At 69.3% G+C, this 55,506-nt stretch carries 55 protein-coding genes (2 of these 55 only partly in view); 25 read left to right on the forward strand and 30 right to left on the reverse strand.

The window, feature by feature from the left end; translation table 11 throughout:
* The 6 genes in view from FB560_RS17035 to FB560_RS17060 are tightly spaced (at most 7 nt apart) and all read right to left on the reverse strand, a layout consistent with a single transcriptional unit that may run on beyond the window.
* On the reverse strand, positions 1–638 hold the 5' portion of the coding sequence (locus tag FB560_RS17035; protein ID WP_141873768.1) for a hypothetical protein. The gene continues 118 nt to the left of window position 1, outside the view; the window shows 638 of its 756 coding nt (coding positions 1–638); the start codon lies at positions 636–638; its stop codon lies off the left edge, out of view.
* Positions 635–1,717 (reverse strand): vWA domain-containing protein, encoded by a 1,083-nt coding sequence (locus FB560_RS17040; protein ID WP_229672952.1) that lies wholly within the window; start codon positions 1,715–1,717, stop codon positions 635–637. Before FB560_RS17040 ends, FB560_RS17035 begins: the two co-directional genes overlap by 4 nt.
* Positions 1,699–2,685: a VWA domain-containing protein gene (locus FB560_RS17045; protein ID WP_229672955.1), complete on the reverse strand. Its 987-nt coding sequence runs from the start codon at positions 2,683–2,685 to the stop codon at positions 1,699–1,701. The genes FB560_RS17040 and FB560_RS17045 overlap by 19 nt, the downstream gene beginning before the upstream one ends.
* Positions 2,676–3,164, reverse strand: coding sequence for a hypothetical protein (locus FB560_RS17050; protein ID WP_141873770.1), 489 nt, complete (start codon positions 3,162–3,164; stop codon positions 2,676–2,678). Before FB560_RS17050 ends, FB560_RS17045 begins: the two co-directional genes overlap by 10 nt.
* Positions 3,151–4,038, reverse strand: a complete 888-nt coding sequence (locus FB560_RS17055) for a DUF58 domain-containing protein (RefSeq protein ID WP_141873772.1) — start codon at positions 4,036–4,038, stop codon at positions 3,151–3,153. The genes FB560_RS17050 and FB560_RS17055 overlap by 14 nt, the downstream gene beginning before the upstream one ends.
* A gap of 7 nt (positions 4,039–4,045) precedes the next feature.
* A complete protein-coding gene (locus tag FB560_RS17060) occupies positions 4,046–5,011 on the reverse strand; it encodes an AAA family ATPase (protein ID WP_141874600.1) in 966 nt (321 codons plus the stop codon).
* A 353-nt stretch (positions 5,012–5,364) separates the two neighbouring features.
* Between FB560_RS17060 and FB560_RS17065 the strand changes: the two genes are divergently transcribed.
* On the forward strand, positions 5,365–6,789 hold the full coding sequence (locus tag FB560_RS17065) for an NAD(P)-binding domain-containing protein (RefSeq protein WP_267901921.1): 1,425 nt from the start codon (positions 5,365–5,367) through the stop codon (positions 6,787–6,789).
* 65 nt (positions 6,790–6,854) lie between these two features.
* Here FB560_RS17065 and FB560_RS17070 read toward each other — a convergent pair whose 3' ends face one another.
* Positions 6,855–7,550, reverse strand: a complete 696-nt coding sequence (locus tag FB560_RS17070; RefSeq protein ID WP_141873774.1) for a Pr6Pr family membrane protein — start codon at positions 7,548–7,550, stop codon at positions 6,855–6,857.
* A 154-nt stretch (positions 7,551–7,704) separates the two neighbouring features.
* Between FB560_RS17070 and FB560_RS17075 the strand changes: the two genes are divergently transcribed.
* The 3 genes from FB560_RS17075 to FB560_RS17085 all read left to right on the forward strand — a co-directional run bounded on the left by FB560_RS17075 (position 7,705) and on the right by FB560_RS17085 (position 12,097).
* Positions 7,705–8,373 carry a GntR family transcriptional regulator gene (locus FB560_RS17075; RefSeq protein WP_141873776.1) on the forward strand — a complete coding sequence of 223 codons (669 nt, stop codon included), beginning with the start codon at positions 7,705–7,707 and terminating at the stop codon, positions 8,371–8,373.
* Positions 8,374–8,481: 108 nt separating this feature from the next.
* On the forward strand, positions 8,482–10,635 hold the full coding sequence (locus tag FB560_RS17080) for an adenylate/guanylate cyclase domain-containing protein (RefSeq protein ID WP_170198195.1): 2,154 nt from the start codon (positions 8,482–8,484) through the stop codon (positions 10,633–10,635).
* A 1-nt stretch (position 10,636) separates the two neighbouring features.
* Positions 10,637–12,097, forward strand: a complete 1,461-nt coding sequence (locus tag FB560_RS17085) for a mechanosensitive ion channel domain-containing protein (RefSeq protein ID WP_141873780.1) — start codon at positions 10,637–10,639, stop codon at positions 12,095–12,097.
* A 19-nt stretch (positions 12,098–12,116) separates the two neighbouring features.
* Here FB560_RS17085 and FB560_RS17090 read toward each other — a convergent pair whose 3' ends face one another.
* Entirely contained in the window at positions 12,117–13,040 is a 924-nt protein-coding gene (locus tag FB560_RS17090; RefSeq protein WP_141873783.1) for a DMT family transporter, read from the reverse strand.
* Between the two features lie 347 nt (positions 13,041–13,387).
* On the opposite strand from FB560_RS17090, the gene FB560_RS17095 reads away from it, so the two are divergent.
* From FB560_RS17095 to FB560_RS17135, 9 genes are all read left to right on the forward strand, one after another.
* The gene (locus FB560_RS17095; RefSeq protein WP_141873800.1) at positions 13,388–14,674 is read left to right on the forward strand and encodes an adenylosuccinate synthase; all 1,287 of its coding nucleotides are present in this window, start codon (positions 13,388–13,390) and stop codon (positions 14,672–14,674) included.
* Positions 14,675–14,761: 87 nt separating this feature from the next.
* The gene (locus tag FB560_RS17100) at positions 14,762–15,862 is read left to right on the forward strand and encodes a lactonase family protein (RefSeq protein ID WP_141873802.1); all 1,101 of its coding nucleotides are present in this window, start codon (positions 14,762–14,764) and stop codon (positions 15,860–15,862) included.
* A gap of 66 nt (positions 15,863–15,928) precedes the next feature.
* Positions 15,929–17,320: an MFS transporter gene (locus FB560_RS17105; RefSeq protein WP_407662573.1), complete on the forward strand. Its 1,392-nt coding sequence runs from the start codon at positions 15,929–15,931 to the stop codon at positions 17,318–17,320.
* Positions 17,321–17,413: 93 nt separating this feature from the next.
* Positions 17,414–18,853: a dihydrolipoyl dehydrogenase family protein gene (locus FB560_RS17110; protein ID WP_141873804.1), complete on the forward strand. Its 1,440-nt coding sequence runs from the start codon at positions 17,414–17,416 to the stop codon at positions 18,851–18,853.
* Between the two features lie 213 nt (positions 18,854–19,066).
* Positions 19,067–19,369 (forward strand): DUF427 domain-containing protein, encoded by a 303-nt coding sequence (locus FB560_RS17115; protein ID WP_141873806.1) that lies wholly within the window; start codon positions 19,067–19,069, stop codon positions 19,367–19,369.
* A 67-nt stretch (positions 19,370–19,436) separates the two neighbouring features.
* Positions 19,437–20,324, forward strand: a complete 888-nt coding sequence (locus FB560_RS17120) for an ABC transporter ATP-binding protein (protein WP_141873808.1) — start codon at positions 19,437–19,439, stop codon at positions 20,322–20,324.
* Positions 20,321–21,001: an ABC transporter permease gene (locus FB560_RS17125; RefSeq protein ID WP_141873810.1), complete on the forward strand. Its 681-nt coding sequence runs from the start codon at positions 20,321–20,323 to the stop codon at positions 20,999–21,001. The genes FB560_RS17120 and FB560_RS17125 overlap by 4 nt, the downstream gene beginning before the upstream one ends.
* Complete coding sequence (locus FB560_RS17130; RefSeq protein ID WP_141873812.1) at positions 20,998–21,726, forward strand: ABC transporter permease; 729 nt, start codon at positions 20,998–21,000, stop codon at positions 21,724–21,726. Before FB560_RS17125 ends, FB560_RS17130 begins: the two co-directional genes overlap by 4 nt.
* A gap of 63 nt (positions 21,727–21,789) precedes the next feature.
* Positions 21,790–22,713, forward strand: coding sequence for an ABC transporter substrate-binding protein (locus tag FB560_RS17135; RefSeq protein ID WP_141873814.1), 924 nt, complete (start codon positions 21,790–21,792; stop codon positions 22,711–22,713).
* A 239-nt stretch (positions 22,714–22,952) separates the two neighbouring features.
* On the opposite strand, the gene FB560_RS17140 is transcribed toward FB560_RS17135, so the two are convergent.
* Complete coding sequence (locus tag FB560_RS17140) at positions 22,953–24,170, reverse strand: AI-2E family transporter (RefSeq protein WP_141873816.1); 1,218 nt, start codon at positions 24,168–24,170, stop codon at positions 22,953–22,955.
* Between the two features lie 62 nt (positions 24,171–24,232).
* Here FB560_RS17140 and FB560_RS17145 point away from each other — a divergent pair, with 62 nt between their 5' ends.
* Positions 24,233–24,532, forward strand: coding sequence for a chorismate mutase (locus FB560_RS17145; protein ID WP_141873818.1), 300 nt, complete (start codon positions 24,233–24,235; stop codon positions 24,530–24,532).
* Between the two features lie 54 nt (positions 24,533–24,586).
* On the opposite strand, the gene FB560_RS17150 is transcribed toward FB560_RS17145, so the two are convergent.
* Together FB560_RS17150 and FB560_RS17155 are read right to left on the reverse strand one after the other, a co-directional pair.
* Positions 24,587–25,180: a short chain dehydrogenase gene (locus tag FB560_RS17150; protein ID WP_141873819.1), complete on the reverse strand. Its 594-nt coding sequence runs from the start codon at positions 25,178–25,180 to the stop codon at positions 24,587–24,589.
* A 92-nt stretch (positions 25,181–25,272) separates the two neighbouring features.
* Positions 25,273–26,367, reverse strand: a complete 1,095-nt coding sequence (locus tag FB560_RS17155) for an ROK family transcriptional regulator (RefSeq protein WP_141873821.1) — start codon at positions 26,365–26,367, stop codon at positions 25,273–25,275.
* A 228-nt stretch (positions 26,368–26,595) separates the two neighbouring features.
* On the opposite strand from FB560_RS17155, the gene FB560_RS17160 reads away from it, so the two are divergent.
* The gene (locus FB560_RS17160) at positions 26,596–27,762 is read left to right on the forward strand and encodes an ROK family protein (RefSeq protein WP_141873823.1); all 1,167 of its coding nucleotides are present in this window, start codon (positions 26,596–26,598) and stop codon (positions 27,760–27,762) included.
* Positions 27,763–27,866: 104 nt separating this feature from the next.
* Here the strand turns inward: FB560_RS17160 and FB560_RS17165 are convergent, their stop codons facing one another.
* Entirely contained in the window at positions 27,867–28,862 is a 996-nt protein-coding gene (locus tag FB560_RS17165) for a nitrilase family protein (RefSeq protein WP_141873825.1), read from the reverse strand.
* A gap of 93 nt (positions 28,863–28,955) precedes the next feature.
* On the opposite strand from FB560_RS17165, the gene FB560_RS17170 reads away from it, so the two are divergent.
* The gene (locus FB560_RS17170) at positions 28,956–29,834 is read left to right on the forward strand and encodes a LysR family transcriptional regulator (RefSeq protein WP_141873827.1); all 879 of its coding nucleotides are present in this window, start codon (positions 28,956–28,958) and stop codon (positions 29,832–29,834) included.
* A gap of 130 nt (positions 29,835–29,964) precedes the next feature.
* Here FB560_RS17170 and FB560_RS17175 read toward each other — a convergent pair whose 3' ends face one another.
* Genes FB560_RS17175 through FB560_RS17185 form a run of 3 tightly spaced genes read right to left on the reverse strand, consistent with a single transcriptional unit; the run spans position 29,965 to position 33,133 of the window.
* On the reverse strand, positions 29,965–30,891 hold the full coding sequence (locus tag FB560_RS17175) for a carbohydrate ABC transporter permease (protein WP_188895026.1): 927 nt from the start codon (positions 30,889–30,891) through the stop codon (positions 29,965–29,967).
* Positions 30,892–30,893: 2 nt separating this feature from the next.
* A complete protein-coding gene (locus FB560_RS17180; protein ID WP_141873829.1) occupies positions 30,894–31,856 on the reverse strand; it encodes a carbohydrate ABC transporter permease in 963 nt (320 codons plus the stop codon).
* Positions 31,857–31,888: 32 nt separating this feature from the next.
* Positions 31,889–33,133, reverse strand: coding sequence for an extracellular solute-binding protein (locus FB560_RS17185; RefSeq protein WP_141873831.1), 1,245 nt, complete (start codon positions 33,131–33,133; stop codon positions 31,889–31,891).
* Between the two features lie 361 nt (positions 33,134–33,494).
* Between FB560_RS17185 and FB560_RS17190 the strand changes: the two genes are divergently transcribed.
* From FB560_RS17190 to FB560_RS17210, 5 genes are read left to right on the forward strand one after another with little or no spacing between them, the layout of a single operon-like run.
* A complete protein-coding gene (locus FB560_RS17190) occupies positions 33,495–34,391 on the forward strand; it encodes an SIS domain-containing protein (RefSeq protein WP_141873832.1) in 897 nt (298 codons plus the stop codon).
* 25 nt (positions 34,392–34,416) lie between these two features.
* Entirely contained in the window at positions 34,417–35,409 is a 993-nt protein-coding gene (locus FB560_RS17195; RefSeq protein WP_141873834.1) for an ROK family protein, read from the forward strand.
* On the forward strand, positions 35,406–36,350 hold the full coding sequence (locus FB560_RS17200) for a 1-phosphofructokinase family hexose kinase (protein ID WP_141873836.1): 945 nt from the start codon (positions 35,406–35,408) through the stop codon (positions 36,348–36,350). The genes FB560_RS17195 and FB560_RS17200 overlap by 4 nt, the downstream gene beginning before the upstream one ends.
* Entirely contained in the window at positions 36,347–37,204 is an 858-nt protein-coding gene (locus tag FB560_RS17205; protein ID WP_141873838.1) for a class II fructose-bisphosphate aldolase, read from the forward strand. Before FB560_RS17200 ends, FB560_RS17205 begins: the two co-directional genes overlap by 4 nt.
* A 37-nt stretch (positions 37,205–37,241) precedes the next feature.
* Entirely contained in the window at positions 37,242–38,021 is a 780-nt protein-coding gene (locus FB560_RS17210) for a DeoR/GlpR family DNA-binding transcription regulator (RefSeq protein ID WP_141873840.1), read from the forward strand.
* A 21-nt stretch (positions 38,022–38,042) separates the two neighbouring features.
* Here the strand turns inward: FB560_RS17210 and FB560_RS17215 are convergent, their stop codons facing one another.
* Together FB560_RS17215 and FB560_RS17220 are read right to left on the reverse strand one after the other, a co-directional pair.
* Positions 38,043–38,963: a phosphotransferase gene (locus tag FB560_RS17215; protein ID WP_141873842.1), complete on the reverse strand. Its 921-nt coding sequence runs from the start codon at positions 38,961–38,963 to the stop codon at positions 38,043–38,045.
* Between the two features lie 167 nt (positions 38,964–39,130).
* The gene (locus FB560_RS17220; protein ID WP_141873844.1) at positions 39,131–39,664 is read right to left on the reverse strand and encodes a TetR/AcrR family transcriptional regulator; all 534 of its coding nucleotides are present in this window, start codon (positions 39,662–39,664) and stop codon (positions 39,131–39,133) included.
* Between the two features lie 120 nt (positions 39,665–39,784).
* On the opposite strand from FB560_RS17220, the gene FB560_RS17225 reads away from it, so the two are divergent.
* Entirely contained in the window at positions 39,785–40,228 is a 444-nt protein-coding gene (locus FB560_RS17225) for a tautomerase family protein (RefSeq protein WP_141873846.1), read from the forward strand.
* Positions 40,229–40,480: 252 nt separating this feature from the next.
* Here FB560_RS17225 and FB560_RS17230 read toward each other — a convergent pair whose 3' ends face one another.
* The 4 genes from FB560_RS17230 to FB560_RS17245 form a co-directional block, all read right to left on the reverse strand.
* Entirely contained in the window at positions 40,481–42,904 is a 2,424-nt protein-coding gene (locus tag FB560_RS17230) for a CHAT domain-containing protein (RefSeq protein ID WP_141873848.1), read from the reverse strand.
* A gap of 86 nt (positions 42,905–42,990) precedes the next feature.
* On the reverse strand, positions 42,991–44,538 hold the full coding sequence (locus FB560_RS17235) for a S8 family peptidase (RefSeq protein ID WP_141873850.1): 1,548 nt from the start codon (positions 44,536–44,538) through the stop codon (positions 42,991–42,993).
* A gap of 51 nt (positions 44,539–44,589) precedes the next feature.
* Entirely contained in the window at positions 44,590–45,048 is a 459-nt protein-coding gene (locus tag FB560_RS17240; RefSeq protein WP_141873852.1) for a hypothetical protein, read from the reverse strand.
* Positions 45,045–45,671, reverse strand: coding sequence for an RNA polymerase sigma factor (locus tag FB560_RS17245; RefSeq protein WP_229672960.1), 627 nt, complete (start codon positions 45,669–45,671; stop codon positions 45,045–45,047). The genes FB560_RS17240 and FB560_RS17245 overlap by 4 nt, the downstream gene beginning before the upstream one ends.
* Positions 45,672–45,883: 212 nt before the next feature.
* On the opposite strand from FB560_RS17245, the gene FB560_RS17250 reads away from it, so the two are divergent.
* Positions 45,884–46,102 carry an SCO4848 family membrane protein gene (locus tag FB560_RS17250; protein WP_141873857.1) on the forward strand — a complete coding sequence of 73 codons (219 nt, stop codon included), beginning with the start codon at positions 45,884–45,886 and terminating at the stop codon, positions 46,100–46,102.
* A 17-nt stretch (positions 46,103–46,119) separates the two neighbouring features.
* On the opposite strand, the gene FB560_RS17255 is transcribed toward FB560_RS17250, so the two are convergent.
* The 3 genes from FB560_RS17255 to FB560_RS17265 form a co-directional block, all read right to left on the reverse strand.
* A complete protein-coding gene (locus FB560_RS17255) occupies positions 46,120–46,578 on the reverse strand; it encodes a GyrI-like domain-containing protein (RefSeq protein ID WP_141873859.1) in 459 nt (152 codons plus the stop codon).
* A gap of 37 nt (positions 46,579–46,615) precedes the next feature.
* Complete coding sequence (locus FB560_RS17260) at positions 46,616–46,996, reverse strand: hypothetical protein (RefSeq protein ID WP_141873861.1); 381 nt, start codon at positions 46,994–46,996, stop codon at positions 46,616–46,618.
* Positions 46,997–47,067: 71 nt separating this feature from the next.
* Complete coding sequence (locus FB560_RS17265; protein ID WP_141873863.1) at positions 47,068–48,405, reverse strand: MFS transporter; 1,338 nt, start codon at positions 48,403–48,405, stop codon at positions 47,068–47,070.
* Positions 48,406–48,479: 74 nt separating this feature from the next.
* Between FB560_RS17265 and FB560_RS17270 the strand changes: the two genes are divergently transcribed.
* Positions 48,480–49,061, forward strand: a complete 582-nt coding sequence (locus FB560_RS17270; protein ID WP_141873865.1) for a winged helix-turn-helix domain-containing protein — start codon at positions 48,480–48,482, stop codon at positions 49,059–49,061.
* Between the two features lie 105 nt (positions 49,062–49,166).
* Here FB560_RS17270 and FB560_RS17275 read toward each other — a convergent pair whose 3' ends face one another.
* From FB560_RS17275 to FB560_RS17300, 6 genes are all read right to left on the reverse strand, one after another.
* A complete protein-coding gene (locus FB560_RS17275; protein WP_141873867.1) occupies positions 49,167–49,853 on the reverse strand; it encodes a hypothetical protein in 687 nt (228 codons plus the stop codon).
* Complete coding sequence (locus tag FB560_RS17280) at positions 49,853–50,755, reverse strand: ABC transporter ATP-binding protein (RefSeq protein WP_141873869.1); 903 nt, start codon at positions 50,753–50,755, stop codon at positions 49,853–49,855. The genes FB560_RS17275 and FB560_RS17280 overlap by 1 nt, the downstream gene beginning before the upstream one ends.
* Positions 50,752–51,141 carry a GntR family transcriptional regulator gene (locus tag FB560_RS17285; protein WP_141873871.1) on the reverse strand — a complete coding sequence of 130 codons (390 nt, stop codon included), beginning with the start codon at positions 51,139–51,141 and terminating at the stop codon, positions 50,752–50,754. Before FB560_RS17285 ends, FB560_RS17280 begins: the two co-directional genes overlap by 4 nt.
* A gap of 79 nt (positions 51,142–51,220) precedes the next feature.
* Positions 51,221–51,715, reverse strand: coding sequence for a GbsR/MarR family transcriptional regulator (locus FB560_RS17290; protein ID WP_141873873.1), 495 nt, complete (start codon positions 51,713–51,715; stop codon positions 51,221–51,223).
* Positions 51,716–51,723: 8 nt separating this feature from the next.
* On the reverse strand, positions 51,724–53,346 hold the full coding sequence (locus FB560_RS17295; protein ID WP_141874604.1) for an ABC transporter permease: 1,623 nt from the start codon (positions 53,344–53,346) through the stop codon (positions 51,724–51,726).
* Positions 53,346–54,338: an ABC transporter ATP-binding protein gene (locus tag FB560_RS17300; RefSeq protein WP_141873875.1), complete on the reverse strand. Its 993-nt coding sequence runs from the start codon at positions 54,336–54,338 to the stop codon at positions 53,346–53,348. Before FB560_RS17300 ends, FB560_RS17295 begins: the two co-directional genes overlap by 1 nt.
* Before the next feature lie 89 nt (positions 54,339–54,427).
* On the opposite strand from FB560_RS17300, the gene FB560_RS17305 reads away from it, so the two are divergent.
* Positions 54,428–55,506 carry the 5' portion of a class I SAM-dependent methyltransferase gene (locus FB560_RS17305; protein WP_141873877.1) on the forward strand. It continues 58 nt past the right edge of the window, so only the first 1,079 of its 1,137 coding nucleotides appear in the window; its start codon is at positions 54,428–54,430; its stop codon lies off the right edge, out of view.

Here is a 55,506-nt window from a genome sequence, read left to right on the forward strand (position 1 = left end):
TGCGGTTCCTGCTCCTGCGGCTCCTCCTCCTGCGGAGGCGGGGGCTGCTGCTCTTCCTGCTGCTTCTGCTTCAGGCGGTCCTTCGTGTCTTCCAGCGACTTCTCCATGTCGCGCTGCGGGTCGGAGGACTGCTGCTGCGCGTCGTCGCTGTTGCATTCCTCCGGCGTCTCCAGCGTGACGGTCAGGGCCTCGCCGTAGAACTCCGCGGCGCTCGCACCGTCCCCATCCGCGCGGGCGGCATCGCCCTGTCGCTCGATCACGAGCGCGAGGTTGATGCGCACGCCGCAGACCTCCAGGCCGTGTGCGAGTTCGAGTGCTTCTTCGAGCTTCGCGCGCGCCGCGGGCAGGTGCTCGGCCGCGCCCAGGGCGGTGCCGACGTTGAACGGCGCCTTGTACGGCTCGAACCAGTTGAGGAACTCCTGGCCGCGCGCTGACGCCTCCGACCCGGAGAAGTCGTCGACCACGTACGCCGTGATCGCCTGATGCGCGAAGGCGTACATGCTCAGCAGCTTGCCCACGAAGAGCAGCGCGGCGAGGGTGAGGGGGAGCGTGCCGATCGCGATCCACCGACGGATGCGGCGGCGCCGGCGATTCGCCGCCAGCAGTGCGGCCGCGGGGTTCGGGGCATCGACGGTCATCGGGCACCTCCCTCGGGGCGAGACGGAGCGCGGTCACGCGGAGCGCGCAGCTGACGCAGCCGTGCGATCAGCATCGTGGCCCTGGTCAGCTCGAAGCCGAGGAGTGCCAGGATCACGAGCGCCGCGATCCAGTAGAGCTCGGTGACGTTCCCGGTCGAGCCGGACTCCGCGTAGCTGGTCGTCGTGGAGGGAGGGGCGGGCAGCGTCGGCGCGGCATCCGCCGTCCGGTGCTCGTAGTCGACGCCGAGCTGACCCGCGACGGCCTTCAGGTTCGCCTCGTCGATCGTCGACAGCGCGTCGGCGCCCTCGTACTCGATGTAGCCCGGGTTGTCGCCGGAGAGTCCACCGCTGGTGATGCGCATGGGTCCGCCCTCGGCGGTGCCGTAGCCGAGCACGGCGCCGGCATCGGTGTACTTCGCGCTCGCGCTGAACGACTCCGGTGGCGTGTCCACCGTCTGCTCGCCGTCGCCGAAGTAGAACACCATGCGCGAGCGGTCGGGCGACGACTCGGCCGCTCCCTTCAGGGTCTCGGCGAGCAGCGGAGCGGCGATCCCGATCGAGCTGCCCCGGGACTGGCTCGTCACCTCGGGGCGCAACACATCGAGCGAGCCGACCAGGGCGGTGGTGTCGGTGGTCAGCGGCATCCGCAGCTCGGCCGCGGCGTCGAAGGTGAGCAGCGCGAAGCGCGCACCGGGGTACTCCTGGATGATCGCCCTGACGTCATCCCGCACCCCGTCGAGACGTGGCTGGTCGCCGTCCCAGTCCTCCGCGACGATGCTGGCGGTGGTGTCGACGACCAGCACGATGTCGGTGTCGGTCGCGAGCGTCTGCGTCGCGCCGCCGGGGATGCCGGGACGCAGCACCAGGAAGAAGCAGGCCAGCACCAGCACGAGCCGCAGCGTCCACAGGAGGCGGTGCGAGGCGACGGCACCGGCGCCCGCCGCCTTCGCAGCGGTCCCTGTCGCAGGGCGAGGAGCGCGGATCAGCACCCAGACGACGAGGGCCGTGAGCGGGAGGAAGAGCAGCACCAGCAGGAGCGGGTGCAGGACGGGCTGGAAGATCACAGTCGCACCCTCCACACCACGATGATGAACGACAGCACTGCGACCATCAGCACGGCGATCCAGAGGTTCGGGGTGTCGGTCCACACGATCTGGGCCTCACCGCGCAGCGCCGTCGCCTCCTGCTCCTGCACCTGCGTGACGATGTCGGAGACCGTGGTCGTGTCCCGCAGGCCGAACGCGGCGCCGCCGGTCGCCTCGGCGGCGGCGGACAGCTCGGCGCTCACGTCGGCATCCTTGCCCTGCACCGGGTTGAGCGCGAAAACCCGCACATCCTTCGACGCGGCGTAGGCCGCGGCCTCTTCCAACGTGACGATCGAGGCGCCGTTGACCTCGTTGTCCGTGGCGAAGATGACGGAACGGGAGCGCTCGTCGTCCGGCCGGTCGAAGCCCATCGTGCAGGCGGCGAGCCCGTCGCCGATGAGCGAGGCGCCGTTGCCGTTGAGGGTCCCGACCCAGTGCTCCGGAATCTCGTCGACGTAGTCGAAGCTGCTCTTGATGCTCTCCAGATGAGTACGGATGAACGCGTAGTCGTCGGTCAGCGGGAAGATCTGCACCGGCGAGCTGTTGAAGATCGTCAGCCCGATGCGCTCGCCTTCGAAGCCGTCGAGCAGCTCCTCGAACACGCTGAGCACCTCGACATCGACCTCGGTCATCGACCCGGAGACGTCGAGGCACAGCATGATGTCGCGGCTGGTGTTGACCGGCTGGATGGTCTGCGACGACATCGGACGCGCGGCCACGACGCCCGCGGTGATCACCGCGACCGCTCCGAGCGCGAGGATGCCGGTGAGCGCGAGCACCCGGCGCAGCAGCGCCTCGCGGAAGCTCGGCAGCCGGCGCAGGCGTTCGGCGCGTGCGATGCGTGCGGTCTCGGCGGCGTGGGAGCGGCCGGGACGCCGCAGGCCCAGGAAGAGGCCGATGCCGACGGCGATGATCACCACCGCGATCGCGACGATGATCATCCAGAAGTTCGCTAGTGCCATGTGCGCACCACCGTCCGCGCTGCCTCGGCGCCGGCGACCGGATCGATCGACGGACCCTGGCGGAAGATGCTCGGGTAGTAGTGCCGACCCATCGCGTCGATCAGCGCGGGGTGCACGCCGCGGGCCTTCAGGTCGTCGAGGGCGAGCACCGGGGCCTCCAGCCCGCTGTACTCGTTGACGAACGTGCGCACGACACGGCTGAGCTCGAGATTCGCGTTGCGCGGGGTCAGCCGGCGCTCGCGGTAGTCCGTCTCGATCTGCTGGATACGGTCGAGGTACTCCGTGCGCAGCTGCGAGAGCACGTCCGCGGTCGCCGGCAGCGGGGTCTGCGGCTCGGCGACGGCGACCGCCCGACGGGGACGGGTCAGGAGGATCACGAGCCAGGCCGCGGCGACCAGCAGCAGCAGGATGCCGATCGCGAGCAGCATCCATCCCCAGCCGTACTGGGCCGGAGGGTAGAGCTCATCAGAACCGGGCATTCGACCTCCGGTTCAGCAGGTGCAGCAGCTGGGAGACGGCATCGTCCTGTCCGTCGAGCACGGCGTGACTGATCTCCATGCGGGTGAGCGTCTCGGCGAGGCGGGCGGCGTCGGCCTGCGTCTGCGCCGCCAGCTCCTGCACGATGCCGAGGTCGCCCTGCACGAAGTCCGGCACCTCCCAGAGGCTGTCGACGTCGCTGCGGACGCGGCCGGTCGCGTGATCGAGCACAGGTTCCGCGTCGCGGACCGTGAGCCAGAGCACGTCGTGCTGCACGCGGAGTCGGCGCAGCATCCGTTCGGTCTCGTCGGTGATGGGAGCCTCGTCCGTGACGATCGCGACGATCATGCGGCGGGAGATCGTGCGGGTGACGAACGACAGCAGGGCATCGCGATCGCTGGGCGCCGTGCTGGCGGTGATCGCGCGGTCGATCGTGCGCAGCGTGTGCTCGAGCGCCCCCTCACTGCGGCCGGGAGCGACGCGGCGCACCTTCGCGGCGTCGCCGTAGACGGCCGTGAAGTCGTCGCCGTGGCGGAGGGTGAGCACCCCGAGTGCTCCGGTCGCCAGGATCGCGAGGTCGCGCTTGGGCTGCTCATCGGCCGCGAGGGCCGCCATCGAGCGGCCGGTGTCGACCACGAACAGCACGGTGTGCATGCGGGTCGCCCGCGAGCGCTTGACCAGCGGCGTCCCCAGACGCGCGGTCGCCCGCCAGTCGATGTCGCGCACCTGATCGCCGTACTCGTACTTGCGCAGGTCCTCGAAGTCGAGGCTGCGCCCGTGCAGCAGCGACGCGTAGGCGCCGTCGAGGGCGTGCATCGACTTGCGCGACGAGTGGATGAAGAGCTTGCTCTTCACCTGAGCGATCAGGCTGGCCATGGAACGGTCAGGGGGTGGGCACGGAGGCGAAGATCTGGTCGATGATCTCCTCGCTGCGGATACCCTCGGCGTCGGCCTCGAACGTCAGCAGCACGCGGTGGCGCAGCACGAGGTGGCGCAGGGCGCGGATGTCCTCGGGGAGCACGTGCGAGCGGCCGCTGAGCAGCGCGAGCGCCCGCGAGGCCTGCAGGAACGCGATGCTCGCACGGGGGCTGGCACCGTACTTGATGAAGCGCGCGCGGTCCTCACCGATGTAGGGCGCGGGGTTCCGGGTGACATAGGCGATCGAGACGATGTAGTTGCGGATCGCGGGGTCGACGTAGATGCGGCTCGCCACGTCCTGCAGCAGGCGCACGTCGTCGAGGGAGACGGCACTGGTCACGTGCCGGTCGGGGTCGAGCACGCCGGAGTCGATGCGGCTGAGGATCTCGAACTCCTCGGCGGGGCTCGGGTACTCGACGATCTCCTTGAGCAGGAAACGGTCCATCTGGGCCTCGGGCAGTTCGTACGTGCCCTCCTGCTCGATCGGGTTCTGCGTCGCGATCACCAGGAACGGCTTGGGCAGGTGATGCACCTCGCCGCCGATCGTGGTCTGGTGCTCCTGCATCGCCTCGAGCATCGCGCTCTGCGTCTTGGCGCTCGACCGGTTGATCTCGTCGAGCAGCACGAAGTTCGCATGGACAGGGCCGAGCACGGTGCGGAAGGAACCGGTGGCGGCGTCGTAGATCTGGTTGCCCGTGATGTCGCTGGGCAGCAGGTCGGGCGTGCACTGGATGCGCTTGAACTGCGCCTTCACGGTGTCGGCGAGAGTGCTCGCGGCCGTGGTCTTCGCCAGACCGGGAACGCTCTCGAGCAGGATGTGGCCGCCGGCGATCAGGGAGACGAGGAGGCTCGTGCGCAGCCGCTCCTGTCCGACCATCTTCGCCGAGTACGACGCGGACACGATCGACAGCACCTCGGCTGCACGGGCCATCTCGGCCTCGGTCGGTGCACCGTTCGATGGAGCCGCCGGGACCGGGGCGCCGGCGATCGGGCGCGGGGCTGCCGCAGGGGCGGGCGGAGGCGGCGGGGCCTGCGAGGACTGCGGGTCCGACGCGTAGGGCTCGGTCATCTGATGGCTCCCTCGATCTTCCGGGGTGCACGTCACGTCCGACCCCCGGAAACAGCGTAACCGCATCAGCCTGGGGCCCCGCCCGGCGACCCTGCTAACGTCGAAGAGCAGCCGCGTTCCGGGCAGGTCGAGCATTCCGCTCCCGCCGGGACAGAACTGTTCCTCGCTCGGATGCGGCCGTGCCGATACATGACTGAAGAGTATGAGGACAATACGTGACGAGTAGAGAACGAGTAGCGATCATCGGCGCCGGCCCCTCGGGGATGGCGCAGCTGCGGGCCTTCGAATCCGCGGCCCGCGCGGGGGCGGAGATCCCCGATCTGGTCTGCTTCGAGAAGCAGGCCGACTGGGGCGGACAGTGGAACTTCACCTGGCGCACCGGACTGGACGAGTTCGGAGAGCCGGTGCATTCCAGCATGTACCGCAACCTGTGGTCGAACGGCCCGAAGGAGGCGCTCGAGTTCGCCGACTACAGCTTCGACGAGCACTTCGGCCGCCCCATCTCCTCCTACCCGCCGCGACCCGTGCTGTGGGACTACATCGCCGGGCGCCTGGAGAAGAGCGACGTGCGCCAACTGATCCGCTTCCAGACGGTGGTGCGGTGGATCGAGTTCGACGATGAGCGTCAGGTCTTCACCCTCACCAGCGAGGACCTCCCCACCGGTCAGTCGAAGGTGGAGGAGTTCGACCGGGTGATCATCTCCAGCGGGCACTTCTCGTTCCCGAACGTGCCGGACTTCCCCGGCATCGAGACCTTCCCGGGCTACATCAGCCACGCCCACGACTTCCGCGGCGCCGAGGCGTTCGAAGACAAGGACGTGCTGGTGATCGGCGCGAGCTACTCGGCGGAGGACATCGGCAGCCAGGCGTTCAAGATGGGTGCACGCTCGGTGACGGCGAGCTTCCGCTCGGCGCCGATGGGCTACGCCTGGCCCGAGGGGATCGAGGAGCGTCCGGTCGTCGAGCGCTTCGACGGGAGCACCGCGTATTTCGCGGATGGCACCTCGAAGCATGTCGACGCGGTCATCCTCTGCACCGGATACCTGCACAAGTACCCGTTCCTGCCGGACGATCTCGCCCTCTCTTCTCCGAACAACGTCTACCCCGACGGTCTGTACCGCGGCGTCGTCTGGCAGGGGAACCCGCGCCTGACGTACCTCGGGGCGCAGGACCAGTGGTTCACCTTCAACATGTTCGATGCGCAGGCCTGGTACGTGCGCGACCTCATCCTGGGGCGCCTCGCGCTGCCCGATGAGCAGGAGCGCGCGGCATCCATCACCGAATGGCGCACCCGCTTCGGGCAGATCGACTCGGCCGCTGCGGAGATCCGCTTCCAGGCCGACTACATCCGCGACCTGCTCGACCTCACCGACTATCCGGAGTTCGACATCGACCGGGTCGTCGAGATCTTCCTGGCGTGGAAGCGCGACAAGAAGGACGACATCATGGGCTACCGCGACCGCATCTACGAGTCGGTCATGACCGGGACGATCGCCATCGTGCACCACACGCCGTGGCTCGAGGAGCTCGACGACTCGCTCGAACGCTACCTGGATGTGGATCCGGATGCCGTCGAGCCGGCCCGGAGCATCGGCGACGTGCCGCGCGACGACGACCGTGAGGTTCTCGCCACCGCCTGATCATCGACGCGATGACTCCGCCTCTCCACCCGGCCGGTGTGAGGGGCGGAGTCGTCCGGACGGTGTCAGGGCGTGCGGGCTCCGCGGCGCCGGCCGACCCAGACCACGCCGGCCGCCACCCCGATCACCGCCACCGCGATGCCGAGTATGTAGCCCGAGACGCCGAGGTAACCCCCGGGAACGAGGCGCGGGTCGAGGAACGGATACGGGTACCACCACGGCTTGCCGGTCGCCGGCGCGATGATGAGATTCGCGCGCACCATCGTGTAGACCGCCCACACCAGCGGGAAGATGGCCGTGATGAAGATCGTGCTCCATCCGAGCGCCCGGCGACGCGGCGCGAAGAGCACGTCGGCCAGCAGGAACAGCGGGATGACGACGTGGAGCACCTCGTTCGACCACGGGACCGTGGCTCCCTGTGGCAGCTCGACGCCGCGCAGGAGGGTGTTGTAGACGATGCCGGTGACGATCATGTAGGTGCTGACGCAGACCAGCAGCACCGCGAGCCAGCGCGGCTCGGCATCCGTCGTGGCACGATGACGCAGCGCCCAGATCGCACCGATCGCGAGCACGATGGCGGAGAGGAGGTTCGCCTCGATCGTGAAGAAGCTCAGGAAGTTCGCGGTGACGGTGGGCAGGTGTCCGCCCCATTCGGTCGTCGCCTCGAGCGCGTTCTGTACCGAGCGCGTCAGCTGCGCGACGATCGCCGCCAGCGTGAGCAGGGACGCCGCGATGCGGGCGTAGGGCCACCAGGTTGTCATTTCGCCTCCGAGCGCCACTGTAGTGGTCGGGGTGTACGAGTGATCGAGCGCACGGGCACTCGCAGCTGCAGGAGAGCGCATCCAGCCGATCGAAGGCTTCGGCCGCTAACATCGGAGGCCGCACGCTCTGGGGGCGTCGGGGAAGGCGGGGGTCATGGTCGATTCGCAGCTGCAGGAGAGCCTCGGTCCGTTGGCCGCGGGCACGGTGCTCAGTGATCGGGTGTTCGAGACCGTCAGCGACGCCATCGTCTCCGGCAGGATTCCCGGCGGTCAGCAGGTCAGCGACAAGAGCATCGCAGAGGCGTTGGGAATCTCGCGCACGCCTGTCAGGGAGGCATTGCAGCGGCTCGCCTGGCTCGGGTTGGTCGAGGTCTCGCCGAATCGGTACACGCGCGTCACCGAGGTCACCGACGAGATGGTCTCCAGCACCCTGGAGTACACCGGAATGCAGGCGGGCATGGCGCTGCAGCTGGCGATGCGACGCATGGACGATGCGGCGCTGCAGGAGGCCGTCGCGATGTTGGATCGCATGATCGCCGCATCCGATGCCGACGATGCCGACGACCTCATGCTCGCCGCACGGATGTTCGTCGGCTTCCTCACTCGCGAGTCAGGAAACCGCCTCTTCGCCACGGTCATGCACGAGTCCAGCCTGTTGGTGGCGCGCAACCTGCGGCAGTCGAGCACGTTGATCGGCACGGCGACGTTCCGCGGTGAGTGCTACCGGCAGATGCGCGCGGCGATGCTGATCAGGGATGCGGATGCCGCAGAACTCTGGTTCCGCCGTCAACACGGGGTCGGGGCGGGCGCACTCTCCGTCTGACGTCGCCGGATGACGGATCCGGGAAAAGGTCTGGATCGTCATCCTGGTATATCGGTAGTCTCCTCCACGAGGGGCGTCGGGCTGCGGCGCAGTGATGGAGGGGCGCGAATGACGGACACCGCCGCGAACTCGAGTTCCGATACAGGCCGGAGCAGGCGCGTGCGCCCCGGACTCAGCATCCAATCGAAGCTCCTGATCATGCTGCTGGCGGTGAGCCTGGTGTCGTCGGTGATCGTCGGTGCCATCGGCTTCATGAACGGCCGCCAGTCGCTGCATGACGCGGCGGTGGACCAGCTGATCACGATCCGCTCGATGCGTGCGGCCGAGATCACCGACGCGATCGACGCCGTCAAGCGCGACGCCTCGCTGCACTCCCGCAACCTCAGCGCGCAGAACCTCTCGACCTCGGTGAACGCCGGGTTCGACGAGCTCCAGCAGCGCGAGGTCAGTTCCGAGGAGCGGGCGCAGCTCGAGGACTACTACACCGGGACGTTCATCCCCGAGCTGGAGGCGCGGTCGGGCGACCAGTACGGGGACAGCGCCTTCATCCCCGAGTCCGCGGCGGGGCAGTACCTGCAGACGCAGTTCACGACCGGTAACCAGGACTTCGACGCGGATTACGACGAGCTGCTCAACAACAACGACGCCGGCGACGGCAGCGCGTACTCGGCGGCGACCGAGCGCTACGGCGACTACTTCACGCGTCTCATCAACGAGGCCGGATACGAGGACGCCCTGCTGTTGAACCTCGACGGCGACATCGTCTTCTCCGCCTACAAGGGCATCGAGCTCGGCAGCAACCTCAACACCGGCCCCTACCGGGACACCGCGCTCGCGAAGGCCTACACCGAGGCGATCGCCACGAACTCCGTCAGCACAGTCGTGCTCACCGACTTCGAGCGCTGGATCCCCTCGCTCAACGTGCCGACGATGTGGGTCGTCTCGCCGGTCGGAAACGACAGCCGCATCACGGGCGCCATGGCGTTCCAGGTCTCGATCGACACCATCAACGACGTGATGACGGGCAGCGAGCAGTGGAAGCAGGAGGGGCTCGGCGACACCGGTGAGGTCTACCTCGTCGGACGAGACGACCTGATGCGCTCCACCTCCCGCGTGCTCGTCGAGCACCCCGATGACTACGAGCAGTCGGTCATCGACGACGGCACGCCTCCCAGCATCGCCGCGCGCATCGCCGAAGTCGGCGGAACGGTGCTGCTCCAGCCCGTGAACACGGATGCCGTGAACGCGGCGCAGGCCGGACGCAGCGGCACGTACGTCGGCACCGACTATGTCGGCGGCGAGAGCGTGGTGGCCTACGCGCCGCTCGAGATCGAGGGACTCGACTGGGTCGTGGTGGCTCGCATCGAGTCGGCTGAGGCGTTCGCCCCGGTCACCGACTTCACACGCACGGTGCTGCTGTCGCTGCTCGGCATTCTGCTGGGCGTCTCGCTGTTGTCGCTGCTGCTCGCCCAGGTGTTCACCCGACCGATCCACCGCCTCGTGGGAGCCGTGCACCGGGTGGCGGAGGGCGATCTCGACGTGCAGGTGCCGCAGAGCTCGCGCGACGAATTCGGCGACCTCGGCAGCGCCTTCAACGACATGGCCTCCAGTCTGCGGATCAAGCAGGAGCTCATCGAGGAGCAGCAGGCAGAGAACGAGAAGCTGCTGCACACCCTCATGCCCGAGAGCGTCGCCACCAAGTACAAGCAGGGCGACGAGACGATCAGCGAGGCGCATGAGAACGTATCCGTCGTCTTCGCCGAGCTCACCGGCTTCGACGACTACGCGCGCGGGCTCACGGGCGAGCAGGAGATCGGGCATCTCAACACCCTGATGCGCGGCTTCGACGAAGCGGCCGAGAAGGCCGGGGTCGAGAAGGTGCGCACCCTGCGCGGCGGCTACCTCGCCTCGTCGGGACTCGTCGTTCCGCGGGTCGACAACGTGCGCCGCAGCGTCGAGTTCGCCCGCAACCTGCTGGGAGTGATCGACCGCTTCAACGCGCAGAACGGCTCTTCGATCGGACTGCGGGCGGGCGTCGACACCGGCACCGTTACGAGCGGTCTGATCGGACGCACCAGCCTCGCCTACGACCTGTGGGGCGACGCCGTGAACCTCGCCTACCGGGTGCGCTCGGTCACCGGCGAGCCGGGCATCTACGTGAGCCAGACCGTCTACGACCGGGCGCGGGAGATCTTCACCTTCGTGGAGGCGGGGACCATCGAGGCGCACGGTGCGGCCGAGACCGTCTGGAAGGTGGCCTGACATGATCGACGCGGCGTTCCGGGACGGCTGGGCGTGGTGGGTCATCGCACTCGCCGTCGGCGTTCCGGTACTGCTCGTCGTGCTCACGGAGCTCATCAACGGGCTGCGTCGTCGTAACAACCCGATGGCCGGACCGCTGCGGCTCCTGCGCAACGGCGTGATCCCGGTGGGTGCCCTGTTCGCGCTGCTGTTCTTCGCGATCCAGTCCCCGGCGGAGCAGGTGTGGACCCGTGTGGTCGCCACCGTCTTCGGGTTCCTCCTCATCCTGCTGGTGCTGTCGGCGTTCAACGTGGCGCTCTTCGCGAATGCGGCGCCGGACTCGTGGCGCAAGCGCATCCCGTCGATCTTCGTCGAGATCGCCCGCCTCGTGCTCGTGGCGCTCGGCCTCGCGTTGCTCTTCTCCTGGGTCTGGGGTGCCGACGTCGGAGGGCTCTTCGCCGCTCTCGGTGTCGGATCGATCGTGATCGGTCTCGCGCTGCAGAACGCGGTCGGCGGCGTCATCTCGGGGCTGCTGCTGCTGTTCGAGCAGCCGTTCAAGATCGGCGACTGGCTCGACACCGGTGGGGTGAAGGGGCGCGTCGTCGAGGTCAACTGGCGTGCCGTGCACATCCAGACCGGCAACAGCATCCAGATCGTGCCGAACTCCACCCTCTCGGGCGCCTCCTTCACCAACATGAGCGCGCCGACCGGCACGTACTCGGCCACGACCACCGTGACGTTCACGACGGATGACCCCCCGCACGAGGTCATGGCGCTGCTGGCCGAGATCGCCGATGCGCTGCCGATGCGGCTGCAGGACGAACGCGCCGAGGTCGACTACATCGGCAAGGGCGCCTACGAGGTGACGATCCCCGTGAATGCTCCCGCCGAGGCGCAGCGCGCTCTCTCGCTGTACCTCTCCTGGCTCTGGTACGCGTCGCGTCGCCGCGGCTTCGCGCTCGACGGCGACTCCACCGATCCGGTCGCGGAGCCCGCACGCCTGGTCGAGGCGATCGAGCGCGTCGGGCCGACCCTGCACCTGCGCGAGGAGGACCGCGAGGAGGTGCTCGCCACTTCGCGCCTCGAGCGCTACGGCATCGGAGAGACCGTGCTGCGGTCGGGCATCGTGCCGGATCGGGTGATGATCATCGTCTCCGGACGTGCCACGCTCGCCCTCGAGGCGGACGGCGGACGGATCGACTTCGGTTCCGCGGAGCCCGGTGACCTGATCGGGCACACGGCGTTGACGCGTGAGCGCACGCAGGCGCTCACGGTGGCGTCCGACATCCTCACCGTGCTCTCGGTTCCGCTCGCCACGGTCGACGTGCTGATCCGCACGCGACCGCGCCTGGCGGCTGAGATCGGCGAAGCGCTGGAACTCAAGCGCAAGCTCGCCGACGACGCGCTCTCAGCGCTCGGCCTCTCGCGTGCCTCGGTCTCCGAGCGCCGGGCGACGGCCCGAAACCCGAGGAGTCTGCGGTAGGGCCGGTTCGTGTCGCAGGTCAGGTGCGGCGGCCCCAGCGCAGTCGCGTGACGAGCACCCCGAGCAGGCACAGCGCGCCACCGAGGAACATCAGCGGCGTCGGCACCTCGCCGAGGATCGCCCACGACATCAAGATGGCGACGGCCGGGACCACATAGGTCGTGGCGGAGGTCTGCCCCGCGGTGCTGCGCTGCAGCACGTAGGCCCAGGTCGTGAAGGCGATCGCCGTCGGGAAGATCCCGAGGTAGACGACCCAGAGCGTCGCATCCAGCGGCGCGGTCTGCAGGGCGCCGATGAGGCTCCCCGCCCACGGCAGCAGGGCCACGGTTCCGGCCAGTGCGCCGAACCACGTGAGGGTCGTGGCGTCGGTTCCGGCGCTCAGCAGATGCTTCTGCACGAGCGTGCATCCCGCGTACATCACCGCGGCGAGCAGAGCGAGCAGCAGGCCCGTGATGTCGGGGCCCGCGCTGGTGGACGAGTTCATGCCGATGAGCACCACGCCGAGGAAGGCGATCGGCGCCCCGATCACCAGGGGCTTCGGGAAGCCCTCCCGCAGGAACAGCCCGCTGAAGATCACGACCATGAGAGGCGCGAGGTTCACGACCATCGCAGCCGTGCCGGCATCGAGCGTGCGCTCCGCGGCGTTGAGCGCCAGGTTGTAGACGCAGAACCAGCCGACGCCCCAGACGACGATGAGCCACCAGTGCCTCTTCGCGGGAAGACGGATGCCGTGGCGCAGCGCGATGACCCCGAGGGCCACGCTGCCGACCGCCATGCGCAGCAGTGCCAGAGCACCGGGGTCGTAATGCGGGCCCGCCCCGCGGATGCCGATGAACGCCGAGGCCCACAGCACGACGGTCACCAGAGCCGCGATCAGGACGAGCGGGCCCTGGGAGCGCGCGGGGGCGCTGCCGAGGTCGTCGGCGCGGCGGGTTTCTGGCATCCATCGATGATGGCAGTGGCCTCCGACATCCGCGATACGCGGGACGGACAGCCGTCAGCGGATTTCCGCCCCTCCTGCGACGATGCCTCGCGCGCGCCACCTCCCCTCCGACGACTCATCGAGCACGGAACGAAGGAGATCTCGCGATATGAAGGAGCGGATGCGGCATCCGCTCCTTCATACCGTGAGAATTCCTTCGAGCCGCGCGGCATTGCCTCCGGGGCCACCACCGAACCCGCAGAAGTCGCCGCCGAAAGGCTCCCGAGCCCCCTTCGCTAGGATGGAGTCGCCCGAAGAGGGCCAGCTCATCGGCCGGTGCAAACCCGGCGAAAGCAGGGGGGACACCCATGCCAGGAATCGTAATCGTCGGCGTGCAATGGGGCGACGAAGGAAAAGGCAAGGCCACCGATCTGCTCGGTGAGCGCACCGACTGGGTGGTGAAGTTCAACGGCGGGAACAACGCCGGGCACACCGTGGTCGTCGGCGACGAGAAGTACGCGCTGCACCTGCTGCCCTCCGGCATCCTCTCTCCCGGTGTGACTCCGGTCATCGGCAACGGCGTGGTCGTCGACCTTGAGGTGCTGTTCTTCGAGCTCGAAGCGCTCGCCGCCCGTGGCATCGATGTCTCGCGTCTGAAGGTCAGCGCCAACGCGCACATCATCACGCAGTACCACCGCACGCTCGACAAGGTCACCGAGCGCTTCCTCGGCAAGCGCATGATCGGCACCACCGGCCGCGGCATCGGCCCCGCCTACGCCGACAAGATCAACCGCGTCGGCATCCGCGTGCAGGACATCTTCGACGAGAACATCCTGCGTCAGAAGGTCGAGGGCGCACTCGACCAGAAGAACCACCTGCTGGTGAAGATCTTCAACCGTCGCGCCATCACCGCCGACGAGATCGTGGAAGACCTGCTGTCGTACGCCGACCGGCTGCGGCCGATGGTCGCCGACACCGGCTACCTGATCGCGCAGGCGCTGGAGCGCGGCGAGGTCGTCGTGTTCGAGGGTGGCCAGGCGACGATGCTCGACATCGACCACGGCACCTACCCGTTCGTGACCTCGTCGTCGGCGACCGCCGGCGGCGCAGCGACCGGAGCCGGCGTCGGCCCCGGAGCGCTCGACCGCATCGTGGGCATCGTCAAGGCGTACACGACCCGCGTCGGCTCCGGCCCGTTCCCGACCGAGCTCTTCGACGAGCAGGGCGAGTGGCTGCGCAAGCAGGGCTTCGAGTTCGGCACCACGACCGGCCGTCCGCGCCGCGTCGGCTGGTACGACGCACCCATCACGCGCTACGCGACGCGCATCAACGGCATCACCGACCTCGTGCTCACCAAGCTCGACATCCTCACCGGTCTCGAGCAGATCCCGGTGTGCGTGGCCTACGACGTCGACGGCGAACGCTTCGACGAGGTGCCGGTGAACCAGACCGACTTCCACCACGCGAAGCCCATCCTGGAGTACTTCCCGGGCTGGAACGAGGACATCTCGGTCGCACGCACCTTCGACGACCTGCCGAAGAACGCGCAGGACTACGTGCTGGCGCTCGAGAAGATGAGCAACACGCGCATCTCGGTGATCGGCGTCGGCCCCGAGCGCGACCAGGTCATCGTGCGGCACGACCTGCTCGACTGACCCGCGGATCGGCGGGATCACTGACCGTACGGCGCTGCTGCCGACGGCGACGGAGGGGCCGGCGCTGCTGCCGGTGAGAGGGAGAGCATGACGCGGTTCTGGCTCGGCGGCTACGGCGCCGGTATGGAAGGTTCGGCAGACGGCATCGGACTGCTCGCCGGCGACTCCGGGCGAGAGGCCACCACTCTCGCCTACCGAGGCGCGGTGACGGACACGCCGTCGTCGCCCACGTGGCTCGCCCGGCATCCCTCGCTCGACGTCGTGTACGCCGCATTGGAAGACGCCGCCGTCGTGCAGGCGTTCGTCCGCACGGGGGAGTCGACGCTCGCGCCGCTCGGCGAGCCGGTCGAGGCCGGGGCCACGGTGTGCCACGTCGCAGTCGCGCCGAACGGCTCCGCACTGATCGCCAGCTGCTACGGCGACGGCCGGATCGTGCGCATCGGCCTCGACGCCGCTGGTCGCCCTGTGGCCGATCGCGACAACGACGCCGCCGCACTCCGGGCCGCGCTGCTCGGGGAGGAGCAGCCCGAGACGGTGCCGGCGGGTGTGGGTGCCGCGGCATCCGACCCGCACGCGGCCGGTGGGGACCGCGTCTCGCGGGCTCACGCTGCCGTCTTCCTGCCGGACGGCCGCATCGCCACCACCGACCTCGGCTTCGACATGGTGCGCTTCTGGCGTCTGACCGGCACCGGGCTCGCGCTCGATCACGAGGTCACGCTGCCTCTGGGCACGGGTCCGCGCCACATGGTCCTGCACCCGAGTGGACACCTGCACGTCGTGACCGAGTACTCGTGCGAGGTCTTCACGCTCGCCGCCGACCCCGACGGCACCTGGAGCGTCGTCTCGTCCGTGTTGTCGAGCCCGATCGCCCAGATCGGCACCGACTTCCCCGCCGAGCTCGCCCGCACGCGCGACGGGGCGTTCCTGTACACCGCACTGCGCGGCAGCAACACGATCGCGGCGCTGCGGGTGCGCGGCGGCGGAGAGTCGCTCGAGTCGATCGCGGTCGCCGACTCCGGGGTGAACTGGCCACGCCATCACCTCGTGTACGAGGGCAAGCTCCTCGTCGCCGGGCAGCTGTCCGACACGATCACGCTGCTCGACCTCGATGAGCGCACGGGCGCGCCGCTCGGCATCCGGCACGAGGCCGCCGCCCCGTCGCCGACCTGCTTCCTTCCGGTCGGCTGAGGCGTTCCGGGGGTCGGGTCCCCGCCGCTTGACCTCAACCTTTGTTGAGGTTCTACGGTCGAACCTATGACGACAGAAACGGGCGAGATGCGCGCCACGACGGTGAAAGAGCCGGGCATCCTGAGCGGCGCGTACCTCTGGATCACGATCGGTGCCTGCGCGCTCGTGTTCCTCGGAGCGTTCGAGTCGCTGGCGGTGACCACGGTGATGCCCGCCGTGAGCGCCGACCTCGACGGGGAGCGGTTGTACGCCCTCGCCTTCGCGGGTCCGCTGGCCACCGGAGTGATCGGCATGGTGGCGGCGGGGAACTGGGCCGACCGCCGCGGTCCGGTGGAGCCGCTGTACACCTCGGTCGGCATCTTCGTCATCGGCCTCCTCGTCGCGGGCTTCGCTCCCACCATGGAGGTGCTGGTCGCGGGCCGGTTCGCACAGGGCCTCGGCAGCGGCGCACTCACCGTCGCCCTCTATGTCGTGGTCGCCCGGGTGTATCCGCGCGAACTGCACCCTGCGATCTTCGCCGGGTTCGCAGCCGCGTGGGTGGTTCCCTCGCTGATCGGGCCCACGGTCGCCGGCGCCGTGACCGAGCTCTGGAGCTGGCACTGGGTCTTCCTCGGTGTCGTCGTGCTCGTGCTGGTGGCCCTGCTCATGGTCGTGCCCGCCCTGCGCGGACTGGCGCACGACGACGGGGACGCCTCCACGCCGTGGGCTTTCGGACGTCTCGGCTGGTCGGTGCTGGCAGCGCTCGCGGTGCTGGGCCTCAACCTGTTCGGCGATGTGCCGGGTGTCGGCCCGGTGCTGGCGGCCGTCGCGGTGATCGTGGCTCTGGTCGCGGTGCGTCCGCTGCTGCCGCGCGGGACCCTGCGGGCGCGTCGGGGTCTGCCGTCCGTGATCCTCGTGCGCGGTCTGGCGGCGGCGGCGTTCTTCGGGGCGCAGGTGTACATCCCGTATCTGCTGACCGAGCGCTACGAGGTCTCGCCGACCCTCGCCGGACTCTCGCTCACCGGTGGCGCACTGGCATGGTCGGTCGCCGCGACGGTGCAGGGACGCATGGGCGCGCGGCTGTCGAGCGTCATCGCGGTGCGGATCGGCACGGTCCTCGTGCTCATCGGCATCGCTCTGGCCCTCGCGACCGCGACCCTCCGCGCGGACGCCGCACTGATCATCGCCGCCTGGATCGTCGCAGGAACCGGCATGGGGTTGATGAGCCCGCGGACCAGCGCGCTCACCCTCGCCCTGTCGACGCCAGAGACGCAGGGCTTCAACAGCTCGGCCATGACGGTCGCGGACTCCTTCGGCAGCGCACTGGCCCTCGCCATCACGGGGGTGCTGTTCGCGAGCCTGGTGTCGGTCGCCGATCCGTTCACCGCCGTGTTCACCCTCGCCGCGGTCATCGGCATCGTCGCGGTGGTGCTGGCGCCCCGGCTCGCGACGCGCGAGCCTCAGCCCGTCGAGGTCTGACCCGGGAACCCTGAAACGGCGCGCCGGGGAACATCCGCCCCCTGATCCGACGTTGGTCTTGAACATGGCGACCGGCGACGAGAGGCTTGGGTCATGAGCGCTGACAACACACGGACCGACGAATACGACCTGATCGTGCTGGGCGGGGGACCCGTCGGCGAGAACGTCGCGGACCGCGCCGTGCAGGGCGGACTCACGGCGATCATCGTCGAGAGCGAGCTCGTCGGAGGGGAGTGCTCGTACTGGGCGTGCATGCCGTCGAAGGCTCTGCTGCGCTCCGCACAGGCGCTCAGGGCCGCGCAGCATGTGGCCGGTGCCGCCGAGGCGGTGACCGGAAAGCTCGACGTGCGTGCCGTGTTCGACCGCCGTGACTCGTTCACCAGCAACTGGTCGGACGACGGTCAGGTGAAGTGGCTCGACTCGGCCGGCATCGACCTGGCCCGCGGGCACGGACGCCTCACGGGCGAGCGCGAGGTGACCGTGACGGATGCCGATGGCGGCACACGCGTGCTGCACGCCCGTCACGCGGTCGCGATCAGCACGGGATCGGATGCCGTCATCCCGCCCATCGACGGACTGCGTGAGGCGTCGCCGTGGACCAGCCGCGAAGCGACCAGTGCCGAGGAGCTCCCGGAATCGCTCGCCGTGATCGGCGGCGGTGTGGTCGCCGTGGAGATGGCGACCGCGTACGCGGCGCTCGGGTCGTCCGTGACGCTGATCGCCCGCGGTGACCTGCTGGCGTCGATGGAGCCGTTCGCGGGCGAGCGGGTGGCCGCGGGACTCCGCGAGCTCGGCGTCGATGTGCGCACCGGCACGGGCACCGCCTCGGTGCACCGCGGGGACGACGGCGTGACCGTGACCCTCGACGACGGTTCCACGGTGGTGGCGTCCGAGGTGCTGGCCGCGACAGGGCGCTCGCCGCGCAGCGGCGACATCGGTCTCGAGGTCGCCGGGCTCGCGCCTGGTCGTTGGATCGAGACGGATGACACGCTGCGCGTCCCGGGATCCGACTGGCTGTACGCGGTCGGGGACGTCAACGGGCGCGTGCTGCTGACGCACCAGGGCAAGTACCAGGCGCGCGCGGCGGGCGATGTGATCGTCGCCAGGGCGAAGGACGAGACCGTGGATGACGGGCCCTGGGGGCGTCACGTCGCGACGGCCGACCACGGTGCGGTGCCGCAGGTCACCTTCTCCTTCCCCGAGGTGGCATCGGTCGGGCTCACCGAGAAGGCGGCCCGCGACGACGGACGCGCGGTGCAGGTCGTCGACTACGACCTGGGCTGGGTCGCGGGAGCGAGCCTTTACGAAGACGGTTTCGAAGGCCAGGCGCGCCTCGTGATCGACACGGATCGCGACGTCGTGATCGGTGCGACGTTCGTCGGACCCGAGGTGGCCGAGCTCGTGCAGACCGCGACGGTCGCGATCGTGGGCGAGGTGCCGATCGCCCGGCTCTGGCACGCGGTGCCTTCGTACCCCACTGTCAGCGAGGTCTGGTTGCGGCTGCTCGAGGGCTACGGGCGGCAGTCGGCGTGATCCTCGCGGACGCCGTGGGAACTCGGATGACGCGCTGCGCCATCCGTTCCGGCGCGCGCTCCGAACAGTCGGTGAGTCATCTCGACGCTCTTCCGCGCCCGCGCCCGCGCGCCGGCGTGGATTGTGTCTCATATTGACGGCTTCGCGCGCAACCCTGGCGCGGATGTCGCAGACCTCTTATACGCTCGAACCCGAATCCGAGGAGGCAGGACCATGAAGGCTGTACTCGCAGGAACCGTCATCGCCGAAGCAGACGAGGGAGACCTCGTCCGCATCGAAGGAAACTGGTACTTCCCACCGGCTTCTGTCACGCCCGGAGTGCTCGTCGAGAGCCCCACCCCGTACACCTGTCCGTGGAAGGGCGTGTGCCAGTACTACTCGGTGCAGGCGGGCGGCAGCCTGCACACCGATCTCGCGTGGTCGTACCCCGACCCCTACCCCTCGGCCTTCGAGCGCGTCGGCACGGACTTCTCCGGCTACGTCGCGTTCGCCCCGGGCGTCGAGGTCGGACCGTAGTGACCTCCGTCTGCCGGCGCCGCGGCGCCGATGCACGCCTCGTCGATCGACCGACTGGAGACCAGCCATGATCGAATTCCGCAACGTCACCAAGCAGTTCCCCGACGGTACCGTCGCCGTCAACGACTTCAGCCTGGTGCTGCCGTCGCGAAAGACCACGGTGTTCGTCGGGTCGTCCGGCTGCGGCAAGACCACGCTGCTGCGCATGATCAACCGCATGGTCGAGCCGACCTCCGGCGACATCGAGATCGACGGCGAGAACGTGCTCGGCGGCGACCCGGTGCAGCTGCGGCGCCGCATCGGCTACGTGATGCAGAACTCCGGCCTCATGCCGCACTTCACGGTGATCGACAATGTCGCGACGGTCCTCCGGCTCACCGGTGTGAAGAAGCCGGAGGCGCACAAGCGGGCCCGCGCTCTGCTCGACACGGTGGGGCTCGACCAGGCGCTCGCAGATCGCTATCCCAGCCAGCTCTCGGGCGGCCAGCAGCAGCGCGTGGGCGTGGCCCGCGGCCTCGCCGCCGACCCCAACATCCTGCTGATGGACGAGCCGTTCGGTGCGGTCGACCCGATCGTGCGAGCCGACCTGCAGCAGGAGACGCTGCGTCTGCAGCACGAGCTCGACAAGACCGTCGTGTTCGTCACGCACGACATCGACGAGGCGTTCCTGCTCGGCGATCAGGTCGTCATCCTCGACAAGGGTGCGCGCATCGTGCAGGTGGGCAGTCCCAGCGAGATCATCGAGAACCCGGCCGATGACTTCGTCGCCGCGTTCATCGGCGCCGACCGCGGACGCCGGGCGCTGCACCTGAAGCGGACGCCCTACGGCACCGTCGTGGTCGACTCCGAGGGACGCACCCAGGGCGCGATCGTGGCGGCACCGGAGACGGATGGCGGTCCGCTCGCCGGGCCGGATGCCGTCGCCCTCGGCGCCGCGGAGAGCGGACTCACGTGAACTGGGTCACCGACAATCTCGGGCTGATCTTCGAGCTGACTCTGGTGCATCTGCGTCAGAGCATCATCCCGATCGTGCTCGGATTCGTGCTGTCGCTGCCCCTCGGCTGGGTCGCGTGGCGCTTCCGACTCGTACGTGGACCGATCATCGTGCTCACCGGGCTGCTGTACACGATCCCCTCGCTCGCGCTGCTGATCCTGCTGCCCTCCGTCGCCGGTTACTCGGCGCGCAGCGAGGCGAACCTGATGGTCGCGCTGACCATCTACGCGATCGCGATCCTCGTGCGAGCCGTGTCCGACGGCCTCGACTCGGTCGACGACGACGTGCGCCAGGCCGCCACCGCCACGGGCTTCGCGTCCTTCCGCCGCTTCTGGGCCGTGGAGTTCCCGCTCGCCGGACCGGTGATCCTCGCGGGTCTCCGGGTCACCGCCGTGAGCACGATCTCCCTCGCGACCGTCGGAATCCTGATCGGTGTCTCGAACCTGGGCTACCTCTTCACGAACGGACTCGACCGCCGCATCATCGCCGAAGTGTTCGCCGGCGTCATCGCGGTCGTCGTGATCGCCCTGATCCTCGATCTGATCCTGCTGCTCATCGGACGCGCGCTGATGCCCTGGACCACCGCTGCCAGCCGGGTCACCGCGAGCCGCGCCGTTCCTGTGAGGGCCGCCGCATGAACCTCTTCGCCCAGGCATTCGCCTGGATGCTCGCTCCCGCGCAGTGGACCGGGAACTACGCACTGCCCAAGCTCCTCGCCGAGCACCTCACGTTGACCGCGGTCTCCGTGCTGATCGCCATCGTGATCGCGGTGCCGATCGGGTGGCTCATCGGCCACACCGGCAAGGGCCGCGAGATCGCCGTCGCCGTCTCCGGCGCGGCGCGCGCGATCCCCGCCTTCGGGCTCATGATCCTTCTCGTGCTGCTGCTCGGAGTGCTCCGGGTTCCCCAGGCCGCCATCATCACGTTCGTGCTCCTCGCGATTCCCTCGCTCCTCGCCGGTGCCTACACCGGCCTCGAAGCCATCGACCGCCGGGTGATCGACGCGGCGAAGGCGATGGGCATGACCGGATGGCAGGTCTTCTGGAAGGTCGAGGTGCGCCTCGGTCTGCCTCTCCTCGTCGGCGGCATCCGCTCGGCGCTGTTGCAGGTCATCGCGACCGTGACCATCGCGGCCTACATCGGCCTCGGCGGTCTCGGCTATCCGATCATCCAGGGGATCCCGCTGCAGAAGTTCGACCAGGTGCTCGCCGGAGCGCTCCTGGTCGCGGCCCTCGCACTGATCGTCGATCTCCTGCTCGCGGCAGCGCAGCACGCCGCCGTCCCTGCCGGTCTGCGCACCAGCCGCCCGCCCCGACGTCGCGCGGCCACGCCGGCGCCGGCCGCCGCTCCCGCCACCGCCTGATCTTCCGCACCGGAACCGTCCCACACCGTCGTCCCCACAGCAGTCCCAGAAAAGAGGAAGTCCATGTTCACAGCACGAGGCAAGCGTTCCGCGGCCGTCGTCGGCCTGATCGCCGCCGCGACCATCGCCCTGTCCGCCTGCGGTTCGAGCAACCCGCTCTCCGAGCCGTCCGACGCCGGGGAGAGCGCCGGCAGCGGCGACACCATCGTCATCGGCTCGCAGGCCTACTACTCCAACGAGATCATCGCGGAGATCTACGCACAGGCTCTCGAGGCCGACGGCCACGAGGTCGACCGTCAGTTCAGCATCGGCCAGCGCGACGCGTACATGCCCGATGTCGAGTCCGGCGCGATCAACGTGTTCCCGGAGTACACGGGCAGCCTGCTCGAGTACATCTCGAAGGACGGTGTCACCGTCACCAGCCCCGACGACGTCTACAAGGCTCTGCAGGAGGCTCTGCCCGACGGCCTCACCGCCCTCGACTTCGCCGAGGCATCCGACCAGGACTCCTACACGGTGCTCAAGAGCTTCGCCGAGGAGAACGACCTGAAGACGATCGGCGACCTCAAGAACGTGACCACGCCGCTCACGATCGGCGCGGCACCCGAGTTCGAGCAGCGTCCGTACAGCCCGGCCAAGGCCAAGGAGGTCTACGGCGTCGACCTGGCGTTCTCGGCCACCGGCCCGACCACGCTCGAGTCGCTGCTCGCCGGCCAGATCCAGGTGGCAGACATCTACACGGCCGACCCGGCGTTCAAGACGGAAGACATCGTCGCTCTGGAAGACCCCGAGAACCTGATCATCTCGTCGAACGTCGTGCCGATCGTCTCGAGCGACATCGCCGACGAGGTCTCCGGTGTGCTCAACGCCATCAGCGCCAAGCTGACGGCCGACGAGCTCGTCTCCCTCAACGTCCTGAGCACGGTCGACCAGAAGTCGCCGAAGGACATCGCGAAGCAGTGGCTGACCGATAACGACCTGCTCTGAGTCGTCGTCACACGAAGTGCCCGGGCCCGGTGGGTCCGGGCACTTCTGCGTGTGGGCGGTTCTGCGTGTGGAGCCCTGCGCGCGCCCCTTCGCGCCTCCCTGCACCGAGACCCACCGGGGGTGCCGAGACCCACCGGTGGATCTGTTGCGCGGGGTGGGTCTCGGCGCGCGCGATGGGTCTCGACGGAAGGGGAAGGGGAAGGGGAAGGGGAAGGGAAAGGGGAAGGGGCGTCGCCGGGTCAGATCCGGGCGTCCTGCCGAGGGATCCAGACCTGCTTGATGATGATGAGGATGGATGCCGCCACCGGCACCGCCACGAGAGCGCCGAGCAGGCCGAGCAGCGTGCCGCCGGCGAGGGCACCGATCACGACCAGGGAACCGGGGATCGAGATCGCCTTGTTCATGACGCGCGGCGTGATGACGTACGCCTCGATCTGCATGTAGACGAGGTACACGATCGCGAAGATCAGCGCCCCGACCGGGTTCGTGAACAGGGCGAGCGTGGTGCCGATGATCCAGAACATCACCGAACCGACGAGCGGGATCAGCGTGATGCAGAACGCGACGGTCGCCATCAGCGGGGGGAAGGGCAGACCCAGGAAGAAGTAGAGCAGGAACGCGAGGACCGCGTTGAAGAAGGCCAGCACCACCATGCCCATCACGTAGCCGCCCACCGAGTCGGTGATCTGGTCGGTGATCTCGCTGGTGCGGGCACGGTCGCGGGCGGGGACCAGGCGCAGCAGGCTCTGCTTCATGCCGGGCAGCGATGCGACGAAGTAGAGCGTGAGCACCAGCACGACGATTACGCCGGAGATCCCCGTCGCGATGGAGGCGCCGACCTTCAGCGCCCCTCCGCCGATGGTCGCGATGTTGCCCGGATCCGTGAGGAACTTCTGCACGTCGGCGACGAGGTCTTCGAACTGATCGCCGAACTGCTTCTCCAGGGTCGCGTAGACGTCGCTGCGCTGGAAGTCCGCGATCATGCCGGGGACCGACCGCACGAAGCTGGCGATCTGCTCGATGACGACCGGCAGCACCATCCACAGGATCAGTGCGACGACCACGATCAGGCTCAGGATGACGATGAGCACCGAGACCGCGCGCCGGAGGCCGCGGCGTTCGAGGAAGCGCACGGAGGGGTCGAGCCCGAGCGCGGCGAACAGCGCGAGGGCGATGTAGATGAGGACGGTCGCGAGGTTGCTGAGGGCGAGGCCGAGCAGGATCGCCCCGAGTGCGCCGAGCGTCACCAGGAAGCCGAAGACGAAGGGGCGGTCGATCCGCGTCCAGAAGGAGCGGCTCGGCGTCATGGGCTCGACCGCGATCCGACGTGCCGGCTGCTGCTCGGAGGGCGCTGCCTCGACGGGGACGGACGCCATCGCCGGCTGCGCGATCTTCTCGGAGGCGCCGTCCGCGGCCTTCTCAGCGGGGGCGGATGCGGGCGACTCGTCGTTGCTCATGTGCTCACGATAGCGGTGCCCACGAACGGATCCCGGCTGCGCGCGGCCCTAGAGTAGGGGGCATGACCGCTGCCCCGGACCCGAAGGCCGAACTGCTCCGACTTCGCGCCAGCATCGACAACATCGACGCCGCGCTCATCTTCATGCTCGCCGAGCGTTTCCGCGCCACGCAGCAGGTGGGGCACCTGAAGGCCGAGTATGAGATGCCCGCATCCGATCCTGGTCGTGAGGAGCAGCAGGTCGCACGTCTGCGCGCGCTCGCCGAGGAGGCGCACCTCGACCCCGAGTTCGCCGAGAAGTGGTTCAACTTCGTGGTGGCCGAGGTCATCCGTCACCACACCGAGGCAGCGGAAGGGCGCTGAGCCCCCGGCGCTGCATCGTCGGTCAGCCCGACGGGTGCTGTCGCCGGATAGCCGTCAGACCGGCAGGATGCGTCCCGTGATGACTCCTTCGACGGCGCGCACGTAGGCCGTGCCGACCTCGTCGTCGGTGACCGGGCGGTGTCCCGGGAAGGACGCGTGATACCCGGGAGAGTTCTCGAGCACGTCGGGCGAGACCGCGTTGATGCGGATGCCGCGCGGCGCCTCGGCGGCGGCCGTGATCACGAAGGACTCCAGCGCGCCGTTCGCCATCGCGGCGGCGGCACCGGTGGCGATGGGCTCGCGGGCCAGCACGCCGCTGGTCACCGTGATCGATCCGCCGTCGTTGAGGTGCGCGAGGGCCTGGCGCACGACGTCGATCTGCGCGAGCGTCTTGCCGGTGAACCCTGCGAGGTAGTCATCGCGGGTGAGTTCGGCGAGAGGCTTGAAGGGCACGGAGCCCACGGCCACCACGACGGCATCCACATCCGTCACCTGTGCGAACAGTGCGGCGATCGATGCCGGATCGGTGACGTCGACGGAGGTCTCGCCGCGGCGTGACGCGCGCACGACGTCATGGCCGCGGGATTCGAGGGTCGTCGCCACGACGTTGCCGATGCTGCCGGTCGCTCCGATGACGAGTGCCTTCATGGGGTGTCCTCTCCGTCTGCCGATGCATCCGTCCCGGACGCCTCTTCGAGTCTTCCACCCCTGGCGGCGGCGAGGGCCGGAGCCCGCCGGTCTCAGCGCGCGCTGAACGCGAGCGCCACCACGCGGGCGGCAGCGCCCTGCAGCACGGCGTCGTCGAGTGTGCTCCGTCGCACCACGGGGCCGAGGGAAGGGTGCGAGGCCGCCTGCACGGCAGCAGCGGTCGCTGCGATGAGCTCGTCTCCCACGATCGGCAGGGGGCCGCTCAGGACGATGGTCGGCAGGTCTACGGCTGCGGCGATGACCGACAGCGAGGTTCCGAGGCGCGACCCCGCGGCGGCGAGCACAGCCGCCCGATCGGCGTTCGCGGTTGCGTCGAGTCTGCGCGACAGCGCGGGCACGGATGCCCAGGCGTGCACGCAGCCGATGCGGCCGCACGGGCAGGTGTCTCCGGGGTCGCCGCCGGCGACGACGTGCGCGAGCTCGCGGGCCACGGTCGATCGTTCGACGGGGGCGCCGTCGTCGTCGAAGGCGCGGATGGCTGTTCCGATGCGCGCGCCCAGGCGTACGAGGAGGAAGTCGGAGTCGATGTCGCCGAAGCGCAGCTCGGCATCCGCCACGAGGTCGGCGTCGTCGAACAGGTGCACGGGGGCGTCGATCGTCTGGGCGAGGAGCGGGCCCAGGCCGAGGAGCGCGGATGAGCCGCTCGGCACGCCGATCCCGACTCCGAGCGGGGGGTGGGAGGCGAGCAGGAAGAGTTCTCCGACGAGTGCTGCGGCCGCCGTCACCGGATCGCCGGCGGTCGGGCGTTCGAGTCGGTGCGCGAGGCGCCCGTCCGGGGTGGCGAGGGCACCGGCGACATGGTCGGGCGCGCTCAGATCGAGAGCGATCACCTGGACCGCGCGCTGGTCGAACTCGAGCATCACCGCAGGCTTCCCCGGCCGCGCATCCTGGCTCTGTCCGCTCTCGCGCAGCACGCCGTCGTCGAGCAGATCCTTGACGAGATCGGAGATCGTGGGCCGCGCGAGCCCCGTCAGCCGGGCGAGATCGGCGCGGCTGACGACGGAGTGCTGCATGAGGGTGCGCAGCACGAGACCGCGATTGCGGTGACGGATGCCCTGGGCATGCGTGTTCCCCAGCGAGGCGCGAGTCGTCGAGTTCGCCGCTGCCGGAGGGAGGAGGGCGCTCATGCGAGCGCGTCCGTTCGTGCCCCGCGAGGGGGTGACGCGACCAGGACCGTGACGGCCGGGCGTCCTAAGATCTGGGAGTAGTGCACGATGCTCCTTCGCAGGCGGCGGACACTGTGGCTGAGGTGGACTCTGCCACTAAGTTTAGTAAATAAACTAACTGTGCCGAGCGTACGGAGCGGCGCCTGATCTGTCAATCGTGCTCCCCGGCGCGCAGACGAACGGAAACCCATGCTGAACAGCGACGATGCCCTCGACACGCAGGCATCCGTCCGGCGTGCGAACCTGCGCCGCGCGCTGCAGCTGGTGTTCCGCAGCTCGGGCACGCAGACCCGCGCCGGCATCGCACGCGCGACGGGGCTGACCGCGGCCACCGCATCCTCCCTGGTCGCCGAGCTCATCGAGAGCCGGCTCATCGTCGACGGGGAGCAGGCGGCGAGCACCGGCGGCAAGCGGGCGACCACACTCAGCGTCGATGCCCGTCACCACCTGATCCTCGTTCTCGTCGTCCAGCCCACCAGTGCCCGCGTCGCCCTCGTCGCGCTCGACGGCGCCGAGATCGACACGCGACGCCTCGCCTACACCGCCGAATCGCGCGACGAGGCCTTGGATGCGGCGATCATCGCGATCGCCGCCGAGTACGGCACCCGCGTGATCGCCGCCGGCGTGCAGCTGCCGGGGACGACCGATGGCCGTTCGGTGTTCGAGAGCGTGCAGCTGGGCTGGCAGGACGTGCCCCTGGCCGCACGCTTCGAAGCGCTGCTCGGAGCTCCCGTGCTCCTGGTGAACGACGTCGATGCCGAAGCGATCGCAGAGGCCGGAATGGAAGAATCCCCTTCCGGCTACCGGCTCTTCATCCACCTCGGTGGCGGAGTCGGTGCGGCGATCACCCTCGACGGAGACCTCGCCCCCGGACCGCGTGATCGTGCGGGTGAGATCGGTCATGTGCAGGTGGAGTTCGGTGATGCGGCGCGCGAGTGCCGGTGCGGTCGATACGGCTGCCTCGAGTCGGCGGCATCCCTGTCGGCCCTGCTCGGCGCGGAGTTCACCGACGCGATGGAGGCGGACGCGGTCGCCGCGCTCGCCGTCACCGCGGACGAGGCCGACCTCGGGGCCGGTGCGCGAGCCCTCGCCAGGGCGATCAAGCTCATCAGCGCGCTGCTCGACCCGACCGAGGTCGTGATCGGCGGACCGGCCACCCTGCTCGGAGACCGGTTCCTCACGCTGCTGCAGCAGGAGACCGACTATCACGCGCGCGGCACGGCGACGGTGCCGGTGCGCTACGCCGACACACGCGCGACGGAATCGGCGGGGGCGGCCCAGGCTGCGCTCACCGCGGTGCTCGGCGTGCGCTGGAGTCCGGCTCAGCTGATCGCCGCGTCGCGCGCTTCGCACTGACGTCCGCCCCGCGCGGGGAGGAGAACTCCCGTTCGGGAGGAGCCGCCGCGGCATCCGCTCCTCCCGAAGCCGAGATCTCCTCCCGAACCCGCAGCGGAGCCGGGTCAGTTCTCGATCTGGAAGTCGTCGGGGACCGGGACGTCGGAGTGGCGCGCGGTGCGTGCGTCGCGTTCCAGGCCGGAGCGCTGTGTCAGCGCGCCGTAGAGCTCGGGGCGTCGGCCGAGCAGCCAGCGGCGTCCGGTCGACAGGGGCAGGAGTTCCCAGTCCAGGTCGGCGGTCACCACGGCCTCGTCGGCGACGGGAGTCTCGGCGATGATCCGTCCGTATGGGTCGAGGATCATCGCGTTGCCGGTGCGGATCTCGTCGGCATCCGGGCCGATGCCGTTGCTGAAGAGGAGGAAGATCCCGTTGTCGTGTGCACGTGCCGGGAGCCAGCGCATGAGCCACTCGCGACCGGAGGGACCGTTGACGGCAGCGAGCAGGGCTTCAGGATTCTCGAATCTGTCGTGCCAGAGCTCCGCCGGAATGACCTTCATGCCGTGCGGGCTGCGGGAGTTCGTTCCACCGGTCTGGTGGGGCGCGATGAGGACCTTCGCTCCGAGCAGCGCGACAGCCCTCACGTTCTCGACGAGGTTGTTGTCCCAGCAGATCAGGATGGCCATCCGCACTCCCCAGGGCGAGTCGAACACCGTGTACCCGGCGCCGCTCGAGATCGCCTCGTGCTCGAAGGCGTGCAGCTTGCGGTGGATGTGCGTCGATCCGTCGGGGAAGCACACCGCGTACGAGTTGAAGAGCTCGTCTCCGTCGGCTTCGAGGAAGCCTGCCCCGATGCCCGAGCCGAGGTCGGCCGCGATCTTCCTGAGGGAGTGCACCAGAGGGCCTTCGGCGGGCTCCGCCAGTTCGCGAAGGCGCTCCGTGCTCGACGTGGTGAGGTGCCAATAGCCGGCCAGGCACATCTCGGGGAAGACGACCAGCTGCGAGCCGTCGGCGACGGCCTGTTCGGCGAGACGCCGCACGGTGGCGAGGTTGGCGGTCTTGTCAGACGGCACCGCTTCGAACTGGACCACGGAAACCCGAAGGTCGGTGGCTGATCCGGTCATCCGGTCATTCCTCTCGTCGTCGATGACCTCAGTCAAGAGCATCCCCGGAATAAGTTCCAATGAGTTCTGATCGATTTCACATAACCTTCAGGAATGGATATCCGTTTGATGCGTGCTCTGGTCCTCGCGGCGGATCGATCGACATTCAGTGAAGCTGCCGCCGCGTCGTCGATCACGCAGCCGGCGTTCACGAAGCAGATCCAGCAGTTGGAGGCCCTGGTCGGGACGCCCTTGTTCCGTCGCGGCCGTCAGGGAGCCGCTCTGACGACCGCCGGTGCGGCGCTTCTGGAAGACGCGCGAGCGGTGGTCGCACTCGCCGATCGGTTCGAGGCGCGGGTGAAGCGGATGGCGGCGGGAGACGAGGGGCACCTGGCGGTCGGGTTCGGCCTGTCGAGCATCGCGGTCGCTCCTCGCGTGGTCGCGGCCTTCCGCTCCGCCTTTCCGGGAGTGACGGTCCGGTTGGAGGACATGTCGTCGTCGGCGCAGATCCAGGCGGTCAGAGACGGAGAGTTGGACGTCGCGTTCGGACGGATGCCGTCACCCCGAGACCTGCGCTCCGTCGCCGTTCTCTCCGACAGGCTGATCATCGCGCATCCGGAAGCATGGGAGGCGCCACCCGCGGGGTCGTCGCTCGGGGAGTGGTTGCGCGATCATCCGCTCGTTCGGTTGTCGTCCCGGCGCGGCCCCGGCCTGGCCGCCCAGACGGGCATGTACCTGGCTGAGATCGGCGTGCCGTCGGTCGCGATCCAAGAGGCCGACGATCTCCAGACGGTCCTCGCCCTCGTCGCCGCCGGCATCGGCGCCGCCATCGTCCCCGAGAGCGTGCGCAACATCGCCCCGGCCCGAGTGTCGATGCACCGACTCGACGGTGCGAGCGCGCGCTGGGAGGTCGGCGTCATCTGGCGTGCGGACAACGAGACACCCGTCGTCCGGGCATTCCTCGACGAGCTCGCGCGGATCTCCGCCGACTGAGTCCCACCGGTCCCGTGCGGCACCCGGCACCACGTATGAAGGAGATCGCACGAGATGACGGAGCCGATACGGCATCCGCTCCTTCATCCCGTGCGATCTCCTTCGAATCGGGAGTCCGACACGAACCGAACTACTTGACGCTGCCCGCCGTCAGACCGCCGACCAGGCGCTTCTCGATGAGCATGAACAGGATGACGACAGGCAGGATCGCGACGATCGAGACACCGAACACGTACTGCCAGCTGGTCTCGTACTGGCCGACGAACTTGGTCAGCGCGACCGAGAGCGGCTGGTTCTTGTCGGTCGACAGAATCACCAGAGAAGCCGCGAACTCGTTCCAGCACGCCACGAAGGTGAACACGATCGCGGTGACGATGCCGGGCCACACGAGCGGCAGGTTGATCTTGAACAGCACCGTGAAGCGACCGGCGCCGTCGATCTGCGCCGCCTCGTCGACCTCCTTGGGGATGCCGGCGAAGAAGGAGTGCATGATCCACACCGCGAAAGACAGGTTGAACGCCGCGTTGATGAAGATCATCGCCGCCCAGGTGTCGCCCAGGCCGAGCGTCGTGAACTGGCGGAACAGGCCGGAGGTGAGCACGGCCGGCTGCAGCATCTGCGTCACGATCACCAGGAACAGGAAGACCATGCGTCCGGGGAACTTGAAGCGGGCCGTGTAGTACGCCGCCGGCAGGGAGACCGCGAGCACGAGCAGCGTCGCGAACACCGCGATGATGATCGTCGAGATCAGGTTGTACGGCAACGGCGTCTCGGGGGTCGACCACATCGTGATGTAGTTCTCCCAGTGCCACTCGGTCGGGAGGTAGGTCGGGTCGACCGAGCGGATCTGCGGCTTCGTCTTCACGGAGCCGAAGAACATGATCAGGTACGGCAGCACGAAGATCGCGAGCACGAGGAATCCGGCGGCGGTGCGCAGGATGACCCGCGGCAGGCTGACCTGATCGGCGGTGTACCGGCGCTTGCGTCCGGGGACGGGCGGGAGGCTGCGTCCGCCTCGGCCTGCGGTGGTGACGAGCTCTGTCTCGGTGACGGTCACGATCAGACCTCCTTCATGGGCTTGACGATCTTCACGTAGGCCGCGACGATCAGGATCACGATCAGGAAGGCGACCACCGACAGGGCGCTCGCGACATCGACCTTCTTCTGCAGCTCGATGTACTTGAAGATCATCGTCATGATCGTGTCGGCGCCGTATCCGGGGATCGACCCCGTCATGACCTTGAGGATCGGCAGCGAGTTGAAGACGTTGATGATGTTGATGAGGATCGCGACGGCCAGCGCACTGCGCAGCTGGGGCAGCACGATCGACCAGTAGGTGCGGGTGGCTCCGGCGCCGTCCATCTTCGCGGCCTCGAGTGCGTCGGCGGGCACCGCCTGGAGGCCGGCCAGGATCGTGTAGGTCGTGAAGGGCAGCGAGACGAAGATCGCGATCACGATGGACCAGATGAAGGCGGTCGTCGGGTTCTTGGTCCACCCGTAGCCGACCGAGTCGGAGGAGAGTCCGATGTCATACAGGAACTTGTTGAAGACCCCGAAGTACGGTTCGAGGCTGTAGTAGAAGACCATGGTCGTCATCACGACGGATGCCGCCCACGGCACGATCACGGCCATGCGCACGATCTGTCGGCCGGGGAAGGCCTTGTTCAGGATCTGCGCGAGTCCGAGCGAGATCACCACCGTGAACAGCACGACCGAGACGACCCACACGATGGTGCGGAAGAAGATCGGCCAGAACTCGGTGAACGTGAAGACCGTGATGAAGTTGTCGAAGCCCACCGAGCCCTTGTCGAGGCCGGAGAGGGAGATGTCCCGCGTGGAGTTGTAGAACATGACGCCCGCGGGGAACAGCACGACGCCGATGATGAGCACCAGCGCCGGTGCGATCCAGGGCAGGGCCTGGAGGAGATCCTTCCCCCGCGACCTTCCCCGCGGGGTGTCGGGGGTGCGGGGGCGACCGGAGGCCGCCCCCGCCAGGTTCGAGGACTGTGTCGTCTGGCTCATTCGTGTACCCGAACCTTCCCGATCGGCAGGCGTCAGCCTGCGTCGACCTGTGCCTGGATCTGCTTCAGCACGTCAGCGGCAGGCTGGTCCTGCAGCTGGCCGAACAGGGACTTGAACGCACCGTCTGCGGCGGACCACTTGGCGTTCGTCGACGGGTAGAACTGCGCGTCGGGCAGCACGTCGAGGAAGGGCTTGAGCGCCTCCTCGCCGGAGAGCTGCTCGGCACCGGACTTGGTGACCGGGAGGAAGCCTTCGGCCTGCACCCACGGCACGTACACGTCGGCCGAGTAGTAGTAGTCGAAGAACTTGGTGATCGCTTCCTTCTTGTCATCGTCGTTCTGGAACGCCATCAGCTGGTCCATGACGCCGAGCGTGAACGCCGAGCCGTCCTTGGTGGGGATCGGGACGATGGAGTAGTCCAGGTCGGGGTTGCCTTCGGCGATCTGTCCGACCGTCGGCGGCAGACCCACCTGCATGCCGATCTTGCCCTGGATGAAGATGTCCATCAGCGGCGACCGCTGCGTCGAGCCGGGGTCGGCCTGGGTCGCGCCGGCGTCGATCATCTTCTTGATCTGCTCGGCACCCACGAGGTTCTCGGGGGTGTCGATCGTGATCTCGGATGCGTCGCCGAACGATCCGCCTCCGCCCCACAGCCACACGGCCGCTTCGGCCTGCGCCTCTTCGGATCCGAGGGGCATGCCGTAGCCCGCCACTCCGCCGCCGAGCGCGGACACCTTGGTGGCGGCATCCAGCAGCTCATCCCAGTTGGTCGGAGCCTCCACGCCGGCCTGGTCGAGCAGAGCGTTGTTGACGAACAGGGCACGAGCCGACGCGATCAGCGGCAGCGCGTATGCCGTGCCGTCGACCTCGGCGTTCGCGAGGAACGACTCCTGGAAGTCGGAGTAGACGTCATCCGAGACGACGTCCTTCACCGGGTACAGGAGCTCGTCGCCGACGAATCCGGCGAACGGTCCGCCGTTGTAGATGTCGGGTGCCTCGCCGGCCTGGATCTTGGTGGAGACGACCTTCTCGAGGTTGTCCCAGGACTGCACCTCGAGCTTGACCTTGATGTCGGGGTTGGCCTTCTCGAACCCCTTGATGACGGTCTCCCAGTTCGCCTTGGTGCCGTCGGAGTAGCTGGGGACCAGCAGGTCGAGCGTGGTCGACCCTCCGGCGTCGCCGCTGTCGCCGGTCGAACCGCCGAAGCCGCACGAAGCGAGCGTGAGTGTGGCGGCTGCCGCAAGAGCGACAGCGCCGAATCGCAGTGACTTCTTCATGTGTGTTGCATTCCTCACTGTGTGTGTGGGTTGCCGCTCCGTCGGACGGGTGCCACTCGGGTGAGGAGTGACTCCGCCGTTCGGTGGAGGGGGCGCGATGCACAGTCGCAGAGCACTTCACGCGACGGTGCGTGGTGATCGGTCCCGCCGGGTGGCGGTCGTGATCGTTCAAGTCGGTTCGACTCGAGTCCTCGATGACGATGGGGCGTGACGTCGAGGCGGTGGAACTTGTTCGATTATTTGTCAGGCGAATAAACAAATCAAGAAAATCCTCTAGCGAATCTCCATGAGCGCCATACTATGATCGACTGAACGCTTAAACAATCACAATCACGCAAAGATTCTTGAGAAAGGCACTCCGATGACTGGATCGTCACCCGGCGCACACATGCACGAAGAGCTCACCTCGCAGCCCGAGACCTGGGCGGCAGCGGCTAATCTGCGCGACGCGCAGGCGCTCCTCCCGGCTGCCGGAGCCCGCATCGCGGTCGTCGGATGCGGAACGTCCTGGTTCATGGCGCAGTCCTACGCGGCGCTGCGTGAGACCGCCGGCCTCGGTGAGACCGATGCGTTCACGGCATCCGAAGCGTTCGTCGACCGGGGATACGACGCCGTCGTCGCGCTCACACGCTCGGGCACGACGACCGAGGTGCTCGAACTCGTCGAGCGCGTCAAGGGCCGCATCCCCACCATCGGCGTGATCGGCGACCCGGAGTCGCCCCTCGTCTCTCTCGTGGACGAGGCGGTGCTGCTGCCGTTCGCCGACGAGAAGTCGGTCGTGCAGACGCGCTTCGCCACCACCGCGCTCGCGCTGTTCCGCGCCTCGCTCGGGGAGGACCTCACTGCGGCGATCGCCGATGCCTCCGCCGTGCTCGCCGCTCCGGCTGACGAGGAGCTCCGCGACGCGGAGCAGTACACGTTCCTCGGCCGCGGCTGGACGACCGGTCTCGCCCATGAGGCGGCGCTGAAGATGCGCGAGTCCTCGCAGTCGTGGACCGAGTCCTACTCGTCGATGGAGTACCGCCACGGGCCGATCGCGATCGCGGCCCCCGGACGGGTGACCTGGCAGTTCGGCGCGGCTCCCGAGGGGCTCCAGGCGCAGGTGGAGGCGACGGGTGCCCGCTTCGTGCAGCACCCGATCGATCCTCTCGCCGAGCTCGTCCGCGTGCACCGGGTTGCGCTCGAACGCTCGCTCGCGCGGGGACTGGACCCGGATCAGCCCCGCAACCTCACGCGATCCGTCATCCTGGACGCATGACGCCGACGCCCGACCGGAGCCGATGATGACCAGGTCCGACCCCGCCGCCTCCGTCCCCGACGTCGTGCGCGACGCCTCGGGTGAGGCGCTCGCCGCGGTTCGCGGGTTGGGCGCCGGTGTGCCGGTGCTGGCCTTCGATGTGGGGGGCACCGACATCAAGTCAGCGCTGTTCGACGCGGACGGGACCGCGCACGGCCTCCGCCGCACCCCGACGCCGATCGTCGACGGGGATCGCACCGAAGTGCTCATCGAACGTCTCGGCGTGCTCGCCGCGGAGCTGCGTGCGGCGCATCCCGACGTCGAACCGCAGGCCGTCGGCCTCGTGGTGCCGGGGATCGTGGATGCGGATGCCGGACTCGGAGTGTTCGCCAGCAACCTCGGCTGGCACGACTCCCCGCTGCGCGATCTCGCCAGCGTGCGACTGGGGCTGCCGGTCGCGTTCGATCACGATGTGCGCGCCGCGAGCTGGGCCGAGCGCCTCCTCGGAGGAGCGCGCGACTATGAGAACGCGGTGGTCCTGGTGATCGGCACCGGAATCGCCGGCGCCCTGCTGGTGGGCGGCGTGCCGTACACCGCGGGCGGGTATGCGGGTGAGATCGGACACTCGCCCGTCGCGGAAGGGCCGATCTGCCCCTGCGGCGCGCGGGGCTGTCTGGAGGCGGTCGCCTCGGCCGGCGCGATCGCTCGCCGCTATCACGCGGCCACGGGGATCGTCCCGAACGGCGCGAAGGATGTGATCGCCCGTGCCGCTGCCGGTGATCAGGCCGCTGCGGACATCTGGAACTCCGCGCTCGACGCGCTGACCCTCTCGCTCGCGCAGCTGACGGCCGTGATCGCGCCGGAGGCGGTGGTGATCGGCGGAGGCCTGTCGCGCGCCGGTGGGGCGTTGTTCGACGAACTCCGCGAACGGCTGGCGGCCCGACTGAGCTTCCACCGCCTGCCTGTGCTCGTCCCTGCGGAGCTCTCCGGCAACGCCGGACTGCTCGGGGCGGCGCTGCGGGCGCGGGAGGTCGCATGATCCTCACCGTCACCCCCAACCCCGCCCTCGATCTCACCTGGCACGTCGACCAGCTCCGCATCGGCGACACGCATCGCGCCGACGCCGGTGCCGTGCGGGCCGGGGGCAAGGGGCTCAATGTGGCCAGGGTCGCGCATGCCGAAGGTGCCGTGGTGCGGGCGATCACGACGGCGGGTGGGCGCAGCGGCGAGGAGTTCGCGGAGGAACTCGGGCGCAGCGGTGTGCCGCACTCGCTGGTGCGGGTCGCCCAGGACACGCGCCGCAGCATCGCGATCGTCGATGAAGCCCTCGGCGACACCACGATCGTCAACGAGCGCGGCCTCAACCCGAGCGACCAGGAGTGGGCGGATCTGCTCGCGGCCGTGGTCGACGCCCTGCCGAGCGCGCGTGTGCTCGTGATCTCGGGCAGTCTCCCGCCCGGCGCCCCTGACGGGTTCCTCCCGCTGTTGATCGCCGTCGCGAAGGATGCCGGAGTGCCGGTGATCGTCGACACCTCGGGGCCCGCCCTGTTGCGCGCGGCAGCGGCCGGCGCATCGGTGCTGAAGCCGAATCGGGCCGAACTCGCCGAGGCGACGGGGATCACCGACCCCGTCGATGGTGCACGTGCGCTACTCGCCCGAGGCGCCGAGCTCGTGCTCCTCTCGCTGGGCGCCGCCGGGATGCTGGCGGTCACAGCATCCGAACTCGTGCACGCCCGCCTGGATGAACCTCTCGCCGGAAACCCGACGGGTGCCGGTGACGCGGCGGTGGCCGCCTGCGCCGTGCTCTACGCCGAAGGTGAGCGCGACCCCGAACTGATCTTGCGCCGCGCGGCCGCGTGGTCGGCGGCCGCCGTGCTGATGCCGCTCGCCGGCGACATCTCCCCGCAGTGGCCGACGCTCGCCGCGCAGCTGCGGGTCTCACGCCCCGACCCCGACTCCGTCCGGAAGGACCTCTCGTGACCCTCGTCTCCGCCCGTGAACTCGTCGCTGCGGCATCCGCTGCCGGCCGGGGGATCGGGGCCTTCAACGTGATCCACCTCGAGACCGCCGAGGGGCTGGTGCGTGCGGCCGAGCTCGCGCAGCTGCCGGTGATCCTGCAGATCTCGCAGAACTGCGCCGACTATCACGGGGGGCTGGAGCCGATCGCGCTCGCGACGCTCGCCGTGGCCCGCCGTGCGGCGATGCCGGTCGCGGTGCACCTCGATCACGCCGAGCGTCCCGAGCTGGTCGACGAGGCGATCGCCCTCGGATTCGGATCGGTCATGTTCGACGGCGGCGTCCTGCCCTACGACGACAACGTCGCGCTCACCTCCGCAGTGGCTGCCCGCGCCCACGCGGCCGGCGTCTACATCGAGGGCGAGCTCGGCGAGGTCGGTGGCAAGGACGGTGCGCACGCGCCGGGGGTACGCACGGATCCGGACGAGGCGCGGGCGTTCGTCGCCGCGACCGGTGTCGACGCGCTCGCCGTGGCCGTCGGATCGTCGCACGCCATGATCGACCGCACCGCCTCCCTCGATCTCGACCTGATCGCACGCCTGCATGCGGCGCTGCCGGTTCCCCTGGTGCTGCACGGCTCATCCGGCGTGGCCGACGACGTGATCGCTCAGGCCGTCCGCGCGGGCATGGCGAAGATCAACGTGTCGACGCATCTGAACGGCCACTTCACGCGCGCCGTCCGCGGGGTGCTCGATGACGATGAGCGTCTCGTCGACTCGCGCAAGTACCTCGCGCCGGCGCGCGAGGCGCTGGCGGTGGAGGCTGCGCGCCTGCTGCGGCTGTTCGCGCTCGCCGAGGACGATACGGTGGCGGGATGACACCCCTCGCGCACACGGCATCCGCCCGGGGGCGGCGATGAAGCGCGCCGCGCGGCTGAACGCGATCCTCGACCTGCTGGCCGACGCCGGCGAGGTGACGGTCGAGGATCTGGTCGAGCAGTTCGGCGCCTCGGCCGCGACCACCCGACGTGACCTCGACTCGCTCGCGGAGCAGCGACTGCTCACCCGCACGCACGGCGGAGCGGTCGCGCAGGCTGTCGCCTATGAGCTGCCCATCCGCTACAAGAGCCACCTCCGCACGCACGAGAAGGCGGGTATCGCCCAGGCCGCAGCCGACCTCGTCGCCCCCGGCATGGTCGTCGGACTCTCCGGCGGCACGACGACGACCGCGATCGCTGCGGCCCTTGCCGCGCGCGACGACCTCGCGGCCGGCGCCGGCATCACGGTGGTCACGAACGCCGTGAACATCGCCGCCCAGTTGGCGACCCGCCCCGACATCAAGGTCGTCGTCACCGGCGGCGTCATCCACTCCCGCAGCTACGAGCTGGTCGGCCCCTTCGTGGAGCAGCTGCTGCGCGGCGTGCGTCTCGACATCGCCTTCATCGGCGTGAACGGCATGGATGCCGAATCCGGCGCGACCACGCACGACGAACGCGAGGCCGCCGTGAACCGCATGATGGCCGAACGCGCCCGCCGCGCGGTGGTGGTCACCGACAGCAGCAAGCTCGGTGTCGTGGCCTTCGCCGCCGTGGGTGGCGTCGATCTGTTCCCGACCGTGCTGACGGATGCCGGAGCGGATGCGGCCGCGGTCACCGCGCTCCGTGACGCCGGGCATGAGGTGCTGCTCGCGGGGTGACGGGGGTCTCGCGGGTCGGAGTCAGTCGGCTGCGGCGGAGAGCTCCGCGATCCACTCGACGGCGGCGATCGCCTCTCGGCGCTGGAAGTCGCGCAGCGTCGTCATCCCCGGCGGGGCAGGAAGGCGGCATTTCTCGAACCAGCTCCCGGCCACCGCGGCCAAGAGCGCCACATGGTCATCCGTGCGGGATCTCCCGAATGCCGGGTGGTCGAGCAGCGGTGCCACGTTGGCGGTGGAGTCTTCGACGCGCAGGTCCAGTAGGTAGAGGAGTGCGTCTTCCCAGCCCGCTCCTCTCGCTGCCCACGGCCAGTCGAGCAGGCGCGCGCGTCCCGACGAGTCGATGAGGATGTTGTCCGCTCTGAGGTCAGCATGGAGGAGCCGATCGCCCGCGACGGCAGAGGGTGCGCGTTCTGCGGCTGCACGCAGCAGGTCGACGTTCGCCACGCACCAGGGGGTCGTCGTCTCCAGGAGTCCTTCGGCGACAAGCCTGCTCCAGGAGTGCGCATCGTCGGCCAGCTCGTCGGAGAGGCGGGGGAGCGTCCGGTCTGCGGGGACGGCCGCCAGCGCGGCGATCGCATCGAGGACGTGCGCGGTGTCGGCCGAGGAGACGGAGCGTTCCGGGTGCAGCCCCTCGACATCCTCGATCACGAGCACGGTCCAGTCGTCCTGTGTGAACGCACCGACGAGGTGCGCGGCGGGAAGCTCGCGGGGGATCGCCCGCAGCACTTCGGCCTCGCGGGCATAGAGCTCGAACGTCCCCTGCGTCGTCGTCGGCACCGCCTTGACGAAGAACCGCTGCCCATCGGCGAAGGTGACGCGGGAGGCGATACCCGCGGAGAATCCTCCGGTCTGGGTGTGCGCCTCGCGGACCTCGGCGCCCGCCACGCGCTCGACGCGGCGCTGGATGTCAGGAGGAAGCTGTGCCCAGTCGATTCGTGCCATCGGACGATCCTACGGGGGCCTTCGTGCTCGCCCGGTACGAAGGAGATCTCGCGTTATGAAGGAGCGGATGCGGCGTCTGGGCCTTCAGGACGCGAGATCTCCTTCATGTGATGCGAGGGGCTTCCGGACGGGCTCGAAGGATCAAGAGGCAGCAGCCGGCGCGAATCTCAGCTCGCCGCGGCGACGACTCCGATCAGTTCCTCGCTGGTCGCGTCGAACCGGTCGAGTGACCCCTGCGCGCGCGCGACGATGACCGCTCCTTCGCAGGCCGCGATGAGCAGGGCGGCGAGAGACGGAGCGCGGTCTGCGGACACTCCGCCGGACGTGAGCAGGGCAGTCAGGGTCTCCTGCCATTCCCGGAAGACTCCCGCGGCGGTATCGACGAGGGCATCCTCCTCCGCGGCGACTGTGACGGCGACGACGGCGCATCCTGCCTGGAAATCGGAGGCGACGAGCACGTCGCGCCAGAGCTGGACGAACGCCCGCGCGACCTCGGTGGCCGGTTGATCTCGATGCTTCTCCAGCTCGGCAAGGGCGCGGCCCTGCGCGAGGGCGAGCGCCTCGGTCACGAGCTGATCCTTCCCCTCGGGGAAGTGGTGATAGATGGATCCTCGTGGGGCCCCCGACGCGGCGAGCACCTCGGAGAAAGAGGCGCCCTGCAATCCTCGTTTCGCCAGAAGGATCGCGGCTGTGCGTACCATCCGCTCCCGTGCCTCAGAGACCATTTCTCCCTCTCGTATTGACTATGACGCCAATCATATTCTATCGTTCTATGACGCTCGTCATAATTCTGACGACACCTGACCCGCGAGGAGATCGCCATGCCCATGATCGACATCTACGCCACCGCCGGAACCTTCCCCGATGTTCACGCGCTCGCTGCCGAGGCCGCCGCTACGGTGAAGGACGTCGAGCAGGTTCCCGACATCCCGATGTTCCGCACTAACACCGCCGCGTTCGTGCACGAGCTGCCCGCGGGCAGCATCTCGAACGTCGACGGAGCTTCGAACCACGTGCGGGTGCAGGTACTCACGAACGCCGGCGCACTCGACCGGGACAAGCAGATCGCCGTTGTGCGGCGATTGACGGATCTGGTCGCCCGGGCCGCCGGCGATGACACGCTCACTCAGCGCACCTGGGTCACCCTCGGTGAGGCAGCGCCCGGCGGATGGGGACTCTGGGGCCACGCGCACACCAACGACGAGATCGTCGCCGCCGCCCGTGCCGAGATCGCATCGCTGCAGGGTGGAGGCGCGGCCTCCTGATCAGCGGCCGCCCACCCACAACGAAGGCCCCGGCGTCCCCACGACGCCGAGGCCTCGCGAGCGCGTCACGGCTGCATACCGCTGCACACTCTGAGTAGTTGGTGTCCGTGTCGTCTCGCACTCCCCAGTGCGCGAGACTCCGCGTTGACTGCGCCTCCCTTGCGCCTCGACCTTCCGAGGCCCTCCGCATGACACCTTCCGAAGAACAGGAGCGCTTCCCCTCCCCGGTGATACACCGAATGGAGAAAAAGTTCAGAATCCGCTTCCGTGGCACTGGAACGGCGCGCGATGGCCGGTCGAGACGGATGCCGCGGCCAGCGCTGCGGCAGGGGTCGCCCCGGCCGCGAGCTCCCCGTGCACGGCACCCAGCAGCTCGCACGCCACGTCATCCGGCACGACGACCGGAGCCGCGATCACGCACCGCGTCCCCGCGTGCAGCCATACCCGCGTCATGCCGAGCGCCTCCTCGCCCCAGCGCACCGAGGAGCGGCCGAGTTCGCACGCGGAGAGGATCACGGTGTCGGGCACGGTCGGGATCAGATCGACGTCGTAGCCGAACAGGGTGCCGTCGGCGAGCTCGAAGCCCGAGAACAGCGGGTTGTCGACGGCATGGCGACCGTGGGCGGCGATGTGCAGCAGATCGGTCGAGCCGGCGAGTGTCGTGACGGCCGAGACGGTCGCCTCCGCGCCGTGCAACTGCACGGGAGATGCGCCCCACGCCGCGGCGGCCTGCTGGATCTCCTCACCGGCGCGCGGCACGCGAGGACCCGCGGCGAACCCGATACGGTCCCCCGTCTCGTGCGGGCCCCGACGATCGCCGCTCCACCGCGAGACCGAGGTCGCGAGGGTGAACGGGGTGCCGTGCATGCCGGGCAGCATCGCCCAGGGCACCCCGGCGAGGATGCCGGGCGATGTCACCACCAGTTGCCGCGCCGATCCGCGCACGGGCGCCAGGAGCTCGGCGTCGAGCAGGGCCAGGCGCGCGTCGAGCGACCGGGCGATCACCTCCGCCATCGGCCCACCACGTGTGAGGGCGGCCACGTCGAGATCGGCGCGGAGCCCGTCGAGCGCGGACTGCACGAGTGACAGGGACAGGTCGACGATGCGCGCCGTGGATGCCGTCACCACGACGCAGTGCAGCGCCGTCCCGGTGAAGACGTACGCGAGCACCGCGGTGTCGGCATCGAGCAGGGCTGTGGTCGCCGCGAGGTTGATGCGTTCACGCGTGCCCCCGGAGCGGGTCGAGGACCATTGCCGCTCCCGCACCCGATCGCGCAGCACGCGCACGCGGGCATCGGTGGTCCAGTCCTGACCGGCGAGGTCGGCGCGCAGCATCCGCAGTTCTGCGAGATCCGTGGCGAGGGCGTCATCGTGCGGAGGGCGCAACGGCGCGACCTGCTGGCTGAGGTGCCGTGCCCGCTCGGACCAGGCGAACAGCGTCTCCGGATCACGGGTGCGCGCGGCGGCGGTCAGCCCGGCGAAGACGAGCTCGCTCCCCTGCATCGCGACCGATGCCTGCAGGTCGAGCGCGCCGAACGACTGCTGCCATCCCGCGAGCAGGTCGAGGCCCTCGGCCGCCGCGCGCAGGGCGTCACGGGGGCGTCCGGCCGAGGCGGCCCTCGCCGCCCGCACCTCGTGCACACGCAGCCGTAGCGGCGCGGGAGCATCGTCCGCCACAGTCGGCAGCCGTCCCCCGCCCTCGCGCCGCGCGCTGAGGCGCAGTGCGGTCGCCTCGGTGCGCAGACCGCTGCGGTCGAGGGCGGATGCCGTGCGTCGCACTTCATCGTCGTCGGGGCGGGTACGCGTACCGGCGCTCAGCCCGGCTTCCAGTCGCACGGCGTCGGCGCGCGCCTCCCACCCGGCACTGCCGAGTGCGGCGAACCGGCGGGCCGCAGTACGTGCCGTGCGTTCGGCGGCCGTCGCATCGTGGCGCAGCAGGGAACGGGCGAGATGGAGCTCGGCCTCGCCCCGCGCCTGCCGCATCCGCTGCGCCCCGAACTGCACAGCCACGCGGCCGAGCAGCGCTTCGGCCTCCGTCGTGAGGCCGGCGTCGCGCAGCACCTCGGCGCGATCCAGGTCGCTGATCGCGGCGGCCAGGTCGCTGGTCGCCGCGAGAGTCGGCCGCGAACGGGTCATCAGTGCGAGAGCCGTGACCAGGTCGCCCCCGAGCAGCGCCGCGTAGCCGAGGTTGTGTCGCGCTTCGGCGAGAGGCTCCTCGTCGCCGTTGGCCTCGTACACGGCGACCGCACGCTGCAGGTCGGAGATGCAGGCTTCGAGCTGATGCTGCTGCATCCGCAGCATCGACCTGTTCATGAGGCAGTTCGCGAGTTCGGTGGTCTCCGTGCGCATCGCGTCGATGGAACGCGTGAGCATCGTCTCGGCCTCGTCGAGCCGTCCGGAGTGCATCAGCAGCGTGCCGAGCTGTCCGCTCAGCACCGCGACCGTCTCGTCGCGCAGTCCTTCGCGGTCGAGGGCGTCGCGGCACAGGCGTTCCGCCTCCGCCGGCTCCCCGGTCTGGGCGAGCACATAGGCCCGGGTGCCGTCGATGCGGGCGCGCAGGTCGGGATCGTCCGTGCGGGCGGATGCCGTCGTCAGCGCACGCCGGGCCGCCGCGAACCGTCGGGAGTTGGCCGCTTCGACCCCGCGCCGGTGCAGCTCTTGTGCGGACAGGGGCATCCACTCAGAATGCCGTGCCCCGGCCCCGGGCGGAAGAGCCGGAGGCCTTGTCCAGGGGCAGCGTCCTGGTTTGTTCGCCCGGCGGCTCAGTCCACGGACGGCGAAGGCAGCGTCGCCAGGGCGGCCTTGACGGCGGATGCCGCGTCCACCCGCCCGACGCCGATGACGCCGAGGTGCCCGGCGATGAGGCCGGCGACGTAGGGGGCGGCGAACGAGGTGCCGCTCCACACGGCGAAGCCGCCGCGGTAGTCGTCCGGGTCGATCGTCTCACGGTGCAGCCCGTCGACATCGGCCCTGGTCGTCGCCTGGGCACCGCCGACGAAGGCCGGTGAGGTGCTCACGACGGCCGCACCCGGCGCGTACACCCGCACCCAGGGGCCGACGTTCGAGAACAGGGCGACCGATCGCGCCGACGGATTCAGCGCGCCCACCGACACGTGCGGGGCGCCGTGATCCGGCCCGATGCCGTTGTCGGCGCCGGGCCAGGGCCAGAGCGATGCCGGGAACGAGGGACGGTCGATCGCGTCGTTGCCCGCCGAGCACACGACCACGCATCCGAGCTCGCGCGCCTTCGCGAGCAGGGCGTACAGGGTGCGGCTGAACTGACCGTCGACCGGGGTCTCGTGGTAATACCCGAGCGACAGGTTGAGCACGTCGATCGGATGGCCGGTCTTCGGGTCCTCCCGGTAGCGCCGCAACAGCTCGATGACCTGCGCCAGGCTCTCGAGCAGGGCGCTCTCGTCCACGACGCCGAGCGCCCCCGCCACCCGCACCGACACGATGTCGGCATCCGGTGCGGCCTGTCGGATGATGCCGGCGATGAAGGTGCCGTGTCCGGCGACCGCATCGATCTCTCCGTCCAGCTGCCCGTAGAGGTCGGGGTAGCGCTCGGGGTCGGCGTCATCCGTGAGTCCGATCGGGACGCCGTCGAGTTCCAGGTGCCGGGTCACGATGTCATCCGGCAGCCAGTCATGCACCCCGCAGCCCGTGTCGAGCACCGCGACCACGGGCCGACGGCCGCGCTTCGGCGCAGGTCCGCGGCGTGGTGCGGGTCCGAGCCAGGTCACCGGCTGTCGCGCCCCTCTGCCCGGTTCGAGGTAGTCGTCGCTGCCGCCCGCGCCTCGTCCTTCCACGGGGTTGGTGCGGCTGAACGGGTTCGTCCGACTGAACGGGTTGGTGCGGCTGAACGGATTGAGCCCGACGGGGTCGATCGACAGCACGTGCTCCAGGCCGGTGCGCGGCATCACCGAGCGCGACATGCGGCGTGCCCGCTGCAGCACCCGCCACGCGTCCGGCGCGACGGGGGACTCCCCGCGCCCCGGCTCATCCGGCGTGGTCAGGTGCGCGCGCAGGAATCCGGGCACACCGGGAACGAGCTCCCGGGAGACGCCGTCGCCCTGTTCGATCTCGAGCAGCCATCCGAAGCTGTCCGCAGCGTCGCGCAGCGTGCGGATCTCGCGGTCATACGCCTCGTTGTCCTCCACATCCTGGGTGATGAGCAGCCGTTCGGGGAGATACGCGGTGGGGAAGGCGCGGATGCCGTCCACGGGTTCCAGGCTCGGATCGAGCGCGGTGCCCCGCCGGATCGATCCTTCCGCGCGGTCCTGCCAGGTCCACCCTCGGGGCTGCTCCATCGGTCATCCTCTCCGTGCGGGTGGTCCCGCGCCCGTGCGCCCGAAGGCGGTCTACAACTCGAACTGCGGCGTCGACAGCGTGCGGGGCTCCCCGTCCACGCCGGTCGTCGTCAGATGCACCCGCGTGAGTCCGGGTGGTACTTCGTCGAACGAGAATCGTCCGGTCTCGGCCGGCTCCGTCGCACGCGACTTCTCACCCTGCACGAGCGTGATCTCGGCAGTGGCGGTGTCGACCCATCCGTCGACACGTCGGCGTCGGGATGCCGTCGTCGTCACGTGCAGCAGGATGCTGGTGACCCCGTCGCTGAACTGCAGGGTCAGCGCATCGGCATCTCCCCGCACCGATCCCAGCTCGCTCTCCACCAGCGTCAGCAGGGCGTATTCATGGCTCAGCCCGTCGGAGGCGACCGCGGCGATCATGCGGTCGATCAACGTCGCCGGAACCGGGTCGACCTCCCGCCACAGAGCGCGCAGCTGCGCGAACACCTCGGCATCTTCCTGATCGCTCATGCGAACCCTCCTGCGCTCGGTGCGGTCGGCGCGTCCAGCACGGCGCGGAGCTTGGCGAGGCAGCGCTGGCGGGTCGGACCGATGCTCCCGATCGGCATGGCCAGATCAGCCGCGAGGCGGGTGTAGTCGGGGCGGTCCTCGAACGCGATCACGCGCAGCAGTCGCTGGCAGCGTTCGGCCAGGCGCTTCACGGCCGCCCAGAGTCGCCGCTTCTCGTCGCTGAGCGTCGCGTGCTCCTCCGCCGACTGCTGCTCGGGGAGGAGGATGTCGAGGTCATCGGCATCGGTGGTGTCCACGCGACCCTGCGCCTTGCCCACACGCCAGGCTTCGCGGCGGGCTGTCGTGGTCAGCCAGGCGGAGACCGCCCGAGCATCGGCGATCGAATCCTGGCCGCGGACCAGCTGCAACCAGGTGGTCTGCACGACGTCTTCCGCGAGCGTCCGCTCGAGCCCGTAGGCGCGCACGACGTGCCAGAGCACGGGCGTCATCAGACGCACCAGCTCGTCCATCGCGCGACCGTCGCCCTCGCGCCATGCGTCGAAGAGATCCGCCGCCCGCTGCCACCGCGAAGGCCCGTTTTCCGATGCAGGATCGAGAGCGGCGCCGGGTGCACCGTCGATCATGAAGCCCATTGTGATCACACCTACCAGGAGCACGGCAAGGGTTTCCTGATACATCGGGCGTCGCAGCATCCGTTTCGGCATCGTTCCGCAGGGACTGCCACGCGGTGTGCAGGAGAACCTGCCGAACGCAGGACCTCTTCGCGGTGATTCCTCCGGAAAGGGGAGCATCCTCCTGCAGAACGTGAGGATGACCGAGCCGATAGCGTGGAGAGGTGATCCCCCTCGCCATCGTGCTCTTCCTCAATGCCGCCTTCAACGCCGTCGTCTGGCCGCAGTTCTACAAGCGGGTCGCGAAGGATCCGCGGGCCCGCGACGAGAACGGCAAGGCGACGCCGTTCCTCACCGTGCACGTGGTGCTGATCTCGATCGCCCTCGTGCTCGCGCTCGTCTCGGCGCTCCTCGGCATCGCCGCTCTCACCGGCGCGCTGTAGTCGGCGGGGGCCGGCCCTCAGCCCTGAGCGACCGGCTGCTGCAGCTCGGTGATCCAGTCCAGCTGGTCCTCGGACTCCGCCCGCACGTACACCTCGCGGCACGGCCCCTGCGCCTGGAGTCCGCGGGCGTTGATCGCGTCGTACAGCGCCTTCCAACTCTGATCGATCTTCGCCATCTCGCCCCGGTGCACGCCCGAGACCGCGCTCGCCGCGGCCGGCAGCTCCACGATGTCGACCCCGTCGAGCGTTGGACCGTCGTAGACGAAGCCGGCCGTGATGCGCACGCCGTTCTCGTCCATGTCGTACTCGGCGATCGGTGTGGCCAGCGAGGCGTCGACCGCGGCCAGCGCATCCGCGACACGGTCGAACAGCGGGCCGACGACGGCCGCCACCTCGGGCTGTGTCGCCACCGTCTCGGTCAGTGCGGCCAGCCGTACGGCGGGGAGGGTCTTCTCGGTGATCTCGATCTCGGACATCGGTGTCTCGCTCTCTCCCGCGCCGTGGCGGGTCCGGTCAGTGCTTCTGCGCCTCGCGCCCTGCGAGCCTGCGGCGCAGCGCGGGTCCGAGCAGATGCAGGAGTGCAGCCACGATAGCCCAGAGCGCGAGCGCCGTCAGCGCGACATCGCCGGCCAGGGCGAGCCAGTCCACGGTGGTCGGAACGGGATCGACCCGATCGCCCACGATCTCGACCGTGGTCGGGTAGTCGGCGGGCTGGTAGCGGCTGAGGTCCTGGTGATACCAGGGGATCGGCCATCCGAAGGCCACGTCACGCAGTTGCGAGGGCGCGTGCACCGTCACGGAGATCAGGTGCGCGATCGTCCAGGTGGCGGCGAGGGCGGCGGCGAGCAGTCCGGCCGCCTGCACGGCGATCGCCGGCCATCGTCGTGACTGCATCGCTCCTCCTCGGGGCCCTGCCGCCCACACGCCACCCTAGAGGAGTGCGATGCGATGCCTGCTTCGACGCCTCACCGCACCTCGAACTGCTTCGCGTGCGCGGCCCACTTCGACTCGACCGGGAGCGCGCGCAGGGCCCGGTTGCCGATGGCCAGCACGACGGCGATCAGGCACAGACCCGCGCAGACGAGGATCGTCCCCTGTCGCCCGAACACCGTCAGACCGAAGCCGGCGATCAGCGGCGCGATGGGCATCGCTCCCATACCCAGCACGCCTGCCGCACTGTTGGCGCGGCCGAGCAGATGCGACGGGGTCGCGACCATGAAGTAGCCCATCATGCCGGCGTTGAGCGAGGGCAGCAGCAGCACCGCGGCGCCCAGCACCGCGACGATCGCCCACGGTACGGTCACCATCGAGAGTCCGATCACGGCGACGGCGGCGACCGCGAGCCCGGCGATCGTCAGGACGCCGGCACCGATGCGCGGCACGAGCAGTGGGGCGACGATCGCGCCGGCGAGCATCGCGATCCCGATCCCCGCCGAGATCGTGCCGATCAGGAGCTCCGGATAGCCGTCCTGCTGCAGCGCGTAGATCGCGGTCGTGATCGCGGCGTTGAAGCCCAGGTTGATGATCGTGATGATCAGGAGCACGCCGCCCAGGTCGGGCCGGGAGAACAGCCAGGCGAAGCCTTCGCGCATCTCCCGCCAGGCGTTCGGTTTCGCGGTGGGGGCGGCGTCGAAACCGGGATCATCCGTCGCGGCGCCGGCGGGGCGCGGCCCGGCGCGCCGGGGCTCGTCGGCATCGTCTCCGTTTTCGCTCGAGCGGCCCCGACCGAGCATCCATGCGGTCAGCGCGGCGATCAGATGGCAGACGGTCATCACGACGCCGACGAGCCAACCGCCCACACCGAGCAGCAGGCCGCCGAGCGGTCCGCCGGCGAGCTGGAGTGCGGCATCGCGCCCCTGGTTGGCGGCCTGCGCGCGCCCCATGCCGTCGTCGGGGACGATCTCCTTGATCGCGCTCTCGCCCGCGACGTCGAACAGTCCGCTCCGGGCCGCGAGCAGCACATCGATCACCAGCAGCGTGGTGAAGGTAAGCGAGCCGGAGAGCGCGAGGGCCGTGAACGCCCCCGCGAGCAGGATGCCGAGCAGCGATCCCCACAGCATCAGGCCGATGCGCGGATGCCGATCGGCGAGGATGCCGCCGGCCAGTGTCGTGAGCAGGCGGGCGACCATCGCGGCGGCGCCGATGATGCCGGCCTGAGCGGGGTCGTTCGTGATGATCAGGGCGAGCAGGGGGATCGCGAAGCCGAACAGTGCGCCGGCGAGTCCTTTGCTCGTATCGCTCACGAGCCAGGTCAGGTAGCGGGTGTTGCGCCACAGGCGGTGCGGGGCGGTCACGGTGGTCATGGGTCGAGAGTAGATGCGCAAGAACAATTGCGCAAGTCTTATTGCGCAATTTCCTGTGCGGATAGACTCGCGCTATGAGCGAGGAGCAGAAGCGACCCGATCCGGTATGGATGACGTCGGCCATGCTCAAGGCGTACACGCATCCGCTCCGGCGACAGATGCTGCACCTGTTCCGACAGCGCGAGTACCTGCGGGCCGCCGACATCGCCGAGGCGCTGGATGTCGCGGCCAACAGTGCGAGCTTCCACCTGCGCGTGCTCGCCGACGCAGGGCTGATCGAGGAGGCTCCCGAGCGTGCTCGCGACCGCCGTGACCGCGTATGGGTCGCGCGCAGACAGTCGCTGAGCGTCGGAGGACCCGAGAACCCGGTCGCCGACGAGGTGCTCGGAGGGGTCATGATCAACGCGGTCGCCGAGGAGCACAGCGAGATGCTGCGCCGCGTGCTCGCCTGGACGCCTGAGTACATCAGCGGACGCACGACCGAGACGCACGCGGCGCTCTCGCAGCGCTCCGTGCGGTTGACCGGTGCCGAGTTCGATGCGCTGATGGAGCGCATCGAGGATGTGATGTCCGAAGCCGTCGAGGCGCACGACCGCGATGATCCGGACAGCCGTGCGTGGCAGATCGACCTGCTGGCCGCCGACGACCGGATCTGACCCGTCCGCTCCCGGAGCGGGAGATGCCGTGCCGGGAACGACGAATGCCGCGCCGCACGGTGAGTGTGGGCGCGGCATCCGATGTCCGGTGCGGGTGAGCAGTGCTCAGGGGATCGCCCTCCGGAAGGCCAGGAACGAGACCCCGGAGAGCACGGCGACCGCGAGCAGTCCCCACAGGGCGAGGCCGAAGGCGCCGAGGGTGCCGATCGTCTGCCAGACATCGAGCCACAGCTCGAGCCGCGTCGCGAGGAACACGAGTCCGACCAGCACCAGCGCGAGTCCGATGCCCACGATCGTGAGGACCAGCGGGCCCCAGCTCTTGTAGATCGTGGCGCCCGTGAAGCCGAGCACGAACAGCAGCAGCGCGAGGGTGAAGTAGACCACGAAGGCCCCGATCGGCCCGGCCTCCCACAGCCACGGCAGGTAGAACATGTACCCGTTCAGACCGTAGCCGTTCGTGGCCATCTCGATGCCGGCGCCGATCAGGAAGATCGCGCCGAGGAACGCGCTGCCCAGGATCGCGGTGAGCAGGGTGCCGGTGAAGAACTCCCGTCGGGTGATGCTCATGGCCTGCGAGAACGGGAACGTGAGGGTCATCGCCGAGATGCCGATCGCGAAGAAGTACCAGAGCGGTGCCTGGCCCGCCCCGATGTACTTCGGCCCGTCGCCCGGGATCATCGCGTAGATCAGCACCCCGAGGACGGTGACGCTGCCGAGGATGAGCAGCGGCACCCAGATGAAGGTCTGGCGGTTGATCAACTGCAGGCGGATGACGTTGAGTGTGCGTCGCATCAGCGGACCTCCTCTTTCACGGCGGACTGCGCTTCGGCCTTCTGGGTGAGCCGGACGATGAGCTGCTGCAGCGAGACCGGAGCCAGGTCGAGCCCGAGGGCGGTGACCTCTGCGCGATCGGCGGCGGACAGCGCGCCCAGCACGGTGACCGAGGCGACGCGTCCGAGCGACTCCCGGTGGAGCACCTCGCGGGTGCCGACCCATGCGTCGACCGTCGTGGCGTCGCCGACGAGGGTGACCGCGCGGTCACGCACGGCATCCGTGTCCTCGTTCAGGAGGATGGTGCCGTTGTCGATCACGATGACCTTCTCGATGAGGTTCGAGACCTCGTCGATCAGGTGCGACGAGAGGATGACGGTGCGCGGGTGCTCCGCGTAGTCCTCGAGCAGCCGGTCGTAGAAGATCTGCCGTGCGACGGCGTCGAGTCCGAGGTAGGGCTCGTCGAAGAACGTGAGGTCGGCGCGGGAGGCGAGTCCGATGATCACGCCGACCGCCGAGAGCTGACCGCGGGAGAGCTTCTTGATCGTCTGCTTCATCGGCAGCTGGAACTGCGCGATGAGCTCATCGGCGAAAGCCTGGTCCCAGTTCGGGAAGAACAGGCTCGCGGCCTTGAACGCGTGCTTCGGATAGGCGTCGTCCGGGTACTTCTGGCTCTCGCGGACGAAGCAGATGCGGCCGAGGACCCGCGTGTTCTCGTAGGGGTGCTCTCCGAAGACCCGGACCGTGCCGGAGGTCTCGAAGTTCTGGGCCGTGAGGATCGACATCAGCGTCGTCTTGCCGGCGCCGTTGCGACCGAGCAGGCCGTAGATCGCGCCCCCTTCGAGGGTGAGCGAGACATTGTCGAGCGCACGCGTGTCCTTGTAGCGCTTGGTGAGGTTCTGCACCTCGATGACGGCGGTCATGCGGGGGTCTTCCCTTCTGCGATGGTGGTGTGCGCGGCGCGCTGCCGGAGCAGATCCGCGAGGTCTTCGGCGCCGAGTCCGAGCGTGCGGGCCTCGGCGAGGAGCGGGTCGATGTAGCGGTCGGCGAAGGCTGCGCGCCGTTCGCCCAGAAGCAGTTCCTTGGCGCCGTCTGCGACGAACATGCCGATGCCGCGGCGCTTGTACAGCACTCCTTTGTCGGTGAGCATGGCGACTCCCTTCGCTGCGGTGGCCGGGTTGATGCGGTAGAACGCCGCGAGCTCGTTCGTGGAAGGAGCCTGTGACTCTTCGGCGAGAGAGCCGTCGATGATCGAGTCCTCGATCTGCTCGGCGATCTGGAGGAAGAGCGGCTTGCCTTCTTCGATCACGAGTCCTCCGGTCGGTTAGTGAGTTAGTTACTCGACTAAGTAACCATGTAACCGGAGTCGTGTCAAGGGGTCGTCGGAACTAGGGCTCCCGGCGCTGCTCTCGCCAGTCCTCGACGATCTGCAGCATCCGTGTCGAGAGGAAGCGGAAGAACTCGGCGAGTTCCAGAGCGCGATCGTGCGCGCCCTGGTCGTCGGAGTGCTCGGCGGCGATGTCGTCGATGTACGCCGAGAGGCGGGAGTAGACCGGCATGTTCCCGACGATCGAGCTGACGAACGGGTCGTGCACGAACTCGTAGCGGTCGCGCCGGTCACCCGGCCGCGAGCGCCGCTGGATAAAATGCAGCTGCTGCAGGTAGCGCACGGCGCCGGAGACCGCGGCCGCCGAGACGCCGAGACGCTCGCAGAGCTCCGCCGCCGTGTACCCGCCCTCGGGGGCCGCGACCAGCGCCATCATCACCCGCGCCGGCATGCGGGCCATCCCGGCGGCGGTCATCATCGCCGCTGCCTGCTCCGCCGGCTCGATCCCGCGGTGCGCCGACACGGAGTCGACGTCGTCGGTGCTGTCGTCGGGCATCGGTCCTCCTAGGCGCCGGGTGCCAGCTCGCGGCACCGCATCAGAGTCAGGGCGGCCGTGCCGCCGGCGGCCAGCGTGAGCACCAGCCACCACAGGCCGCGTGCATCCACCCCGCTCCCGTCCACCATGGGGGTCACGGCGAACGGCGAGAGGTTCGCTGTCCACTCGGGCAGACCGAACAGCGGCCCGAACATCCCGAGCAGGGCGGCGAGCAGGACGAGACTCCAAGCCACTGCCGCCGTCGCCCGGGGCAGCAGCACGAACACCAGCGCGGTGAGCACCGCGAAGATCGCGGCGGCGACCGCCTGTCCGAGGCCCGCCACCGCGACGATGCGGTAGAGCGCCTGATCGCCGCCGTTCGACCAGACGCCGACCCACGCGGCGGCCACAGCGGCCGCGATCACGATCAGCACCGCGGCGACGCCCACGATCACGAAGTCCGAGAGCCAGCGCACGCGGCCGACCGGGGTGGCCAGCACCGCCTCCGCGGTGCCTCTGGCCTCCTCCTGCCGGGCGCGCACCACGGTCTGCACCGCGCAGCACGCCGCGAGGATGCCGAGCAGCGTGAAGAACACCGTCACCACGACCTCGTCGAGACCGCCGGTGGTGCCGCCGATCTTCTTCAGGATGTCGGCGACCGCGGGGTTCTCGCCGGAGATCTGGTCGACCAGGCCGCTCAGCGTCGTCGCGAGGATGCCGGTGATGGCGCCGCCGACCGCCCATCCGACGATCGAGCCCGACGTCAGCCGCCACACCAGTGCAGGAGACGACGTGAGAGCGGCGGGTGCCGAGACGCGTCCTCTCCGCTCCGCCACGAAGCTGGCATCGATGTCGCGCAACGACTGCAGGCCCACGGCCGCCGCGGCGAGGACGAGCCCGAAGGCCAGCGCGAGGAGCGCGGGTCCGACCAGGTCCGCGTCGTACGGGCGCGTCTGCTCCGCCCATCCGAACGGCGACAGCCAGGCGGGCCAGGCGCTCGTCATGCGGGACAGGTCGTCGCTCGGCGTGCCGGCCGCATTGCCGATGCCGCGGATCAGGAAGGTCGCCACGAGCACCCAGATGGTGAGGGAGTTCGCTCCGCGCGACGTGCGCATGAGCTGCGCGGCCAGCAGCGCGATGCCGAGGAACGCGATGCCGCATGCGCCGGCGGCTGCGCCCGCGAGCAGCGATCCGGCTGTCGGCAACCCCGTGGCGATCAGTGCCACCGCGGTCAGGGCGGCGAGGACGAGGTTCGCGAGGATGCCGTGCACGGCGGTCGCGACCGTCGGCAGTCGGCGTCCGGCCGGTGTCGCCCATACGAGCTCGGATCGTCCGGCCTCCTCATCGCCCCGTGTGTGCCGCACCGCCAGCAAGGTGCTCATCAGAGCCGCGAGCAGCGCCAGCCACGGCAGCACCTCGAAGGCGAGGAACGCCCCCTCGGACGTGCCGGACGGCAAGCCGCGGAACATCAGGATCACGGGGTTGGCGAGGGCCGCGGCGAGGATGTTCTGCCGGTCGGCGAGGGTCGCGTACGACTGCGTGACACCCGCGTAGCCGGCGAACGCCATCAGCGCGGTGCCGAGGATCCACAGGGTCAGCTGCAACCAGTCCCTGCGCAGCCGTTGTTGCAGCAGCACGCCGAAGCGGGACATCACGCACGACCGCTCTGCGCGCGCCGCGCACGACGGGTGCGGGGTGCGGCGTCATCCGTTCCGCCGTCTTCCGCGGCCTCGAGGGTCGCGAGGTCGTCGCCGTAGTGGCGTAGGAACAGCTCCTCGAGAGAAGGAGGCGCGACGCGCAGGTCGCTGATGCCGAGCGCGGCGAGGGCGGGCAGCACGGCCGCGGTGCGGTCGCTGTCGACGGCGAGACGGATGCGGTCGCCCTGCGCCACCGGGTCGTGCACGTCGGGGATGCGCGCGACCTGCTCGAGCGTCGCTCCGGACGGGGTGAACGACACGTCGCTGCGGGTGAGGTGCCGCAGTTCGCCGAGCGTGCCGGTCTCGACGATCCGACCGGCGCGGATGATCGATACGCGATCGCACAGCTGCTCGACCTCGCTCATGATGTGGCTCGACAGCAGCACGGTCGCGCCGTTCGCCTGGGCGCGCGCGACCTCGCGCTGGAAGATCACCGCCATGAGAGGGTCCAGGCCGCTCGTGGGCTCGTCGAGGATGTACAGGTCGGCGGGTACCGCGAGCGCCGCGATCAGTGCGACCTTCTGCCGGTTGCCCTTCGAGTACGCGCGCCCCTTCTTGCGGGGGTCGAACTGGAAGGCGTCCGTGAGGCGCTTCTTCTCGTGCTGATACGCGTCGTCCTTCGTGCGGGCGCCGCGGAGCCGGGCGAGCAGATCGACGGCTTCGCCTCCCGACAGGTTCGGCCACACGCTGACGTCGCCGGGGACGTAGGCGATGCGCCGGTGCAGGTCGACGGCGTGCTGCCAGGGATCTTCGTCGAACACGGTCGCGGCGCCGCCGGTGCGGCGGGCGAGGCCGAGGAGGATGCGGATCGTGGTGGACTTGCCCGCGCCGTTCGGGCCGAGGAAGCCGTGCACCTGCCCCTGCTCGACGGTCAGATCGAGGCCGTCGAGAGCATGCACGTGACCGTAGTGCTTGGTGAGATTCTGAGTCGCGATGACGGTGGTCATGCGCGGGAGCGTACGCCTGATTCACAATGTTGTGAATACTGCGAAACAACCCATGCGAAATCCTTACGGGCGCCGCGTACAGTGGGCAGGTGCCGGAGTTCCCCTACAGTCGCCTGCGCCGGTGGCCCGACGTCGAAGCGGACAACCTCCAGGCCCATGACGCGACGGATCTGCTGCTCGTCGAGAGGGCGCTCGAGACCATCGATGCCCGTGGCCTCGACGGCTCAGAGGTCGTCGTGATCGGTGACGAGTACGGCGCGATCACGCTCGCCCTGACGGATGCCGGGGTGCGCGGAATCCGGGTGCATCAGGACCTGGCGACCGGCCGCCGCGCGCTCGCCCGCAACGCCCAGGAGCTCGGACTCGACGGTTTCGGTTCGCACGAACTCGACGCGGACCTGCTCGCCGGCGCACGGCTCGTGCTGCTCCAGCTGCCGAAGGCGCTGGCCGAGCTCGAGCAGATCGCGGATGCCGTCGCCCGCTGGGCTGCGCCCGACGTCGCGCTCATCGCCGGCGGCCGTGTGAAGCACATGACCCTCACGCAGAACGAGGTGCTCGGGCGCAGCTTCTCCCGGGTGCAGGCCGAGCGCGCGGCGCGCAAGTCGCGACTGCTGGTCGCGGAGGGGCCGCGCGAGGTGCCGGAGACCCCGCCGTTCCCTGTCGCCGCGGCGCATGACGGCTTCACGCTCGTGGCCTTCGGCGGGGCGTTCGCCGGCCCCCGGATCGACATCGGCACGCGGGTGCTGCTCGACGTGCTCGGTGCCGGGCGTTCACAACTCCTCCACGCCGCGCCCACCGTGATCGACCTCGGATGCGGCACCGGCGCCCTCGCGATCGCCTACGCCCGCGCGCATCCGGACGCGCGACTCATCGCCACCGATCGCTCGGCCGCAGCCGTCGCCTCGGCCCGTGCGAGTGTCGCGGCGAACGGCCTCGCCGACCGGATCACCGTGACGCATGACGATGCCGCGTCCGACCTCCCCGACGCCGGCGCCGATGTCGTGCTGCTGAATCCGCCGTTCCACCTCGGCAACAGCGTGCACGTCGGTGCGGCGACCCGCCTGTTCGAGGCCGCAGCGCGGTTGCTGAAGCCGGGCGGAGAGCTGCTCACGGTCTACAACTCCTCGCTCTCGTATCGACCGGAACTGACCCGTCTGATCGGTCCGAC

The sequence above is a fragment of the Microbacterium saperdae genome, from assembly GCF_006716345.1.
GTDB classification, from domain to species: domain Bacteria; phylum Actinomycetota; class Actinomycetes; order Actinomycetales; family Microbacteriaceae; genus Microbacterium; species Microbacterium saperdae.

Coding starts and splice junctions, on each gene's coding strand:
- FB560_RS17045 (WP_229672955.1), bottom strand. CDS start 2,685: ATGGCACTAGCGAACTTCTGGATGATCATCGTCGCGATCGCGGTGGTG.
- FB560_RS17050 (WP_141873770.1), bottom strand. CDS start 3,164: ATGCCCGGTTCTGATGAGCTCTACCCTCCGGCCCAGTACGGCTGGGGA.
- FB560_RS17055 (WP_141873772.1), bottom strand. CDS start 4,038: ATGGCCAGCCTGATCGCTCAGGTGAAGAGCAAGCTCTTCATCCACTCG.
- FB560_RS17060 (WP_141874600.1), bottom strand. CDS start 5,011: ATGGCCCGTGCAGCCGAGGTGCTGTCGATCGTGTCCGCGTCGTACTCG.
- FB560_RS17070 (WP_141873774.1), bottom strand. CDS start 7,550: ATGACAACCTGGTGGCCCTACGCCCGCATCGCGGCGTCCCTGCTCACG.
- FB560_RS17075 (WP_141873776.1), top strand. CDS start 7,705: ATGGTCGATTCGCAGCTGCAGGAGAGCCTCGGTCCGTTGGCCGCGGGC.
- FB560_RS17080 (WP_170198195.1), top strand. CDS start 8,482: ATGACGGACACCGCCGCGAACTCGAGTTCCGATACAGGCCGGAGCAGG.
- FB560_RS17085 (WP_141873780.1), top strand. CDS start 10,637: ATGATCGACGCGGCGTTCCGGGACGGCTGGGCGTGGTGGGTCATCGCA.
- FB560_RS17090 (WP_141873783.1), bottom strand. CDS start 13,040: ATGCCAGAAACCCGCCGCGCCGACGACCTCGGCAGCGCCCCCGCGCGC.
- FB560_RS17095 (WP_141873800.1), top strand. CDS start 13,388: ATGCCAGGAATCGTAATCGTCGGCGTGCAATGGGGCGACGAAGGAAAA.
- FB560_RS17100 (WP_141873802.1), top strand. CDS start 14,762: ATGACGCGGTTCTGGCTCGGCGGCTACGGCGCCGGTATGGAAGGTTCG.
- FB560_RS17105 (WP_407662573.1), top strand. CDS start 15,929: ATGACGACAGAAACGGGCGAGATGCGCGCCACGACGGTGAAAGAGCCG.
- FB560_RS17110 (WP_141873804.1), top strand. CDS start 17,414: ATGAGCGCTGACAACACACGGACCGACGAATACGACCTGATCGTGCTG.
- FB560_RS17115 (WP_141873806.1), top strand. CDS start 19,067: ATGAAGGCTGTACTCGCAGGAACCGTCATCGCCGAAGCAGACGAGGGA.
- FB560_RS17120 (WP_141873808.1), top strand. CDS start 19,437: ATGATCGAATTCCGCAACGTCACCAAGCAGTTCCCCGACGGTACCGTC.
- FB560_RS17130 (WP_141873812.1), top strand. CDS start 20,998: ATGAACCTCTTCGCCCAGGCATTCGCCTGGATGCTCGCTCCCGCGCAG.
- FB560_RS17135 (WP_141873814.1), top strand. CDS start 21,790: ATGTTCACAGCACGAGGCAAGCGTTCCGCGGCCGTCGTCGGCCTGATC.
- FB560_RS17140 (WP_141873816.1), bottom strand. CDS start 24,170: ATGAGCAACGACGAGTCGCCCGCATCCGCCCCCGCTGAGAAGGCCGCG.
- FB560_RS17145 (WP_141873818.1), top strand. CDS start 24,233: ATGACCGCTGCCCCGGACCCGAAGGCCGAACTGCTCCGACTTCGCGCC.
- FB560_RS17150 (WP_141873819.1), bottom strand. CDS start 25,180: ATGAAGGCACTCGTCATCGGAGCGACCGGCAGCATCGGCAACGTCGTG.
- FB560_RS17155 (WP_141873821.1), bottom strand. CDS start 26,367: ATGAGCGCCCTCCTCCCTCCGGCAGCGGCGAACTCGACGACTCGCGCC.
- FB560_RS17160 (WP_141873823.1), top strand. CDS start 26,596: ATGCTGAACAGCGACGATGCCCTCGACACGCAGGCATCCGTCCGGCGT.
- FB560_RS17165 (WP_141873825.1), bottom strand. CDS start 28,862: ATGACCGGATCAGCCACCGACCTTCGGGTTTCCGTGGTCCAGTTCGAA.
- FB560_RS17170 (WP_141873827.1), top strand. CDS start 28,956: ATGGATATCCGTTTGATGCGTGCTCTGGTCCTCGCGGCGGATCGATCG.
- FB560_RS17180 (WP_141873829.1), bottom strand. CDS start 31,856: ATGAGCCAGACGACACAGTCCTCGAACCTGGCGGGGGCGGCCTCCGGT.
- FB560_RS17185 (WP_141873831.1), bottom strand. CDS start 33,133: ATGAAGAAGTCACTGCGATTCGGCGCTGTCGCTCTTGCGGCAGCCGCC.
- FB560_RS17190 (WP_141873832.1), top strand. CDS start 33,495: ATGACTGGATCGTCACCCGGCGCACACATGCACGAAGAGCTCACCTCG.
- FB560_RS17195 (WP_141873834.1), top strand. CDS start 34,417: ATGACCAGGTCCGACCCCGCCGCCTCCGTCCCCGACGTCGTGCGCGAC.
- FB560_RS17200 (WP_141873836.1), top strand. CDS start 35,406: ATGATCCTCACCGTCACCCCCAACCCCGCCCTCGATCTCACCTGGCAC.
- FB560_RS17210 (WP_141873840.1), top strand. CDS start 37,242: ATGAAGCGCGCCGCGCGGCTGAACGCGATCCTCGACCTGCTGGCCGAC.
- FB560_RS17215 (WP_141873842.1), bottom strand. CDS start 38,963: ATGGCACGAATCGACTGGGCACAGCTTCCTCCTGACATCCAGCGCCGC.
- FB560_RS17220 (WP_141873844.1), bottom strand. CDS start 39,664: ATGGTACGCACAGCCGCGATCCTTCTGGCGAAACGAGGATTGCAGGGC.
- FB560_RS17225 (WP_141873846.1), top strand. CDS start 39,785: ATGCCCATGATCGACATCTACGCCACCGCCGGAACCTTCCCCGATGTT.
- FB560_RS17230 (WP_141873848.1), bottom strand. CDS start 42,904: ATGCCCCTGTCCGCACAAGAGCTGCACCGGCGCGGGGTCGAAGCGGCC.
- FB560_RS17235 (WP_141873850.1), bottom strand. CDS start 44,538: ATGGAGCAGCCCCGAGGGTGGACCTGGCAGGACCGCGCGGAAGGATCG.
- FB560_RS17240 (WP_141873852.1), bottom strand. CDS start 45,048: ATGAGCGATCAGGAAGATGCCGAGGTGTTCGCGCAGCTGCGCGCTCTG.
- FB560_RS17245 (WP_229672960.1), bottom strand. CDS start 45,671: ATGATCGACGGTGCACCCGGCGCCGCTCTCGATCCTGCATCGGAAAAC.
- FB560_RS17255 (WP_141873859.1), bottom strand. CDS start 46,578: ATGTCCGAGATCGAGATCACCGAGAAGACCCTCCCCGCCGTACGGCTG.
- FB560_RS17260 (WP_141873861.1), bottom strand. CDS start 46,996: ATGCAGTCACGACGATGGCCGGCGATCGCCGTGCAGGCGGCCGGACTG.
- FB560_RS17265 (WP_141873863.1), bottom strand. CDS start 48,405: ATGACCACCGTGACCGCCCCGCACCGCCTGTGGCGCAACACCCGCTAC.
- FB560_RS17270 (WP_141873865.1), top strand. CDS start 48,480: ATGAGCGAGGAGCAGAAGCGACCCGATCCGGTATGGATGACGTCGGCC.
- FB560_RS17275 (WP_141873867.1), bottom strand. CDS start 49,853: ATGCGACGCACACTCAACGTCATCCGCCTGCAGTTGATCAACCGCCAG.
- FB560_RS17280 (WP_141873869.1), bottom strand. CDS start 50,755: ATGACCGCCGTCATCGAGGTGCAGAACCTCACCAAGCGCTACAAGGAC.
- FB560_RS17290 (WP_141873873.1), bottom strand. CDS start 51,715: ATGCCCGACGACAGCACCGACGACGTCGACTCCGTGTCGGCGCACCGC.
- FB560_RS17295 (WP_141874604.1), bottom strand. CDS start 53,346: ATGTCCCGCTTCGGCGTGCTGCTGCAACAACGGCTGCGCAGGGACTGG.
- FB560_RS17300 (WP_141873875.1), bottom strand. CDS start 54,338: ATGACCACCGTCATCGCGACTCAGAATCTCACCAAGCACTACGGTCAC.